Source organism: uncultured Negativibacillus sp., assembly GCF_944388365.1.
GTDB lineage: Bacteria > Bacillota > Clostridia > Oscillospirales > Ruminococcaceae > Negativibacillus.
Genome location: NZ_CALXIN010000011.1, coordinates 1 through 42,204, shown reverse-complemented (window position 1 = coordinate 42,204; position 42,204 = coordinate 1). Strand labels below are relative to the sequence as shown.

Genomic DNA, 42,204 nt, shown 5'->3' with positions numbered 1-42,204 from the left:
GGAAAGAGGTTGCTCCCCTGTTTGCTCGGTGTCCAGATACACCATCTTGGCCGGATCGGCATCGTGGATAAAGGTATCCACCGAGTAGGCAATCAGCATCCGCTGATAATTGCCGCAGTCGATCTGCTCGATCTCCTCTTTGCTCATATCGCTCAGATCCACAAACCGGATCTGGGAATAATGTGCTGCCAAAAACGGCAGCACCGGCAGGATGCTGTCATCTCCCACCACCAACAGGGTATTTTGTGTGCGCAGATTGCTGCGGATGGTGATGTCGCCGGTATTTCCTCCCAACAGCACATTCATCTCATCCTCCAGCATCAACAGCTGTTCAGGATAGAGCGAATCATAGGTGTAGGAATAGCCGTCGTTATGGGTGACGGTATAATTGCGGTTGTTCTTCTGATAGCGGTAGAGCGCAATGACATCAGGCGATACATTTTTATAGGTCGATCGCTGATAGGTCTGCCCGTAATAGTCGTGGCTGACATACTGAATGTCAAAATCCTCCTGCGGCTTTGGGGTGTTGTCCAGTCGCTGTGCCAGCACCTCATAGACACTGTACGCTCCCAGCGCCGTCAGGTGCGGGTCTGTTTTATAGTACAGATCCTCCTCCAGCTTGGAGAACAGGGTCGGATAGACATCCACCACCGTCACCTTGCCCAGCAGTCCATTGTAGGTTCTTTCGATGAACTGTTTCTGGTTAAACAGCGGCGCCACCTGTGGGATCTCATTCTGCTTGATCGCACATTTGGTCGGCAGCAGCATCACATAGGTCGGGATTCTGCTGTTTTCCGCCAGCGTATTGAGTGCCTGGGTATTTTGCTCGGTCTGCTCCTGGTCAGGATCTCCAATATCCTCCACCAGAATATCGTCCCCGATAAAAATATTGTCAAACTCCTTGGCGCCGCCTGCCATCTTTAGCGTCACCGCCAGAGAGGACAGCTCCTCCGAAAACGGGATGCTTTTCTGCATGGCTGCTTCCACATCCTCCAGATAGTCGTCCAGCTGGTAATAGCGGTTAAACTTTGGGAAAGCTCCGGCGTGGCTCAACAGCGCCCACACTCCCGCCGATCCCATCAGCAACGCAAGGAGAAGCCCCGGAAGGACCTTATACTTCATGCCGAATCCCCTTTCCTAGATTAAAAACGAAATAGACGCGACGAATATGCCAAAGTAGAGCAGTCCGCCTGCCATGTGAAAAAGGCGCGGCAGTTTTGCTCTGATAAAGTTTCCGATGATTGCGGACAGGCTGGTCGCAAAAAAGAAGCTGAGCAGGATGATCAGATAATTGGTAGAAAGAATGTAGATCATACGGTTATTAAACAGCGGCAGACTGCCCAGTCCAAACATGCACTGCAAATTTACCGCCGTTTCCCGCAGCGAGCTGCCCGAAAAGATGGTAAACGAGAACATGACGATGATAAACGTATAGATGCGGTCAAAAATCGGCGGTATCTTTTGCAGATACTTCATCAGGAAATATTTTTCCAGCAGGATAAAGCAGGTAAAATAGATTCCCCACACCAGATAATTTAACCGCAGACCAAACCACAGTCCCATCAGCATGGTGGTCAGCAGGGTATTTACGATGGTGGAGAGGACGCCGTTGGTATCCGCACCCAGAAAAACATAGACATAGCGGTTGATAAAGCGGGTGACGGTGATATTAAAGCGATTAAAAAAGTCCGAGACCGACCGCGCCTGAAACGGATAATTAAAGTTTTCGGGAAACTCCATGCCAAAAAACGATGCCAGTCCCCGTGCCATATCACAGTAACCGGTCAGCGTATAATACAGACCGAAGGTGGAGGTGATGATGAGCACCCACACCGACAGTACCGTTTTTTCTCCCTCAGGGATGGCTTCCACCGCCTGCTGCACCGAAAGGATGCCTCCCGCCAGAATGACCAGGCGCGCAAGTCCTGCCACATACAGCTGCAATCCTTTCTGCACATGCTCCAGCGACAGATCTCGGCTTTCCCACTGTGTCTTGAGGTCGGAGTACTGCACGATCGGTCCGGCATAGAGCTTGCCAAAAAAGGAGGTAAACAGCAGATAGTCCACGATATTTCCGTCAAACCGCTCGTCACCGTTGTAGACGTCGATGACATAGCCCATCGAGGTGACGGTATAGACCATCAGTCCCAGCGGAAGGGCTTGTGCCGACAGCTCCCGCATCGCCATCGCCGCGATCATCAGTCCGATATTCTTGATGATGCTCAGCCAGAACGCAATCTTTCTGCCCTTCATCTGACCGTTGGAACGCACCAGCTTTGCACAGACAAGATAGTCAAACATCACCGAAAAGAGCAGCATCGGCAGATTTTTCAGATCATTTGCCACATAAAACAGAAACGACGCCAGTACCAGCGCCGCATTTTTGTATTTGGGCGGACAGACGTAGAACAGCAGCATAGCCACCGGCAGGAACAGAAAATGAAATGTCAGTGTATTAAATCCCACAACCGTTTCTCCCCTTCTTACGCCTCATCCGTTGTTTCTTCGTTTTTAAACAGCTGCTCACACAGCTGCACAAGCTGCGGTGCATCCATCAGCGCTCCCAGCACCGTGACCAGCGCATTGGTGCTCAGGTGCTGCGGCAGATTCAGATGCTGCATCAGCACCTTGCGGCGTCCGGCAGCGTCCGGTCCTCCGGACAGTCCCAGCTCAAACAGAAGCAGCTTATCCACCGGCGTGCTGCCGTGCTCCACAGCAGATGCACCGATACCTGCCTTTTGCAGCGCTTCGAGCAGCATCTGCTCCGGCACACCCTCTACTCCCAGTTTTCCTTCCTTGGAGCGATGGGCTTTGCGCTTCTCCTTGCCGTACAGATCGGGAATATAGACATCGACGATATTTTCCTTTCCGCAGATGCTGCGCAGGAAGCTGCGAATCTGAAATCCTGCCGCATCCGAATCGGTCAGCACCGCCAGACCCTGTTTTTTTGCCAGGGTGCGCAGCAGCGCCTGCATCTCTTTGTCCTTATAGATGCGAAATCCATCGGTGCACAGAATGACCCCGTCGACCATTCCGCCCAGTTTTATTTTATCATATTTTCCTTCCACTACAATCGCGCGGTCGGTGTGTATCATCTTGCAAATCTTCCTTTGTGTCTTATTGTTTCTGACCCGAAGCGATTAAAAACAGCTCGGTCACTGCCTGCTCCAGAAGCAGATTGTTGTCGGCACGGGTGCTCTTCATGCGCAGGTCGGTCTGCGCAAGGTAGATGACCGAGCGCTGCAATACCTCCAGCGGATACTTTGCGCAGTCGCGCAGGCTGTTGCGCACCACAAAATCCCGCCCTTTATAGGAAAAGTTCTGTTTGATGGCGTCCTCGCCCTGACCCATGTTTTTGGCGGTTCGGGCGATGTATAAATCAAGATAGGCTCCCGACAGTGCCGCAAGAATTGCGGTCGGCTGGTAGCGCAGATAGATCAGGTCCTCCAAAATGCGCATCGCCTTTTCAAAGCGATCGGCAAGGATCGCCCTGGACAGATCGTACACCGAAGCGCTGACCGTCTTGCAGGTCACCTCTTCGATCATCGTCGCTGTCACTGCCACCGGATGCTGCGCATCGGCGCCATATTTTCCCTGCGCATAAGCTCCGATCTTTTCCAGCTCACCGGACAGCGTCAGCATGTCCTTTTCGCAGCGCTCGATCAGCAAATCGCAGTTATCCTTGGTGATGGTGCAGCCTCTGCTCTCCAGTTTGGAGCGGACAAATCGCGTTAAATCGCTTCCGCTTCGCTTTTTCAGCTCCAAAACTGCGCCGCCCTTGTCGCACAGCGCCACCAGTTTTTTAGCTGCGGCGCTTTTCTTTGGCAGAAACTCCTCCTTGTCCACCACCAGAATCAGCACGGTGGTCTCAGGTGGGTCCTCCAGCAGCGCAGAAATTTTCTCTCTGTCCTTGGCCGAAAGCCCCTCAAAATCAAATTTGTCCACCACGACGCAGCGCTGCTCTGCCAGAAACGGCATTGCCTCGCACGCATCCAGCAGTGCATCAACATCCAGATCTCCGCCGTCAAAGCGGTGAAGGTTAAACGATTCAAACTCCTCCGGCGCCGCCAGACGGATCAGACGCTTGAGGTACATCTCCTTGAGATATTTTTCTTCCCCGTACAGCAGGTACACCCGATACAGATGCCCCAGCTTGATATTCTGCAAAAGCTGGCTTTCTTCTTTAAAGATCATCCCTGTGTTCCCGCCTTTCCGTCCATGTTGATCTTCAGCGCCGATTGTTCGGGCAGCAGATACACTCTGCGCACCTCGCTGCCGCCTTGGTCTATTATATCACATCTCTGCCCTGTTTTTAACAGTTTTTTACCGCCTGCTTCGATCTGCACGCTTTCATCCAGCATCTGGATGGAGACTCCTCCCAGAAGCTGCGCATACAGCGACTGTGGCGACACTGTCTCTGTACCGTCCATCGCCTCCAGGATATGCGCATACATCGTTCCTTTTGGCTCCACCGCTACCATCTTCGGGCGCATTTGCTCGACGACCATATCCAGTCCCACACTCTCGTCGGTATCCTCGCTGGTACACAGCACCAGTTCCAGACGCTCCACTCCTTCACAGCGAAGGATGGACAGGACATCCTGTGCCTCATATTCGTCACAGACATCCCCAACCAAAGCTCCCTGTCCGTCGCGGGTCAGCACCAGCGCATTCTCGGTCGAAAAGATGGTGAGCATCCCTTTGTCGGACAGCGTTTCTGCCGTCATGGTGACGCACAGGCAGAACACCGAACAGCTGACAAAGCAGGCCATGCGGCTGCGCTTTGCGGCATTGGAAAGTCCTTTCCACTTGCAGACAGCAAGCAGCAACAGTGCAACGAGAACGCCGCCGCACAGCATCATCGAAATATCGTGCGAATAAAACAGCGCTCCTGGCAGCGAGGAGATCGCTTTGCTCACCAGCAGAATCCACCGTGCAAAGATTCCGGCAAATCCCGCAGCAACCCTTGCAACCAGCAAAAAGACAAGCCATCCGCTCAGGCTGTGCAGCAGTGCAAACAGCACCGAAAGCACGGCAAAGACCATCAGCGGAGCTGCTGCCCATAGGGCCAGCTCCGCTGCCAGTACACCCCAAATGGCGGTGTACTGAAAGTGGTACAACATCACCGGCATCGAAAACACCGTCGCCGCAAGCGAAGCTGCCGCGGTGGAGCAGAGGGTTCGCAGCAGTTTCTCCATCCGCTCTCCGCCTCTTCCCATCAGCCAGTCGACCGGACCGGTGGTCAAAAGCACCTGCGCAATCGGACTGGTGCAGAGGATAATGCCCAATGTGATGAGAAAGGAAAGCTGAAACGAAATGGAATACAGCGAATATGGCGACACGGCAAGCACGGCGATGGCTGCTGTACAAAGGGCAGCCAGAGTATCTCCTTCCCTTTGCAGCAGCATTCCCAAAGTGTACATCGTCGCCATGATGCCGGCGCGGACCGCCGACGGAGAAAACTGTGCCAGCGCGATATATCCCCACACCGGTCCCAGCGAAAGAAGCGCTGCAAACCGTTTGGGTATCCTGACAAAGGAGAACAGTTTTCCACAGAATGCTCCCATCAGGCTGATATGGATGCCCGAAACTGCCAGAAGATGCACCAGACCTGCGTCGGTCATCATCTGGCGGATTGGCTCTTCGATATTTCCCTTTTCGCCAAACAACACGCCTTCCACAATTCCCAGCACCGGATCGTCATACAGTGTTTGGGTTTCTTCGATGATGCGGTCGCGCAGAAGCTCCTGCGACCGGATACACTCGATGGCGGTCTCTCCGCCAAAGACATAGAAATAGATGCCGCGGCTTTTATCATAATTTTGGATGTCAGCGGTCACCGGCGCCGTAATCTGGATGATATCTCCGGCTTCCGCTGCCTGTTCCTGATAGGTATACAATCTGGCGCGGAGATGATTGGGAAAGCTTTCGTTGTCCAGCGTTTCGATCAGATACTTGCTTCCATAGTCGGTTCGGTCCCACTCCAGCACCCGCGCACAGATCGTCGGCGAAGTTCCGTCAAAGGGCTGTACCCGACCGACGGTGCGCTCGAGAGAAGCAAATTCCACAACCAGCGCCGCCGTCACCGAAACACCCACCAGCCAGATCAGCGACATCCGCCGTTTGGGCAGGTGCATCAGGGAAAGGGCGTTTAGTACCAGCAACAAAGTCAGCACCGCTGCACCTGCCAACAGCAGACGACGGTACCAGCCGTATTCCAGCATCCGTTCATACAGCGGCAAAAACAGAGCGGTCACCGTCAAAAAGGTGAGCGCGCTGACACAGACAGGCCGCTTAATACTCCGTCTGGATGCACAGATAGAGGGCCTGTGCCTGTCCGTCGATAATTTCCTCTCTGCTAAAGTCTCCACGCTCCAGCTCCTCGTCACTCATTCTGCTCAGCTGTTCATAAAACCAGGTGACCAGCTCCTCACATTCCCTGCGGCTGACCTTCTGAGCCACCGCTTCCTCCAGCACCTCAAACAGCAGGTCCTCCGCCTGACCGATCTCACCCTGTCCCAGCATCCGGTCCAGGTCGTCCTGCAGGGAGAGTTCCTCGCCTTCCGGCGTCGTTGGAATTTCTTCCTCCCACTCGTCCCCTTTATACTCCTTGTTAAACAGCAGCTTTGCGTATACGCGGATAATTCCTTCAATTTGACGCTTGAAAAAATCTTCTTTAGCCATTTTTTCATTCACCTCTGTCATAAAATTCCTGCGTGATACCATAATACAATAAATAACGGCGAAAGAAAAGGCAAAAATAATGTACGTCCGTCCTTTTCCGTCTAAATTGATTCAGGAGATGAGATTATGTCAAAAAAACAATCCCTGCTTGCGCTGGCCTTAAACCTTGTGCTGGTCGCAGCGGTCAGCGGACTGTCCGTTCTGCTGTCCGGCGACGGCATGGGCCGCTACCCCGATCTTGTGCGCCCGCCTTTTTCTCCGCCAGGCATCGTCTTTCCGGTGGTCTGGACCATCCTGTTTATCCTGATGGCGGTGTCCGCCTGGATGATTCTGCGCTCGCTGACCGAGGTGTTCTCGATCAAAGGCGCACTGTATTCCTCGTCGCTGCTTTTGTATTTTGTCCAGCTGATTGTAAACCTGCTCTGGCCGGTGCTGTTTTTCCGGCTTTCGCTCTATCTGCCCGCGCTCTTGTGGCTGGTGCTGCTGATCGTGCTGGTTGTACAGATGATCCGCTCGTTTTATCGGGTCAACAAAACTGCCGCTCTGCTGCAGATTCCATATCTTCTGTGGCTGGTGTTTGCAGGCTATTTAAATCTTGGCGTATGGCTGCTCAATTAAATTTTGGCGTATTTGCGCCCTTTTTTCAGGACGCAAGCAGCACTTGCGGCAAAAGAAAGAGGCGCTTGGTTGTATTTTTCCCTCCTGCCTGCTAAACTTTGCTTAACATCAAACGCAAAATGAGGGATCATCATGACCATCGGTGAAAAAATCGGGATGCTCCGCAGAAAAAACGGCTGGTCGCAGGAGACGCTCGCCGAAAAGCTCTCGGTCTCCCGACAGGCAGTCTCGCTCTGGGAGCGAAACGAATCCCAGCCGGAGCTGGAAAAGCTGCTCACGTTGGCAAGGCTATTTTCGGTGACGACCGACTATCTGCTCGACGACAGCGCAGAAGAACCTGCTGCTCCTGCAGCTGCATCCTCCGAGAAGGCTGATCCTCCTTCCTCGGGCAGACACCGGATGCAGGCATTTCCTTTCGCCACCTTTTTAAACTATGCCGGCTTCCTCGTCAGCGCGCTGCTGTGGAAGGAGTATCAACGTGTTTTCCTGCTGATTCCAGGCATCCTGCTCCAGCTGCTGGCGCTCACCATCGCGCTGGGCTGCTGCTGGAAACTGGAATCGCCGCAGAAGGAAACGGCGCGCCGCCGCTGGCTCTGCCACAATCTGTGGGGACTGCTGCCGCTTCCTCTGCTCTGGTGCTGCAACTTTATATTTTCGCTGTATCCGCGCCCTTATGTGGAGGATGCGCCGTTTCTTCTGGCTCTGATCCTCTATCTGGTGATCTGTCCGCTCTGGGTGCGCTCCCTGTGCAGACCGGCAAACAGCTCTGCCGATTCTTCCAAAAAAGATTTACATCCCCCAAAAAAGGGACTATAATGAGGATAGTTTTTGACTCATCAAGCCACTATGGAGGGATTGTTTATGAAAATCGTTCTGCTGGAATCGCTGGGAGTTTCCGAGGAGACCTTGGCTGCCTGTGCAAAACCGCTCACTGACGCCGGTCACACCTTTGTTGCTTATCCGAAGGACACCGATCCACAGGTTCAAATCGAGCGTGCAAAAGACGCTGATATTCTGATGATCGCCAATATGCCGCTGTCCGGTGAGGTCATCCTCGCCTGCAAAAATCTGAAGTTCATCGACGTTGCCTTTACCGGTGTCGATCACGTCGATCTGGATGCCGCCAAAGAGATGGGCGTCAAGGTCAGCAACGCTGCCGGATATTCCACCCAGGCAGTCGCCGAGATCGCTCTGTGCATGATGCTCTCGCTGCTGCGCAACATCCCGCAGGTGGAACAGCGCTGCCGTCAGGGACAGACCAAAGACGGTCTGGTCGGCTGTGAGCTTCGCGGCAAGACGGTCGGCATCGTCGGCGCCGGTGCCATCGGCTGCCGTACTGCCGAGCTGTGCCACGCCTTTGGCTGCAAGGTGCTGGGCTACAAACGCCACGTCACCGGAAAAGAACCATCCTTCATCGAGTTTGTTTCGCTCGACGAGCTGCTCCAGCAGTCGGACATCGTTTCGCTGCACTGCCCGATCAATGAGGAGTCCAAGCACCTCATCAACGCACAGAGCATCGACAAGATGAAACAGGGTGCTTACCTCATCAACACTGCCCGCGGACCGGTGGTCGATTCGCAGGCACTGGCAGACGCTTTAAACAGCGGCTACCTCGCCGGTGCAGGCATCGACGTCTTTGAGAAGGAGCCGCCGCTTTCCACCGATCATCCACTTCTGCACAGCAAAAACACCATCGTTACTCCACACGTTGCCTTTGCTTCGGCTGAGTCGATGATTGCCCGCGCAGAGATCGTATTCGACAACATCCAGAGCTATCTGGACGGCAACCAGAAAAATATCATTCTTTAATCTGTACATCAAAAAACTGCCGCTGTCTTTACAAAACAGCGGCAGTTTTTTCATTATTTTCTGCTCGACAGAAGAGATGGTTTGTGCTATGATGCTGTTACATTTCATCATCAGAAAAGGGGAGATTTTATGGCCATTCTGTGCATCGGAGACAGCCTGACCTACGGCAGAGTCGGCTATTCCTATATCGACCGCCTGAAAACTAATCAGCCGGTCATCAACGCCGGTAAAAACGGGGACACCCTGCATCGGATGACCCAGCGTCTGCGCCGTATCCTCGACGGCTGTGCCGCCGAAACGATCGACACCTGTGTCGTCGGCATCGGCACCAACGACCTGCTGCTGCCCTATCTGTGCACACTGTCGCCCCTGTGGGCGATGCAGTTTGCTCCTCGCTGCCGCAGGATGCAGTGCATCACCGACGACAAGGAGTTTGCCTTTGCCTATGAACAGATGTTGGAATATTTAAAGCGCCGTCAACTGCATGTCATTTTGATCGGCATTCCCTATCTCCAGCTGGAACATTTTCCGCACGACAAAATCTGCCGCTACAACCAGATCATCCGCTCGCTTGCCCACCGGTATGGCTGCGGCTTTGTCGATCTGTACGGGATGCAGCTTCATCTTGCACCTTCCCCTTGCAGCTTTTCCTGGCAGCACCGCAACCTTCCTCGGATGCTTGATTCCGCCGGCATGACCCTCTTTCCTCCGATAAAAGCCCATCTGGAGCGCACACGTCAGCTGGGGCTGTCGGTCGACGGCGTACATTACAACCGCCGCAGTGCAGCGGCTCTGGCTGCCGCCGTAGACCTGCTGCTGGACAAATCCTCCTGCTTTGGCAGCTCCTGCGGATATGGCTTTCGCACATAACACAGCATCCTTTCACAGCAGGCGCCAAACTCCCGATAGTTGCTGCGCGCTTCCCGCAGGGTCATCCCGTGGTTTTCGTCACTCGGCTCCTCATCGGTGGCAATAAACACATCGTTTTCCCAAAAACACACCGGACAGACATAAGCCAGCGCATCCTCGCTGGGTACCGGAAGGGTGAGGCATCCGCAGCACGGACAGGGATACTTTTCCTGCACCGACTGTTCGATTGCGTTTGTCTCCTCTGTTTCTCCCAAGCTTGCTGTTGGTGAATAGATAAACTTTTCTTTTTCCATCGCTTTCCCCCATTTCCTCCATCTTATGTTAAAAACAGGCAGAGCCGCTTTGATCGGCTCTGCCTGTGCTTTTATCGGTACTGTTTTTTGGGTTTCTGGAAAGAAGCAGGTTTCTTTTGTGCTTTGGGTGCGGGCTTTGCGCCGTCCTTTTCAAAGTACATATACAGCTGACACGGGATCATGCCGTTGTAGAGCTTGCGGCGCTTGTCCGCTACCCTTCCAAATGACTTTTCAAACTCCATGTCAGGGCTGATGATGTAATAGCGGTGCGGATAACCCTGATTAAACACCTCACCCATCGTCTGATAGATGTCCTGCGCCGTCTTTAAATCGAGCAGACGCTCGCCGTACGGTGGGTTGCAGATGACCACGCCTTTTTCCACCGGAATGTGGAAATCTTTGACATCGCGCTGTACCACCTGGATGCGTCCGCCTACACCTGCCTGTTTTGCATTGTACTGGGCAAGTTCCACCGCCTGCGGGTCGATGTCGCTGCCGTAAGCGCGGAAGGTGGCATCGCGGCGGATCAGATCAAAGGCGCGCTGGCGCTCCTGCTGCCAGACGGTCTGCGGCAGCCAGTCCCATTTTTCTGCGGCAAAGCGGCGGCGCAGACCTGGCGCGATGCGCAGAGCGTGCAGCGCCGACTCGATGAGCATGGTGCCTGAACCGCAGAACGGGTCGTACAAAATCGAGTCTGGATAGACGTGGGCAAGGTCGATGATGCCCGCCGCCAGCGTCTCTTTGATCGGAGCAAGCACCGCATTTTTGCGGTAGCCGCGCTTGTGCAGTCCGGTGCCGGTGGTGTCCAGCGTAATCATCACCTGGTCGTGGTTGATGCCAAATTCCACCGCATAGGTGGTGCCGGTTTCCTCAAACCAGCTGAGGTTGTACACCTCCTGCAATCGGGTGACGATTGCCTTTTTGATGATCGACTGGCAGTCGGAGATGCTGAACAGCTGCGACTTTAACGACCATCCGCCCTTGACCGGAAAGGCATCCTTTTTGCCGATATAATCCTCAAAAGGAATCTTTTTGACTCCCTGAAACAGCTCTTCAAAGCTGCGCGCCTCAAACCGGCCCAGCACCAGCTGGACGCGCTCGGCAGTGCGCAGTCCGATGTTTGCTCTGGCAATCATGCTCTCGTCCCCTTCGAAGGTGATCCTTCCGTCGGTGACCTCCAGATTTTCTCCGCCCATCCTGCGGATCTCGGAAGATAAAACGCTCTCCAGCCCAAAGTGGCAGGGCGCTGACAATACTACTCTCAACAGCGATTCTCCTTTTCTGTCTGACCGTATCCCATTATGAAATCAGATTTATCATATCAAGTTTGCCCTGCAAATGCAAGTGTTTATGCCCTATTTACCCTCTCGTCTCTCCTGTTTGTACAGTGGTGATGCAGGTTCTGGGGCTGTTTTCCTGCAAAACTTTTGCTTTTTTGGGCGTTTGCAATTCTTTCACAGAAAAGATATTGTTTTTTATCACATTCTCCTTGACCTTTTGAGAGGAACGTAGTATAATAAACTCAACAAAATCATATTAAGCTTCTTAATATATTTTGTACATTATCCGCAAAAGGGGTTGAAGCGATGAAGATCAATATCACAGCCAGAAATACAGGTATCAAAGATTCTTTCCGTGCAAGAGTTGAGAAGAAACTTTCCAAATTTGATAAATTCTTTGGCGACAGTGCACAGTCCCAGGTCACCGTCATTCATTCGGGCGATCATGAGACCGTCGAAGTCACCATCAAATCGGAAGGTCTGTTCTTCCGTGCAGAAAGAACCGCTGATGAACGTGAAGATGCTCTGGAAGCGGTTGTCGACTCCTTGTTCCGTCAGATCGTAAAGAACAAAAACAAACTGGAAAAACGGATGAAATCTGCATCCTTCACTCCAGAATTTATCGAAGAAATGTACGAGCCGGATGAATATAAGGTTGTAAAGACAAAACGGTTCCCAGTCAAACCGATGGAGGTCGAGGAAGCAATCCTCCAGATGAACATGCTCGATCATGAATTCTTCGTATTCCGCAACGCAGCATCTGGCGAAATCAACGTCGTATACAAACGCCACGATGGCAACTATGCTCTGATTGAACCGGAAGCAGAATAATTTGCAGAGTAACGGGCTGTGCAGTGCACAGCCCGTTTTTTGTTATGGCCAATCCACGTAGATACAGTCGCACAATGTTTCCCCATTATTCATTTTGAGGCAATACCTTACCTCATAACTTGGAATTCATGCGCACCCTTTTGGAGGATGTGCATTTGCTTTTAGCATCCCCTGATGTTCTATCGCGCGAATCAACCGCTCATACTCTTCTTTTATTTTTTCTGGTTGATTGACAATTCTTCTCGTTCCATGTGTGGGAACCTCATATTCAATCGATTGGATTGCCTCAACGTTAACCTTTGATAAATCGAGCGGGCGACTCTGTATACACCTCACTAAAAGGAGAAGAAAAATAAGCACCACAAGAAACATTGTCACAATAGACCTCAAATTTTTTCTAGCATACACGAGACTTCCCCCTTTCTATTTTTAGTATAACAAAGATTCTATTGCTTTTCAAATCTTGCTTTCCTATAATGGGAAAATGTCACTACTTATGTACGATATTGTTTTTTCACCCATTTTGTAGCAAGCAATTCAGACTTGACATTTTCACAAAATCCATTTATCATAAAGAAAAATTACAACAGCGTTGAACAGGAATAGTAGGCGGACAACCCTCCTCAGAGAACTGCCGGCCGGTGCAAGGCAGCGGTGGAACTCCGTTCGAACTGACCTGGGAGCTCTGTCCCCAAATCCATCCCGATGGAAAGTAGGCGGCAGCGGAATTGTCCGACCGTTATCCTGGCATTGTATCGGCAGCATGGCCCGTACAAACAGAGTGCACACCTAAACGGTGTGAATCAGGGTGGTACCGCGGAAGTTTCGGTCTTTCGTCTCTGAAATATTCAGGGACGAAAGACCTTTTTTGTCCCTGCGAAAGGAAGTTTTACTGTGAAAAACGTTCAGAAATATGCCCGCAACTATTTTAATCCGCCGGTCACCGACTGCCGCTGGAGCAAACGGGAGTACATTGACCAGGCTCCTCGCTGGTGCAGCGTCGATCTGCGCGACGGCAATCAGGCGTTGATTGTGCCGATGGACCTTGAGAAAAAGCTGGAATTTTTCCAGTTTCTGTGTAAGCTCGGCTTTCGGGAGATCGAGGTCGGATTTCCTGCCGCATCGGACACCGAGTTTCAGTTTGTCCGCCGCCTGATCGAGCATCACCTCATCCCTGACGATGTCACCATCCAGGTCATCACTCCTGCGCGCGACCACATCATCGAAAAAACCTTCGAGGCGCTGCGCGGCTGCCGTCGTGCCATCATCCATCTGTACAACTCCACCTCCGTTGCCCAGCGTCAGCAGGTGTTCTGCAAATCCGATGAGGAGATCATCCGGATTGCCGTCAACGGCACCCGCAAGATTGCCGAATGTGCTGCCCGCACCGCCGGAGAATTCCTGCTGGAATACACTCCCGAAAGCTTCACCGGCACCGAACCGGACTTTGCCGTTCGCATCTGCAACGCAGTACTGGACGCCTGGCAGCCAAACGAACATCGGCCGGTCATTATCAACCTGCCTTCGACGGTGTCGCTGTCGATGCCGCACATCTACGCCAATCAGGTGGAATATCTGGGCGACCACCTCAACTTCCGTGAGCATGTCATCCTCTCTCTGCATCCGCACAACGACCGCGGCAGCGCTGTTGCCGAAGCAGAACTGGGCATCCTCGCCGGCGGTCAGCGGGTGGAAGGTACCCTGTTTGGCAACGGTGAACGCACCGGCAACGTCGACCTCATCACGCTGGCACTCAACCTCTATTCCCATGGCGTCGATCCACAGTTGGATCTGTCCGACCTGCCTCATGTGGCTGAGGTTTATGAGGAGTCGACCGGTATGAATATTCCGCCTCGTCAACCCTACGGCGGTCAGCTGGTGTTTGCTGCCTTTTCCGGCTCTCATCAGGACGCCATCGCCAAAGGAATGCAGTGGCGGCAGACTCACGACTGCGACCACTGGAATGTTCCCTACCTTCCCATCGACCCCGAGGACATTGGACGCAGCTATGAGCACGACGTCATCCGCATCAACTCCCAGTCCGGCAAGGGCGGCATCGGTTATCTGCTGGAACACAAATACGGCATCCATATGCCAAAGGCGATGCGAGAGGAATTTGGCTACCTCATCAAAGGCATCTCCGACCACCAGCACAAGGAACTGTCGCCGGAGGAGGTACACAAAATCTTTACCGACACCTATCTCAATCTGAATGCTCCGATTCAGCTCGACGACTTCTACTTTGTACACAAGAAGGAATACCACACCACCGTATCGCTGACGGTGCGCGGAGAACAGCTGGAGCTGACTGGCCGAGGCAACGGTCGATTCGACGCGGTGAGCAACGCTCTGCGTAAAGGTTTGGACATCCGTTTCCACGACATTGTCTACCAGGAGCACGCGCTGGAACGCGGTTCGACCTCCCGCGCGATCGCCTACATCGGCATCACCTCGGAACAAGGAAAGGCGTTCTGGGGCTGCGGCGTCCACACTGATATTATCGCGGCTTCGGTTTATGCACTGTTCAGCGCAGTCGACCGAATGCTGACCGATCCATCGGCAAAATAGTTCTTTCAAATGGAACCTCTTTTTGTCATAACACGATTCAAAAACAGCCTGTGAAAAATTTTCACAGGCTGTTTTTTCTAGGTTTATTTTTCTTTTTTGCGGTCGCTGACCCGCTCCCTTGTTCCATCGGGACGGACGATCACCGAGTGATCCAACGTTGCACGAAGGCTTCCCTTCATGCTGTCGATATACTCCTGCCGCAGCGCCTGCTGTTCGCGCTTTTCTTCCTCGGTCAGCGGCTGCACTCTCGATTTTCTGGACAGCTCACTGATACGGTCGATCTTTGCTTTTTCCATGTTGTTCTTCCTCCAATGTTTATGACGCTTCTTCGCCCGACTGTCCGATCACCGGTTCGGGAAAGAATCGGTTTTCCAGCTCTTCCTTCAGGTTATATTCCTCATAAGGATGTGCGATCATACTGATTTCAGCGATACACTGTCCGCTGTTGTCAAAATAATAGCTGTAAACAATCTTTTCAAATCCATCAGGTCCTTCCACACGCTGTTCCAGCTTTTCCACCATCTCCAGTACCTGTCGAGCTGTCGGCTGGGCGGTGCGGATGCTCAGATTTCGCCCATGATAGGTAAAGGACAGCACCTCGGTTTCCTCCGGAAGCGCATTGATCACCTGGGTCAGAACGCTGAAATCGTTGCGCGGAATAAACTCAAAGTCGGCAACTGCCTCGACCAGCGCTTCCAGGTATTTATAAACCACTGTTTGCAGCCGTTTGCCCTGCACCGTAAGTTTGGAGCTTTCGCCCAATCCATCGACCAGATGGTTGATGATCTCGATCTTTTCAGCCTGGGCAAAATCAATCGTCCTGCCCGCAGTGCGGATTCCCAGCAGCAAAATCAAAAAAGCGGACAGCAAAAAAATCAGATGAATGCACACCTGGTCAAAGATTTTCTGTGACCTGCTTTTTCTTTTGCGCACGCTGTCCCCTCCGCTCTTAAGATTGTTTTTTAAGAAACCTGTGGGTCAGCAAACGGGTCACTGATGCCGGTGTAACCTTCCGGCACCTCCTGCTGTAAATATTCCTCCAGGCACAGTCCGCTCTCCTTCATCAGCTTTGCATGGGTCTTGCCGACAAAACGGTAATGCCACGACTCATAGATGATCTTGGTGACGTCCTGTTTGTCCTCGGGATAGCGCAGTACAAAGCCGTACTCCCACGCGTGCTCCTGCAGCCACTGTCCTGCCTCGGTATCAGCAAACTCCGGGTCGAGTGTCTGGTGGGTCGGTGTGACGATGTCCGCTGCCAGTCCGGTGTGATGTTCACTGGTGCCTGGAATAGCGATGGCACTGGCAGTCAGGTCGTATGCCTCCTGCCGGCTCTTTCCCTGGTTGAGATAAATCTGCACCTGTTCATCAAACAGTGTCTGCTGTTTTTCAATGGAACGGTAGGCCGAGCAGACCAACAGGTCCACTCCGTCTTTGGCTGCCGCGTCGATCATATTGCGCATCGTCTGAGCAACGCGGGCATCCATCTCAAAGCTGTTCTGCACCACTTCGGTCTCAACGGTGAAATCCTGCGGCAAAGGGTTATCCACATTGGCAAGCAGCAGATACCACTCCTGCTTTTCCTGTGCAAACTCCTCTGCCAGCTTCTGGGTGTCCTGTTCCTCCGAGGACTCCTCCTGCTGCGCTTCCTCTTCCTTCGGCTGGGTTGGCTGCTCTTCCTCAATCGTTTCCTCGTCAGAAGACTGGGACTGCTGATTGTTCTGCTCTTCGGAAGGCTTTTGATTGTTCTGCGCCAGTAAAACCGCACCTACTGTGATTGCTCCAAGCAGAAGAATCAAAACCAGTCCAAGTGCAGCCCCTGTTCCAGATCTTCTTTTCTTTTTATGGTGTTGTTGCGGCTGTTGTCTCTGTGGCCGTTGTCTCTGCGGTTGTTGTCTCTGCTGTGCCATGTTTACATCCATTCTTTCTGTGGTTAAAATTGCTGCATCGTGTTATTCCATATTTCCCGTTTCAAACATGATGATGGAGAGCGCTGCCAGCGGTGCTGTTTCACAGCGCAGGATTCGCTTGCCAAGCGACAGCACCTGACAGCCTGCCTGCTGCGCCTGCAAAACTTCCTCCTCATCAAAACCGCCTTCTGCTCCGATGAGCACGGCGATCTCCTTTCCCGCCTGCTGGATTACCTGGCGAGCCGGTGCAGTTGCATTTTCATAAAAGAGGATGGCACAATCCGCCTGCTGCATCTGCTGCAGAGCGGCAGGCAGTTCCAGCATCGGCAGCACCTGCGGCACCTTGCCGCGGCCGCTCTGCTTTGCCGCTTCCAGCGCAATTCGATTGTAGCGCTCCAGCTTCTTTGCCATCGACTTCTGATCCGGTTTGGAGACACAGCGCCGTGTCAGCACCGGCGTAATGGCATCCACACCAAGCTCCACCGCCTTTTGAACGATCAGTTCCAGCTTGTCCGCCTTGGGCATCGCCTGATACAGATGCACCTTTACCGTCGGCTCGCTCTGACTGGGCAGCACGTCCAGCACCTTCAGCTGTACCTGATGGTCGTCCAGCGCTTCTATCATACATTCATAGTCATAGCCTTTTGTGTCACATACTGTCAGCGGATCTCCTACCTTCATGCGAAGTACCCGCGCGATGTGTCTGGCATCGTCGCCGGTGATGGTGCCACCCTGCTGACTGATGGTCTGTGTAAAAAATCTGGGCATTGTTTTTCTCCTGTTTATTTTGCCTTGCAGGCCATAGCGACCCATCCGCCGGAGGTTCTGCGGTCGATGACCTCAAATCCACAGCGATCCAGCGCATCGCGGACATCCTGTTCACGGGTGTCGATGATACCGGAGGTGATAAAGATGCCGCCCTCTGCAAGGTATTTGCCGACATCCTGGCTCAGCCGGATGATGACATCCGCGACGATGTTGGCGCAGATCACCTGGAAGCTGCCCTCGACCTGGCTGGTGAGATCTCCCCGATGGAAGGCGATGCGGTCACCTACGCCGTTGAGGTCGGCGTTTTCGCCGGCAACCTTGACAGCGACCTCGTCGATGTCACAGCCCTTGATCTCTTTTGCACCCAGCAGCGCCGCTGTGATGGCCAGAATACCGCTTCCGCATCCGACGTCGAGCACACAGTCGTCCTTGGTCAAATACTCCTCCAGCAGCTCCATACACAGTCTGGTGGTATCATGGGTTCCGGTGCCAAAGGCCATGCCTGGATTGAGGGTCAGCACAACATCGTCCGGCTGACGGTCATATTCTTCCCAGGATGGGCAGACAACCAGATGTTTTCCGACCTTGACTGGATGGTAATATTTTTTCCAGGCGTTGGACCAGTCCTCCTCATTGAGGTTTTTTAATTCCATCTCCAGACGTCCATAGAGTCCCTCGGTGTCCTGCGATTTTAACCGCGCCAGAATCTCTCTGGCTGCTGCCATCTCCTCCATACCCTGTGGGTTGTTTGGCAGATAGAGGGTCACGCTGGTCTCACAGTCCTTCATGTGTGCCATAACCTCCTGGTCGATATAGTCCCAGTGAGGAGTGGTGTCGTGGAGGAATTCGTCAAAGTCCTTCGCATCCTCAATCATGAAGCCCTGGATGCCCAGATCCAGCAGGCTGCCGGTCAACGGTTCGATTCCTTCGCTTGTGGTATAAATCTTCACTTCAGTCCAGTTCATCTTGTGTTATCTCCTATTCTTTGTTCAGATTGCTTGTCCTTACGTTTGGTATCCTTACCGGTGTATCTGTCCGCAGGGAAATTCCCTGCGAACAGATACACCGGTTTAGTTTTCTTCGCTCTTATGTATTTTAAAGATCATCCTTAAAATACCGGAAAGGAAACGGGGACTTTTGATAACAACGACTTTCATAAACAATACCTCCTTAACATCAACACTGCTGCATTCTATGCCAAAAAGGTTTATTTTGTTCATCTATTCCCCTCGGTTGGCGATAATTACCAGTATTCCCTCCCGAACATGCACGGTGGCGTCCTCCCCTGGCAAAAAGGCATTGCTGACGCCAAGCGGAAAGCGGTTGTCGATGGAAGCATCCTCCGTTTCATACTTTGCGTGGTGAATGGTGACGCCATCCGCTCTGTCGCTGTGGCAGAACACCGAAAAGTGAAAGCCCCTCTCATAGGGGATGGTCACGCTCTGACCATCCCTGATTGCGGTGATGCGGCAGTCCTTGTCCACAATCTGTGCCGTTTCTCCGTGTTCGACCGCATACACCACTGTCTGAATATTAGCCAGCGTGTGGTCAAGCCGGCCGCCCAGCATTCCCAGCATCATTATTTCATGGTATCCGCGGCGGATCGCCTCCTTGACGGCGAGCATGGTGTCGGTATCGTCCTTTTCCACCGGATAGCGCAGCAGCTCACAGTTTTGCGGCAGGCTTCCGTTGTACGAGTCAAAATCTCCCAGCACCAGATCGGGCATAACACCCATCGACACACAGTAGGCATAGCCTCGGTCGGCACAGATGATATAATCATCCTCCCGCAGCAAGTTCTGCGCATAGCGCAGGTCTGCAATCTCGCCGCCGCCAAATATTACGCATCGGTTCATAGTTTCATCTGTCCTTTTGTTTCGCGTCCAATTTCCCACTCTTTGATATTTTTTGCCTGTTCATAGAGCGCCAGATAGCTCTGGTGACGGCTCGGTGCAATTTCTCCGTTTTTCACCGCCTCCAGCACTGCACATCCTGCTTCCTTGGTGTGGGAACATCCGCGGAAGCGGCACTGTCCTTCGTACTGGCGCATCTCGCGGAAACAGTCTGCCAGCTCGTCCTTGAGGATGATCTGGAACTTTTCCAAGTCTACCGCCGAAAATCCCGGGGTGTCCGCTACAAATCCGCCCTGAGGCAGTTCGTACAGCTCAACGTGGCGGGTGGTATGGCGTCCGCGTCCCAGCTTCTGGCTGATGTCGCCGGTATCCAGGCTCAGTCTGGGGTCGATGGCGTTGAGCAGCGTCGATTTGCCTGCACCGGAGTTTCCGCAGAAGGCGCTGGTCTTGTCGCGCAGCATCTCCATGACCTCCTCGATGCCCTCGTGTGCCAGCGTCTTTGTCTCCAGCACAGTAAACCCTGCCTGACGGTAGATCTGTGCAAATTCGGACGGGTCTGCCAGGTCACACTTGGTGATGACGATGACCGGCTCGATCTGCTGATACTCTGCAATGGCGATCAGCTTGTCCAGGACAAAAGCGTTGGGAGCAGGGTCGGCGATGGAAACCACCAGCACCAGCTGGTCAAGGTTTGCCAGCGGCGGACGCACCAGACTGTTTTTGCGCGGCTGCACCTGCAGCACATATCCCTTGCCCTGCGGCGTGAGTTCCACCTCCACCCAGTCGCCGACGCAGGGTTTGATGTTCTGCTGCCGGAAGGCGCCGCGGGCTCTGCACTCGATCATCTCCCCTTTATTTCGGGGATCGGATACATAGTAAAATCCGCCCAACGATTTCATGATTCTTCCCTGAACATTTTGTTGTGTCAAACTGCTGATCCCTCCTGATTTCTGTTCCATTCATCCCTGATAAAACTGTATAGATAGCTGTCGTGATAACTTCCGTGGTGAAAGCGGTATTTTCTCAATATTCCTTCCGCACGAAATCCACAGCGTTCCAGCACCTTCTGTGCTGCAATGTTGTCGACGTCGGTATCCGCCTCCAAACGGACCACGGGAAAATTTTCCATGAGGTAGTCCCGACACAGCAGCAGCACACGGGAAGCAAGGTGATGTCCCTGTGCCGATGGATGCAGCACAAATCCCAGCCGCACCAGACCCTCCCGTATAAAGTTGAGGTAGAATAGTCCGACTGCCCTTGCGTCCTCCTCGATCATCAGCATCTGGAACTGTTCACTGCAAAGCCCGTCGCTTTCCAGCTGCTTTTGCAGCATCAGCGCCGATTCGATCCTGCACTCCTGATACATCCCTCGAACCTCTGCTATCTGAAAGGCTGCCAACACCGGCAGATCCTCCCTTTGCAGAGGACGGATGCAGAGATTTTGCTGTGTTATCATCGTCCTTCCCTCCCTTGTCGGCAGAGTATCTTTTCCTCTGTCTTTTTCTCCCTGTATCTTTTTATTATACCAAATTTCAAAGCAAAAGGCGAGTACTCCGCCTGTAAAATTTGGCAGCCTTTCCCGATATACAAAATCCCCACATCCTGCATACAGGATGTGGGGAAACAGTTTAATCGTCACTTGGCTCTGGATACTCGTCGTCGGAAGTCTGTGTATCCTCCTCGTCATCGCGGGCTTCCAGACTCTGACCGACTGCCTGCAGGTCGCTGGTCGGTACCACGACACCGGTATCAAAGTTGACATCGTAGGTCAGATACAGTTCTCCGTCGATATAAATCTCTACCTTACCGTCGCCCTTTCCTGTTGGACGGGTGGTCCAGGTGGACTGTTTGGACAGGTCCGGATCGCCGTAACCGGTTTCGGTGCCGTCCACAAAGGTCTGTACATGAACGGTGCCGTCGCCCTGCGGCAGATCAAACTTGATCTCAACCTGACGCGGTTTGTTCGGATCCTCCCAGCCGTCGCCGCCCATGACGGTGACCTGAATGACAGTACCTGCCGGTACCAGCGCATCCTCGCTCGGAGTCTGTTCCAGAATGGTACCTGCCGCTTCGGTGTTGGTAGGATCGCTCTCTGGGTCTACCTCTTCGACACATTCAATACGCAGACGCTTTGTTGAAAGCAGCGTCTTTGCCTCATGGAAGTTCATGCCGACGACCAGCGGAACGGTCTGGTTCTGATCCTGCGAACCAAGGCTGACATAGACGCTGATCTCATCGCCCTCAGCTACTTCCTCTCCGGCTCCTGGCGAGGTCGTTACTACCGTGCCGGCGGCATATTCGTTGGAATAGGTTTCAGTTTCGCTCCACTTGAGGTTGTTCTTGCTCAGATCGCGGAATACCTCGGTGGAGTCCTTGCCGGCGTAATCTTCCAGAATGATGGTCTGTTTGCCGGTGCTGACCTTGATGTTGATGGTGGAATTCTCCTTGACCACCTTGCCTGGGTCGGGATTCTGCTCATAGATCTCACCCGCCTCGTACAGGCTGCTCGGTCCTTCTTCCTCCACCACGATCTTGAACTGTTCGGCATACTTTGTCTTGATGCTCTCGTAGTTCATGCCGATCAGGTCCGGAACGGTCGCGTTTGCTACCTGCTCAAACGGCTTATTCACAATAAACAGCATTGCGATAAATGCACAGGCTGCCAGCAAAAAAGCAAAAGCAATTCCTGCCATAACCGGAACGACGGGCAGCGGTTTTCTTTCATACGTGTCCTGTGTGTTCTTCCTTTTGGAAGGTGTTTTTTCTTTTTTCATCTGTCTTGCATCCCTGTGTACTACTTTTTTTGCATCCTGCTGATGGCGAAATTCATTCTGAATGTGCACCTGAGCAGGCTGTTCGTATTTATACGAAAATACGATGGACGGATTTTTTTTGAACTCGTCGATGTCGTGCAGCATCTCGGCGGCAGACTGATAACGTTTGGACGCGTCCTTCTGCATAGCGCGCATGACGATCTCCTCCAACCCTTCCGGAATATCAGGGTTAATGGAGCGCGGACGGATCGGCTCGCTCTGAATCTGCTTGATTGCCACCGAAACCAGCGAATCTGCCTCAAACGGCAGCTTGCCGGTGAGCATCTCAAACATCATGACACCCAGCGAATACAGGTCGCTTCGTGCATCGGTGCAGGCGCCGCTGGCCTGTTCAGGGCTGATATAATGCACCGAACCGATCGCCTTGTCGGTGATGGTCTTGGTGTTGCTGCGCGAAAAACGCGCAATGCCAAAGTCGGTGATCTTGATGCTGCCGTCGGACAACAGCATGATATTGTGGGGCTTTACATCCCGATGAACGATGCCTTTATCATGGGCATGCTGCAGTGCCTTGAGGATCTGCACCGTAAAATGGACCGCCTCTTTCCAACGCAGCACATGCTCCTGATCTATATAATCTTTCAGCGTAATCCCGTCGATATATTCCATGACAATCGACTGGATGCGGTTTGAAAAGATGACGTCATATACCTTGACGATGTTGGGGTGATCCAACAGGGAAATGGCTCTGGATTCATTGCGGAAGCGGCGCATAAATTCGTCGTTGTCCATGTATTCCTCGCGAAGGATCTTGACTGCAACAATCCGATCCTCCAACACGTCATACGCCTTGTAGACATTGGCCATGCCGCCGACGCCGATCAGTTCCCTGATCTCATAACGTCCATCCAGTTTCTTTCCAATGTATTTATCCATGTAAACTTGCCTCCTGCAAAGCGGGCCTTATTTGCGATACAGCATGACTGCTGTAATGTTGTCCAAGCCGCCCTGATTGTTTGCATAATCAATCAGGCTCTGAATGCTGTTCTTATGGACGCAGTTTTTGAGCATCTCCGGCAGCTTTTCTTCCTTCAGATAATTGGAAAGCCCGTCGCTGCACAGCAGAACAATGCTTTCCTTTTTCAGCTCGTACATCTGATAATCAATATCCAGTGTATCTCCCACGCCGATGGCACGGGTGATATAGTGCTTTTTAGGGTGATTGACCGCTTCTTCCTGGCTGATCTCTCCGCGGTCGACCATATTCTGCACCAGTGTGTGGTCATGTGTCAACTGTTTGACCGCCTTTTTTTCCACCATATAGATGCGGCTGTCGCCAATGTTGACGATGTGCATATTTTCTCCGACCACCACAGCCAGCACCAGCGTGGTGCCCATTCCGTGATAATCCGGATTTCCCTTTGCCATCGAGTAGACCTTGGCGTTGGCTGCGCTGATGGCAGAAAAGATGACCGCTTTTGCCGCTGCCTCGCTCATCTGATCGTTGACATCGCGCTGAAGATATTTTTCAATCATCTGACAGGCGGTGGCGCTTGCCACATCGCCTGCTTTTTCGCCGCCCATGCCGTCACAGACGATGGCATAACCGGAACATTCTCCCACGGTGCGGCAGACAAAGACGTCCTGATTCTGCTCCCGCTTTCGTCCGGTATCGGTCGCTCCTAAACATTTGATCACAACTCTTCCCTCCCCTGACTGCGCTGCTGGTCATATTCTCTGCGCAGCTGGCCGCAAGCCGCATTGATGTCCGCTCCCAGCTCCCGTCGGATGGTCGCGTTGACACCTCTTGCTTCCAGCGCCTTCTGAAATGCCTCTATGCGCTGTCTGGAACCTCTCTTAAATCCTCTTTCCTTGACCGGATTGACCGGAATCAGGTTGACGTGGGCACTCATTCCTCTTAACCGGTCTGCCAGTTCATTGGCATGGCGCACCTCGTCGTTGACTCCTTCGATCAGAGCATATTCAAACGAAATTCTTCGGCCTGTCTTGTTAAAATAATACCGGCAGGCTTCCAGCAGCTCGTCGATCGGATACCGCTTATTGATCGGCATGGTCTGGCTGCGGATCTCGTCGTTTGGTGCATGCAGCGAGATGGACAGTGTCAATCCCACCTTTTCCTCTGCCAGCTGGTAGATTCGGTCCACCAATCCGCAGGTGGACAACGACAGATGCCGCAGGCTGAGGTTATAGCCCTCCGGCGAGGACAGGATGTGCAAAAACTTCATCACGTTGTCGTAGTTGTCAAACGGTTCTCCGATGCCCATCAGAACAACGTTGCTCACCCGCTGGCCGCTGTCGCGGGTGACGGTGTAGATTTCGTCGAGCATCTCGGACGGTTCCAGCGACCGCACCAGTCCCGCCAGCGTGGACGCACAAAATTTGCAGCCCATCCGGCAGCCCACCTGGGTGGAGATGCACACCGAGTTTCCATACTTATATTTCATCAGAACTGCTTCCACGCAGTTGTTGTCCTTGAGCCGCAGAAGATACTTTTGGGTGCCGTCAATCTTTGATGTCAGTTTGCGGATGATCGACAGGCTGTTTATGTAGTAGTTCTGCGCAAGCTGCTGGCGAAATGCCGCCGGCAGATTGGACATCTCCTCAAAGGATTCCACCCGCTTTTCGTGCAGCCAGGAATACACCTGCTTGCCGCGGAATTTGGGCTGTCCCATCTGCACCATCGCCTCGGTCAGCTCTGCAAGCTCCAGCGACTTAATGTCCTGTTTGTCTTGCCATTGGTTGTTTTGCTCCACGTTATATCACCGCACCTTTTTCATACACGCAATAAAAAATCCATCCGTATCCGCCATCTGCGCAAGCAGCGTCACCTTCCAGGCATCGGGATCGGCAAGCTGTGCCGCTTCCCTCACCTGTTTTGGCAGCGGACAGGGGACAAACTCCGGATGCTGCTGTAAAAATGCCTCGACCACACCGTCGTTTTCCTCCCTGAGCAGCGTACAGGTCGAATAGACCAACACGCCTTCTACCTTCAGATAACGGGATACATTCTCCAGAATCTTCGTCTGAAGGGCTGGCAGCTGCCGCAGTTCCTCCGCCTTTTTATATTTGATCTCCGGTTTGCGGGCGATAATTCCCAGTCCCGAACACGGTGCATCACACAGCACACGGTCGAAGCTGCCGAGCGCCGGCGTAAACTGGGTGGCATCGCACAGCTGCGGATGCACACAGCTCAGTCCCAGACGCTGTGCACCGGAGGATATCTTTCGAATTTTTTCCTCAAAGATGTCACAGCTGATGATCTCCCCCTCTTTGTTCATCTGCTGTGCCACCGAAAAGGACTTGGACCCGGGCGCCGCGCAGCTGTCGAGCACCCGCTGTCCCTGCTGCGCCTGTAGGCTGCAGGCGCACAGCTGGGAGGATTTGTCCTGAATATAAAACAGGCCCTTTTCAAAGCTCTGCAATTTTTCGAGCGACGCCGTGTCAAACAGCTGGATGCAGCCCTCGAGCTGCTCATCCACCTGGACCTGCACGCCTTCCTGCTCCAGCTCTCTGACGCAGTCTGCCACGCTTATCCTGGTGGTATTGACCCGCGCATACAAGGGCGGTCTGTCCAGCGAACGCTCCAGTGTGGCGATGGTCGCTTCCTCCCCATAGTTTTCCAAAAGTTCCCGTATGATCCACTGTGGGCAGGAGTAGCGGACCTCCAGCTTTCTCAGGCGGTTGCCCTTGACCGGCGGAATCTTCTTTTCATCCCGCAAAAAGCTGCGAAGCACCGCATTGACAAAACCGGAAGCGCTCGATACCTTCATTCGGCGGGTCAGCTTAACCGCCTCGTCCACCGCAGCAGCATCGGGCACGTTATCCAGATAGAGCATCTGGTACAGACTGATCCGCAAAATCTCCGCCACAGCGGGAGTGAGCTTGGACACCGGCTTTTTGGAGTAGGCCCCGATGATGTGATCGAGGGTCAGCTTTCGCTCCAGCGCGCCGTAAAACAGTCTGCTTGCAAAGGAGGTGTCCACCGGCGACAGCCCGCTTTTTTTGAGGGTTTCATTTAAAACGAGGTTGGAATATCCTCCCTCACCATTTACTTTCATCAAAGCCTGCACAGCTGCCTGCCTTGCGGTATATTCTGGCATGATGGACAAATCCTTTCTTTTCTGTCATGGTCTGCTGTGCGCAGAACCTCTAGTCGTTATTTCGTCTGCCGAACAGCAGAATCAGACGCAGCAGCTGCGCCAAGCTCGAAAGCAGCGCCGCTACATAGGTCAGTGCCGCTGCGTGCAGCACCTTTCCTGCCATCTTGGTTTCATCGCCTTCCAGCAGGTGGTCATTTTCCAGCGTTTCCAGTGCGCGATAGCTTGCGTCATATTCCACCGGCAGCGTGACCAGCTGGAACACTGCGACGGTCGAAAACAGCACAATACCCAGCTGAATCAGAAAGCCATAGTTAAACAACAGTCCAATCAACAGCACCGGCATCGACAGCGACGAGCCAAACTGGCTGATGGGGATGATGGCGCTGCGGATGCGGATGGGCACATATCCCACTGCATACTGTACTGCATGACCTGCTTCATGGGCGGCAACACCGATGGCTGCCACCGACGAGCTGTTGAACACGCTGTCCGACAGGCGGATGACCTGCGCCTTGGGATCGTAGTGGTCGGTCAGATTTCCCGAGATATGCTCCAGACGGATGTGATAGAGATTGTTCTGATCCAGAATCTGACGGCACACCTGTGCGGCAGTCATGCCTCGCGAGCTGTAAACACGGCTGTACTTCTGATAGGTGGATTTTACACGGGTCTGTGCCCACAGCGCAAAGAACATCGCCGGCACAATCAAAATCCAGTAGTATCGGTCAAAATAGTAAAAAAACATCGACTCTTCCTCTTTTCATCATTGAAAATTTCCTTTTGGCAAGGAGTCCCCATTCTCTTATTATATTGTACAATTTTGAATGGGTTATGAAGAGTATATTCCACATTGGTAAACGTAGAGAAGAAATCAGGCTTATTCTCCCAGTTTTTTCGGTTTTCTTCCGCGCAAAAAGTCCTCGCCCTTCATCCGCTTGCCGCCTTCCAGCTGCACTTCGAGCAGTTCGAGGGCTCCTTCCTTGCAGGCAACGATAAACTTCTTGCTGTCGACGACCTCTCCTGGCTGGCCTTTGCCACTCGCCAGCACAGCGCGATGAACCTTTAACAGCTTTCCATCCACTGTGGTGTGTGCCACCGGCCATGGAGACAGACCGCGGATGAGGTTGTGCAGCGTCTGTGCATCCTTTGTAAAATCCAGCCGAGCAATCTGTTTGTCCAGCATCGGTGCATAGCTCGACAGACTGTTGTCCTGTACTTCGCGCGGCGCTTTGCCCTGTTCAATCAGTTCGATGGTCTCCACCAGTGCCTGTGCGCCGATCTCCTTGAGGCGGTCATGCAGCTCGCCGTAGGTCTCATTTTCTCCGATCGGTGTCTCCTTTTTGAGGATCATGTCGCCGGTATCCAGTCCCTCACCCATGTACATGGTGGTGACACCGGTCACGCTCTCTCCGTTGATGACGCTCCACTGGATCGGACCTGCGCCGCGGTATTTTGGCAGCAGCGAACCATGGACGTTGATGCAGCCATAGCGCGGCAGTTCCAGAATCTCCTTTGGCAGAATCTTGCCGTAGGCAACCACCGCAATCAGGTCCGGCTGCAATTCCTGAAGGATATCCAGCGCAGTGCCGTCGCGCATCTTCTGCGGCTGGAAAACCGGAATATTGTGCGCAAGTGCCAGTTCCTTGACCGGAGGCGCCACCAGCTTATAGCCTCTGCCCTTTGGTTTGTCCGGCTGGGTAAACACGCCGACAATCTGATGGTCGGTCTCCAGCAGCTTCTGCAGCGAAGCCTCTGCAAATTCGGGAGTTCCCATAAAAACAATCTTCATCTGTGATGCCTCTCCTTTGCTGTCTAAAACTAGTCGGCCAGTTCCTCTTCGCTGAGCAGACGGGACATTCTGTCCTTAAACACAACGCCGTCCAGATGGTCGTTTTCGTGGCAGACTGCCCTTGCAAACAGTTCTTCGCCCTCCCTCTCAAACCACTCGCCGTTGCGGTTCTGCGCTTTGACGCGGACAAAGTTTGGACGCTCGACCATTCCGTATTCTCCCGGGAAGGAGAGACAGCCCTCTGCACCGTTCTGGGTGCCGGAGGTCTCCAGAATCTCAGGGTTGATAAACTCGATGATGCCGTCGCCTACGTCGATGACAAACAGGCGGCGCAGCATTCCCACCTGAGGACCTGCCAGACCGACGCCCTGTGCCTGATACATTGTTTCTGCCATATCATCCAGCAGCGACCAGAGTTTCTGATTAAATTCTGTCACCGGACGGCATTTTTTATGCAGTGTTTCGTAACCATCGTTATCTTTTACAATATTTCTAATTGCCATCGTCATAACTTCCTTTCTATACCTTTGAGCATTGACCTTATATATCGTTTCCATTCAGATCCACCCAGATGTGGACCTCACGATTCTGTTTTGCTTCATCAAACAGACGCAGCAGCTCCCACATCAGAGCATAAAACCGCTCCTGAGCGCGGCATTTGATCATAATTCCATAGCGATATTTTCCCGAGATGCGCGGGATCACCGGTTCACACGGATTCATCATCCGCAGCGGCAGGTCGCTGTACTGTTCTGCCGCCTTCTGGCGAAACAGCTCTGCAAACCACAACGCCGCCTTTCGGACAGCTTCCTCCTCTTCTCCCGAAAATCCCACCTGACACAGAGTACAAAACGGAGGATAAAGCGCCAGTTTGCGCGTCTTGATTTCGTCCTGATAAAAGCTCTCGTAATCCTGCCTTGCCGCCTGGCGAATCACCGGATGATCGGGTGACGCCGTCTGAATCAGCGCCCGTCCCGGCAGTGTTCCTCTTCCACAGCGTCCCACCACCTGGGTGAGCAGCGAGAAGGCACGTTCACAGCCGCGGAAATCCTGCGAATAGATCGACTGGTCGGCATTGAGCACTCCCACCAGCGTCACGTCAGGGAAGTTGAGTCCCTTGGCGACCATCTGGGTGCCGACCATGATCTGATATTTTCCGGCGGCAAAGTCGTTAAACTTGGTTTCATGCGACATCCTCGACATGGTGGTGTCCATGTCCACCCGCAAAATCTGCGCCTGCGGGAAGATATAATGCAGTTCGTCCTCGATGCGCTGGGTTCCGCTGCCGGTATAGCTGATCAGTGGGCTGCCGCAGTTGGGACAGTTTTCCTCCAACCGGCGCGAATAGCCGCAGTAGTGGCACATTAGCTGTCCGTTGACATGGTGATAGGTCAGCGCCACCGAACAGTTGGGGCATTTTGCCACCTCACCGCATTCATTGCAGCGCACCACCGTGTGATAGCCTCTGCGGTTTAACAGCAGGATGCTCTGCTGTCCCGCCGCCAGATTGTCGCGAAGCTCATGCGTCAGCTCCTGGCTGATGTCCGTCCCGTAGCTCTGGCTCATATCCACAATCTGCACCTGTGGCAGCTGATTGCCCAGATACCGTTTTGTCAGCGTGACCAGATGGATGCGCCCGCGCTTTGCCTGATAATATGTTTCCACGCTGGGAGTTGCCGACGCCAGCAGCAGCATCGCCTTGTGCCAGCGGCAGCGTGCTCTGGCAATGTCACGCGCATGATAGCGCGGCGACGACTGGGAGGCATAGGCGCTCTCCTGCTCCTCGTCGATGACGATCAGACCGATCTCACGAAGCGGCGCAAATACCGCCGACCGCGTGCCGACCACCACATCAGCCAGTCCCTTTCGGATGCGCTTGTATTCGTCGGCGCGCTCCGCCATCGTCAGTCCGCTGTGCAGCACCGCTACCTTCTGTCCAAACCGCCGCGAAAACAGTTCCACCGTCTGCGGCGTCAGCGAGATCTCCGGCACCAGAATGATGACGCCCTTGCCTTGGGCGCGCACCTGCTCGACCAGCTGCAAGTAGACCTGGCTCTTTCCCGAGCCGGTCACGCCGTACAGCAGCGCCGAAAGCGTTCCGCTTTCGCGCTGCTCCTGCCACAGCTGCCACAGTTGTTCGAGGGCTTTGTTCTGCGCGGCATCCAGCACAATCTTTTCTGGCGGCGCCAGCGTTCGATCCGCATAGGGACTGCGGAAGATCTGCCGTCCGTAATAGCTGACCAGCCCTGCCTGCTCCATCTTGTCGATGGTCTGTCGGGTGGTACCGGTGTAATAGCAAAGTTCCTTGAGCGAAACGGACGGCGACTGGCGCAGCAGTTCAATGATTTCCTTGCGCTTTGCAGTCAGACGGATGCCGTCCTCCTGCATCTTCTGTACCTTTTCCTCGTCCAGGCGGACGATGATCTCCTTGCTGTCGGCGCTTTTTTCCCGAACATCCTCCATCAGCAGGATTGCTTTGCACTCGATCAGCTGCCGAAGTTCAGGGTCCTTTCTGCTCAGTGACAATTCCTCCAGCATCTGTTCCCATTCCACCGGCTTTTTATATGCTGACAGATAGGTTTTAATCCGCTGCTGTACGCCGCTCATCGGTTGAGGCCAGGCAGTTTCCTCTCCTTTTGCACACATCATCCGCACGCGAAAGCTCAGTCCAGCGGGAACGACTGCGCGCAGTGCCTCATAGTAGGTACAGAACACCCTTTTGTGCAGCCATCTGACCAGCCACAGCTGTTCTTCATCCAGCAGCGGCTGTGTATCCAATACACGCCGCACCGGCTTGAGCTTTTTTAGATCGGAACTATTTTCCTCCAGTGCCATCACCAAACCCTGACGGGAATGATTGGCTCGTCCAAACGGCACCAGCACCCGACAGCCTGGAAAAATCTCCTGCTGCAAGCGGGAGGGAACCTGGTAAGAAAACTCTATATCAAAGGCATAAGCGGTATTTTCCACCACAACCTTTGCGATCATCCTGCCATTCTCCTCCCTGTCTTAAGATGGTTTCCTCACAAAGAACGGGCGGCAGATGCCACCCGTTTTTTTCCACAGTTTCAAGCGCAAACGGTGAAAAAATGGGCTTCCCTAGTTTGCGTCCTTGATTTTTACCAGATCTCTGACTCTGACCTTGCCCGAAGCAAAATCTTCCAGAGATGCAGTAACCGGTTTTTTCTCCATCGGCATGTTGTTGTCTGCCCAGTAATCGGCAATCTCTCGTGCATGTCTTGCAACAGCAACAACAAATGCGTAATAGCTTTCTCCTTCACGAATAATCTGCGACATCGCTGGTCTAAGCATGTTGATTCACCTCATCAAGAAATTCTTTCATATTATTTTTATTATAACGATTCGCACAGATGATCTGCGTCAGTCTTTCCACAGCCTGCTCAACCGTATCGTTGACAATGATATAATCGTACTCCTGCGCACACTGAAGTTCTTTGCGCGCAATGTTCAGACGGTTTTCCACCGTCTTGGCGTCCTCGGTCTGCCGTCCGGTCAGACGGTTTGCCAGCTCTTCAAAGCTTGGTGGCGCAATAAAGATTAAAAGTGCGTCCGGACAGCTTTTCTTTACCTGCAAAGCGCCCTGCACTTCGATTTCCAGAATAACGTCGTTTCCCTGCTGGCGCTGTTCTTCCACCGGCTGACGCGGTGTTCCATAGTAGTTGCCGTTATAGCTTGCATATTCGAGCATTCCGCCGTTCTGGGCGGTCTGTTCAAACTCCTCACGGCTGAGAAAATAATACTGCACACCGTGCTGCTCGCCTGGACGCGGAGCGCGGGTGGTAGCAGATACCGAATAGGCAATCTTATCGCGGCTTGCCAGATACTGTGCCAGCACCGTTCCCTTGCCGACGCCGCTGGGACCGGATACAACAATCAGCTGTCCTTTTTTATTCATCTTCCTCCAGCTCCTCCTCATCGTCATCGTCGTTGAGACGGTTGGCGACCGTCTCCGGCTGCACCGCGGAAAGAATCACATGGTCGCTGTCGGTGATGATCACCGCCCTGGTTCTTCGTCCATAGGTCGCGTCAATCAGACTGCCTCGTTCCCTGGCATCAGTAATGATTCGCTTGATCGGAGCAGACTCCGGACTGACAATCGCTACCAGCCGGTTTGCGGAGACCATGTTACCAAAACCAATGTTGATCAGTTTCATACTTTTTCTTCCTTTCCAAAACCGGATATCCTATTCTTTGTCTGGTCCAAAACCCAAACGCTGCAACAGGTATGCTCCGGCAAGACCTTTGAGTGTACGCAGACACAAATAAGCCGCAGCGGCACAGCAGACTGCCGCTGCTTCCTGCCAGAGTGGTCCCTCCACATAGCGCAGATGGACCCGCTTTCCATTTTGATTTGTGCTGATGCTGCCGATCCCTCTGCAAAAAACCAGCCTGTTTGCTGACCTTTGTTTTTCAGGCGGCAATGAGATATATTTTTTCATCCTGCTTCCTTCTGGAATTATTCGATGTTCTGGATTTGTTCTCTGATCTTTTCGATCTCCGATTTCAGATCGACAACTACCCTTGCAATCTCCAGATCCTGTGCCTTGGAGCCGATGGTGTTGGCTTCGCGGTTAAACTCCTGCACCAGAAAATCCAGCTTTCTGCCCACCGGTTCTCCGCTGCGCAGAATCTCGCGGAACTGATGAACGTGGCTTCCCAGACGGACGGTCTCCTCCGCTACTGCAATCTTTTCTGCAAAGATTGCCACCTCGGTGATGACTCTCTGCTCATCCACCGTGTTGTTCTGCAATACTTCCTGCAATTTTGCGTACAGACGTTTGGAGTAATTTTCCACCGTCTTTGGCGAAAGTTCCTCCACCTTTTTGACCATCTGTTCGATCAGCTCCAGACGGTACAGCAGATCCTGCTTCATCTTTTCGCCTTCGACACGGCGCATCTGCATGAAGTTGTCCACTGCCTCCTGTGCCACCTGCGAAACGGCGCTCCAGATTTCCTCCTCATCGTCCTCCACACGAATGACACTGAAGATGTCCGAAAAACGGGTCATCTGGGAGACGGTCAGGTCATTTTTCAGCTGCAGATCCTCCGACAGGTCGCGCAGCGCCTCCAGATAGGAACGAGCCAGATCGTGGTTGATGACCACCTTGGTATCGGTGCCGCTGACTGTCTGGATGGTCAGCGAAACATCCACCTTGCCGCGGGAAACCGACGCTTTGACCAGATTTTTTAACCGGTCCTCCAGGTAGGAATATGCCCTTGGCACTCTGGAAGAATACTCTAAAAAGCGGTGATTGACCGAGCGGATCTCGACGGTGATCTCCTTGTTGCCGATGAGCTTCTGTGCACGACCATAGCCTGTCATGCTGTACAATGCTGCCGAGGTGTTATTCTGTGCGTTCTGCTGTTCCTCTGTTACGTTCGACTGCATATCTCTCACGCTCCTCTTTCCCGATGGGAAATTTCAAATGCTGAATAACTTATTTTTGATGGCATCTGTTGTTTTTATCAAGGCAACAGAGCCTGATTATCCTATCTTAATATTTTACTATACTTGGCAATCCCCTGTCAATAAACATGGGAGGATTTGCTCTTTCTTTTGTCGTTTTTCTCTTTCCTGCTCTTAAATTCTGGTTCATACGCTGCAATTTCCATCTGCTATATACAATAAAGATTGGTGTCCCAGGCAGGAATATACTGATAATGGCGCAGATAGAACCGGTAATCGCTGCGCATCGAGGCAATCTGCAGCGGCAGCGCAAACAGGTCCTCGCTGCGATGATAGGCTGCAATGAGCATCTTCGGGCGGTCCCGCTGGATGATTTTGCGGCAGCCTTCCAGCGCCTGCCGCTCTGCGCCTTCCACATCCATGTTGATGAGCGTCACCGCTTCCTCTCCGGCGATGTTGTCCAGCGACTGTGCCTGCACCTGCTTGAGCTTGCTTTTGGCAGCTCCCTGTACACCGGTGAGCAGCGATTCCTCCTTGAGTGCCGACTGGCGTCCGGCACGGCTGTCAAACTCCAGCACCTCCTCGTGGGAATAGGCTGCCATCTGCACACAGGTGGCGCGGTCGCTCAGTCCCATCTGTTCCACCGCTGCACACAGCTTCTGGTGGGTCTTTTGGTCCGGCTCAAAGGCAAACACCCGCTCACAGCCGCCGGCATACTGCAAAAGTTCGGCGATGGTGTCGCCGCGGTAGGCGCCCAGATCGGCAAAATGCTCCTTCGGCGTCGGCTGCAGAAGGTTTCGATACGCTTCCTCCGGCTCGGTGGTACAGTCAAACAGATAGTCCAGCTTGCCGCTGAGCTTGAAATTGACGATATTGTGCAGCACCTTTCTAGATTGTTCGTCAGCCAACATCCGCTCCACCTGCAAAAATTCCTGCTCGTGCTGCTGCACAAAGTCGAGGGTAAACAGATTGACTCCTGCGACCGGCACATCGGGTGCGACCAGCTCGTGCCGGCTTGCAATGGCTTTGATATTCTCGATGGTGGGCAGGTCGCGCACTGCAAACGCCATCACGATGATAAAATCGTCAAACCGCTCCTCAATCTCGGACAGGTGCTCGACCTGATACCCCATAAAATTATTTTTGCGCACAAAGCCTTCGCTTGCAAACATCGCCTGTGGACGGCAGCCATAGCGCTCCATCACCTGCATAATCTTGAGGGCGCCGTCGCCCATGCCATACATGACAATCGGCTTTTTGCACTGCTGCAGCCGCTGCCACACATCCTGTGTTTCACAAATCCAGTCCAGCATTCTGTTTCTCCTTCCATTTCCGACAACTTATCTTGCCTTCAGTATACCACAATTTCTGTCTAGGCTCAATTTTACGGGGACAGTTTTCTTTTCGCAGGGCAATTTGGCCAGAAAACATCTTGACAATCCTTCCTCAACGGGATATAATGGAAAGGCAAAATTCCTACGGGGGCGTAGCGCAGTTGGGAGCGCGTTTGAATGGCATTCAAAAGGTCGTCGGTTCGATCCCGATCGTCTCCACCAGGATATTAAAGGACCCTTCACCAGTCGGTGAAGGGTCCTTTTTTGTTACCATTCGATCCTTTCTCCACAGTGCGGACAGTATTTATTGTCAACCTTTCCCAGAAAACGTCCGCAGCTTGGACACCTTCCAAAGAGAATCCAGATAAACGCTCCTGCAAAGACAAACGCGATCCCCAGATACCCTAGCCATAGGATCTTTGTGACCGAACAAATGACCAACAGAATTGCCATGATCAGGCAGGAGAGCAGCAGCAGATTTTTTGCAGTCTTTAGCTTCATAAGGATTTCACCCTTCCTTTCCGCGGTCTTTTTTTCTTGTTACCATCAGTATAGCAAAAGAAAAAGTTTTTTCAACAAAACATGCCGATCTCTGCTGACCTGCTTTTATTTTCAAACAAACAGGGGCTGTGTACGCAAAGCACACAGCCCCTGTTTGCTATAAGAGGTGTTCTATCTGCTGATTGGAGTAAGCCGGCTCCAACAGCATCTTATCCTTGGTTGATAGGAAGGTTCTTTTCTTGTTGAGAAGGCTACTGCTTTCTGTATCCGCATTTTGGACATACGCCGTTTTCGTCCAGCGCAATGCCGCACAGCGGGCAGCGTTCCAGCTTCAGATGTGGCTCATACTCCTCCGACGCCGCATTGACGCCGCTGGTGAAGGTCAGCTTGACGATGTTGAGCTTATCCTTCAGCAGGTCATATACAATTTTAATCATGCCTTCTACGGTCATCGTTTCCTTGGTGACTACCAGACGGCACTCCGGATATGCGGTTGCAAGTTCGGTCTTGAATGCTGGACCTTTCATGACATTGTTTGGTGCACCATCTTTGATGCCCTGTTTTTCATATACTTCCAAAACTGCTGGCAGCAGTGGATCATCTTCCCGTAAAATCAGCGCATGGTCGAAGTTCTTCAGCACTTCCCATGCCGTCTTTTGAATCTCGTTACATGGAAACGCCATGTTGACACCTGGGTTGATTGTATCTTCAACCTCGATGGTCAAAACGCCCGTATGTCCGTGCAGATACTGTGCTTCTCCCTTGAAGCCATAAAAACGGTGTGCGTACTGCAGATCCAATGTGGTAATACTTCTCATTCTCATATCTCCTTTACAATTATATTTACGGGTTTTCCCGTATTTTGCCTTATTCTCGTGCCTTTTTTGCACATTCCGGACAGACTCCGCGGAACATCAGGTCAAATCCCTGCAATTCAAATCCGCTGCTGTCCTGCACCAGCTGCTCCAGATTGGGCAGCTGTTCCATCTGTACATCATACACTGCGCCGCATTTGACACAACGAACGTGGTAATGACGGTGACAGCAATGGTCAAAATGGTCTGCTCCATCCGGTGTTTCCAGCTTTTTGATCTCTCCATCCTCCGCCAACTGGTTCAAATTTCGGTACACCGTCCCGCGGCTGATGGTGGGATGCTGCTGTGCCACAGCCTCATACACCTGATCCGCTGTCGGGTGAGACTGTAATTTCTGAACAGTCTGTAACACTAAGGTGCGTTGAATGGTATTTCGTTTCATCTTTGGTCTGTTCCCTTCTGATATCTTATCTTTAATGAGATTATATCCTAATAAAGATTTTATTTCAATTCGTATTTTCATCAAAGAATCCTTTTAAAACTTGTCCAATTTGGACAAAACTCGATCGTAATTCAGCTGCATAAAAAAATCCCCTCTCCGATGGAAAGGGGATTTTTTTAATCTTTGTTGTCCATGGCGTGCAGCCAGTCTGCTTTTCGATAATAGATGAAGAAGGTAACCGAGCTGAGTACCCAGGTAATCGGATAGACCCAGTAAACCGCCTGAATCGAGTGGGTGATCGGTACCAGAATCGAAAGGATGCTGACGCGGACGATACACCAGCAGACCATCATGACCATCATCGGGATGACCGCCTTGCCGGCTCCGCGCAGGATCGCTGCAACCGAATGGGAGTATGCCAGCAGGAAGAAGAACAGTGCCGAGGTGCGAGCACGGGCAGCACCAAATGCAACTACCTCCGGCGTGGAGTCGAAGGCGGAGATCAGCACCGGCGCCAGAATGAAGATGATGACACCGATCAATTCTGCCAGAATTGCCGCGCTGATAATGCCAAAGCGTGCGCCCTGTCGGGTTCGTTCATACTGCTTGGCACCGAGGTTCTGACCGACAAAGGTGGTCATCGCCATGGTGAAGCTGGTGATCGGCAGAAAACCGAAACCTTCGATCTTGGAAAAGGCGCCGCAGCCTGCCATTGCCATCGCGCCAAACGAGTTGATATTTGCCTGCACAACAACGTTGGCCAATGCGATGATCGAGTTCTGAACGCCGGAAGGCAAACCAAAGCGGATAATCTGTCCCAGCATATCCATATTGAAGCGGATATCCCGCAGCGACAGACGATACTCAGCCTTGGTACGAATCAGCTGGAACATGCACAGAAAGGCGCTGACCAACTGGGAAATGGTGGTCGCCAATGCCGCTCCTTCGACACCGGTGTGAAAAACAGCGATGAACACCAGGTCGAGCACCACATTGACCACCGACGAAACGATCAGATAGTACAACGGATGGCGGCTGTCACCTACTGCCTGCAGAATACCTACAAAGATATTGTACATGACAAAGCCCAGAGAACCCATGAAGTAGACCCGAAAATAAGCCACCGAGTCAGGCATAACATTTTCCGGTGTGCCCATCCAGATCAGAATCTGCGGCGCAAAGATGACACCGACAAAGGTCATGATTACGCTTGCTACCAGACCAAAGGCAACCGTCGTATGAATAGCGGTGTGCAGGCTCTCCTGATCCCGCGCACCAAAATAGCGGGCGATAACAACACCTGCACCGATCGAAACGCCATTGAGGAAACCGATCAGCAAAAAGATCAGGTTACCTGAGGAGCTGACCGCTGCCAGCGCATTGCTGCCCAGAAAGTTTCCCACGATCAGTGAGTCGACCGTGTTGTACATCTGCTGAAACAGATTGCCGAAAAAAATAGGCAAAGCAAAAAAGGTGATCCTTTTCCAGATTGCCCCCTCGGTCATCAGCTTTTGTGTGTCTGCCATTTATTTTCCTCCTTACCTCTTGGTCCGGCACTTCCCAACCGAACCTCTCCAATCATCCTTCCCTGTCCATCACACGCAAACAACATGAGGGAATTTCCATCATCTATTCACTCTGCACGGACATGATGATTCTCTCTTCTTTTTACTTTACCCAGTATATACCTTCCTGTTATAAATAGCAAGCCGCCCACCTCACTGCCAGATTCTTACCGCTTTTCCCTGTCACCAATCTTCACCCTCCCACATAGGATGGAGAGAAGCAAATGAAAAGGAGGAGATTCACAATGCTTCCAACAAATACAACTTCCACTATGGCCGAAGATATGACCTGTCCTGCTGTCGGTTATCAGTCCGCATCCGTTTGTGTACCGATCACCGTCACCCCATACGCAAAAACCGGCGCCACCGTCACCAAATGCTGCGGCAATCCGGTTGTCACTCCAGGCAGAGACATCTGCGGCGGCCTGAAAAATGGCTCCTGCTTCTTTACCATCAGCCAGGATATTTGTGTTGCTGTTCCTGTTGACTTCGGTGCTATTGCAACTGTAGGCGACACCTATGTTGCTTGCAACGATGCTTCGGACAAGGACATCTGCTCGGCCTGTGGCACCGTTGTTCCACCTGTTGTCAACCCAATCATTCCAGAAGCTCCACTGCCGGAAACTACCATTCCTGAAACTTCTGTTTCCCTGTAACCTTCCTCCGAACATTTTGTGTTCTGCAAAACGCTCAAAAAATGCAGCCTGCCGGTGCAGGCTGCATTTTTCTTTTTGCGTGCTTCAATCAAAAAGGAACCTGTTTTTGACAGGTTCCTTTTTCTTCTAACTGATTATTTAGAGGCAGTACAGATTGCAACAAAGTGCTCAAACAGTTCCTTCATCTGCTCATTTCCGCAGGCTGCCATCATTTCAGGGTGCCACTGAATACCGATGACCGGTGTACCCTCTTTCTTTTCGATCGCTTCTACAACGCCATCATGTGCAGTTGCAGCAACGATAAATCCATCCGCAACCTTTTTTACCGCCTGATGGTGGAAGCTGTTGACATCCACCTGCTGCGGCAGAAAGTTCAGGAATTTGCTCTGCTCATTGACGGTTACACTGTGGCAGGGATAACGGCCAGGTGCATTGCCGACATGTTTATAGATGGTCGCTTTCTGTGCCTGCAAATCCTGATAGAGGGTTCCTCCATAGGCAACGTTGATTGCCTGACAGCCCTTGCAGATGCCCAGAACCGGCTTGTTCATCTTCTCACAGGTGTGCAGCAGGTCCATATAGAACTGGTCGATTTCCAGCAAAGTGAACGCCTGTTCTGCAATCGGCTGCTCTCCATACAGACGAGGATCAATATCATATCCTCCCGAAAAGATAACGCCATCCAGATGCTCAATCTGGCGCTCCAACAGGCTGGCATCCATCAGATTTGGCAGGATCACCGGCACGCCGCCGCCCAGCTCTACGCTTTTTACATAGCTGTCATTGATATAGACGCGTGTGGTCGAACCCTTGTTGCCTCCATCCACGCATGTCAGATTTGCAGCAATTCCAATCAGTGGCTTTTTCATCGTATTTCTCCTCCGCTTCGTTCCTGATTTTCCTGCGGTCCTCTGTTGCAATCGCAGGTATTTCTGTACCGATTATAGCAGGAGGTAAAAAAGAAAGCAATCACTTTCATGAAAATTTGTTTATTCCGCTGCAAATTTTCTCCATTCAGAAAATTGGAGCCCATCTCAGGCAAAAAGTAAAGCAGATCATATTCTTTCGGTCAACGGTTGTAAATTTAGGCAGATACTCTTTTAGCGTGAGCCGTTCTTTGCAAAATCGCTGCGGTAGATCATGCCATAGCAATCGGGATCGACCTCGCCGGTTGTGTAGACAAAAGCATCCTGCTTTTCGATGATAAACCCACAGCTTTGATGGGTTCGCAGCGAAGCGGTATTGTTCTTGTTGACCGCATCGCGGATAATAAACTCTCCCTGCTGACCTAAATCATCAAAGACCTGACAGAGCAGCTGCTTGGCGTATCCTTTTCTGCGGCAGGACGGCAGAGTCTCCAGCGCTTCCAGATAATGATAACCTTCCGCCTGATACAGACGAAGGACGCTGACCCACACACCATCCTGTTCCAGTACATAGTAGCAATTTCCCTGTTTTGAAAAAAACTCCTCCTTCAGATACTGCAAAAAATCCTGCTCGATTTTTCGCAGTCCTACCACCGGATCAAGCTCCGGCAGGAAATAAGCAACATTTTTCTCGTTGCCCTCGCGGTAAAGCTCCATCAGTTTTCGTTCGTCCAACTGTTCGTATCGCTCGATGGTCAATAACATTGTCTTTCCCTCCTCTAAAGCGTTGACACGAGCTTAGTATAGCACAGTTTCCACTGTTGTGGAAGTGATACCGGCAATGCACTGTTCTGCCGGCTGTTATCCGTTGGGAAAGGCTGGCAATTCGAAAAGGAGGGAGGGACATTTTGTTATATGACAGCATCTCTTAATCTTTGGAGGGGTATTTCTCAAACAGGACAAACCTGAGATTTCGGTCACAGACAGCCAGCACCACATCCTGCGGAGAATGGATGTGCCTTTGTTTGAGCTGTTTATTCAGCCAGGTCAAATCCATGCCCATTCGCTTGAGGTTGTCCTCCAGAATGCGGCCATCCATGATAAGTTCTGTGAACAGCAGTTCCTGCTGTGGAGACAGGTTCAGATCATTCGGTGTAGCGGGACGCTGGCTGCTGACCGGAAGGATGGTCAGTTTTCCATTGTATTCAAAAACAGCCGTTTGGATATTCGTCAAGTCAAAATATCCCTGCTGTCTGCACATCACCATAAACTCGCTTAAATCCAGTTTTGCTTTTTTGAGGTTTTCATAGTATAACTTCCCATGATCCATCAAAATGGTGGGCGTACCGTTGAGATACTTGCGTGTTCTGGGAAACTTGTTGGAAATGACGCTCAGCAGCAGTGTGATGCCGCCATAAATGAGCATAGCAGTCAGTGGCTTCCATGGCTCCTCCAATTCCGTCGCCATTTCTGCCGCAATCGAACCGATCGTAATTCCCGTGATGTAATCAAAAAAATCCAACTGTGCAATCTGTTTGTGTCCAATAAACTTAGCAGTCAAAAATAAAAAGCCGAACGATCCCAACGTCACCAGACAAAGATTTAAAAAGCTCATGCTGTGATCCCCTTTCCCTGCTATTCTGACCTTTATTTTTTACAAACATGCACAATCAATCTGTATAAATACAGATTACCCGCAGTTTTTATTTTGAAGGCAGGAAAAAGGCAGAAAAACAAATCGCTTTTTATCTTGGTTTAAAGTTGAATAAACCGATTCCATAAAAAAACAGCCCCGAAAAATCGGGACTGTTTTGTCAAAATAGCAGTCGAGCGGGATATACAAAGTCTGCCGGTGGGCGGGTTGAACCCGCAGACTGTTTCGCGCTTGTGTTTCCCGCAAACCCATCCTTTCAGCACGCGGCACTCGTTTGAGAAAAAGCCTTCATTCAAAATCAGGTTTCTCCAAAAAAATACGATTTGTCTGCTCCGGAACTTTTCTGACGGAGAAGGAGTCGAGCGGGATATACAAAGTCTGCCGGTGGGCGGGTTGAACCCGCAGACTGTTTCGCGCTTTGGTTTCCTGCAAACCCATCCTTTCAGCACGCGGCACTCGTTTAAGAAAGAGCCTTCATTCAAAATCAGGTTTCTCCAAAAAATACGACTTGTCTGCACCGGAACTTTTCTGGCGGAGAAGGAGTCGAGCGGGAAAAGACATTATTGCCGGTGGCAATGATGTCCCCGCGAGTGTTGGCTACACAATCACTTTTCTAAAATTCGCAACTTTCTACTGTGCAGCCCTGAGAATGGACTTTGTCCATTCTCCCAACTTTTACTTTGGCGATGAACAAATCAGCTTCTACGCAAAAAAAAGCACGATGCGTTTGCATCGTGCTTTTTTGGCGGAGAAGGAGGGACTCACTCCGTTACCC

General features: G+C 52.2%; 45 protein-coding genes, 1 tRNA gene and 1 other annotated feature. Of the genes, 9 read left to right on the top strand and 37 right to left on the bottom strand.

Annotation, left to right across the window (positions count from 1 at the left end; translation table 11 throughout):
- The 6 genes from Q0L39_RS03255 to Q0L39_RS03230 form a co-directional block, all read right to left on the bottom strand.
- Window positions 1–1,122: DHHW family protein (locus Q0L39_RS03255; protein ID WP_296626903.1), on the bottom strand; the 1,122-nt coding region annotated here is incomplete at its 3' end.
- A 15-nt stretch (window positions 1,123–1,137) separates the two neighbouring features.
- The gene (locus Q0L39_RS03250) at window positions 1,138–2,466 is read right to left on the bottom strand and encodes an MBOAT family O-acyltransferase (RefSeq protein WP_296626902.1); all 1,329 of its coding nucleotides are present in this window, start codon (window positions 2,464–2,466) and stop codon (window positions 1,138–1,140) included.
- A 17-nt stretch (window positions 2,467–2,483) separates the two neighbouring features.
- On the bottom strand, window positions 2,484–3,095 hold the full coding sequence (locus Q0L39_RS03245) for a DUF4093 domain-containing protein (RefSeq protein WP_296626901.1): 612 nt from the start codon (window positions 3,093–3,095) through the stop codon (window positions 2,484–2,486).
- Between the two features lie 22 nt (window positions 3,096–3,117).
- Complete coding sequence (gene holA / locus Q0L39_RS03240) at window positions 3,118–4,194, bottom strand: DNA polymerase III subunit delta (RefSeq protein WP_296626900.1); 1,077 nt, start codon at window positions 4,192–4,194, stop codon at window positions 3,118–3,120.
- Window positions 4,191–6,257: a ComEC/Rec2 family competence protein gene (locus Q0L39_RS03235; protein WP_296626904.1), complete on the bottom strand. Its 2,067-nt coding sequence runs from the start codon at window positions 6,255–6,257 to the stop codon at window positions 4,191–4,193. Before Q0L39_RS03235 ends, holA begins: the two co-directional genes overlap by 4 nt.
- A gap of 37 nt (window positions 6,258–6,294) precedes the next feature.
- Entirely contained in the window at window positions 6,295–6,684 is a 390-nt protein-coding gene (locus Q0L39_RS03230; RefSeq protein ID WP_296626899.1) for a DUF6483 family protein, read from the bottom strand.
- Between the two features lie 126 nt (window positions 6,685–6,810).
- Between Q0L39_RS03230 and Q0L39_RS03225 the strand changes: the two genes are divergently transcribed.
- From Q0L39_RS03225 to Q0L39_RS03210, 4 genes are all read left to right on the top strand, one after another.
- Window positions 6,811–7,302 (top strand): TspO/MBR family protein, encoded by a 492-nt coding sequence (locus Q0L39_RS03225; protein WP_296626898.1) that lies wholly within the window; start codon window positions 6,811–6,813, stop codon window positions 7,300–7,302.
- 132 nt (window positions 7,303–7,434) lie between these two features.
- A complete protein-coding gene (locus tag Q0L39_RS03220; RefSeq protein WP_296626897.1) occupies window positions 7,435–8,118 on the top strand; it encodes a helix-turn-helix transcriptional regulator in 684 nt (227 codons plus the stop codon).
- A gap of 45 nt (window positions 8,119–8,163) precedes the next feature.
- Window positions 8,164–9,111, top strand: coding sequence for a 2-hydroxyacid dehydrogenase (locus Q0L39_RS03215; RefSeq protein ID WP_296626896.1), 948 nt, complete (start codon window positions 8,164–8,166; stop codon window positions 9,109–9,111).
- 129 nt (window positions 9,112–9,240) lie between these two features.
- Window positions 9,241–9,981, top strand: coding sequence for an SGNH/GDSL hydrolase family protein (locus Q0L39_RS03210; RefSeq protein ID WP_296626895.1), 741 nt, complete (start codon window positions 9,241–9,243; stop codon window positions 9,979–9,981).
- On the opposite strand, the gene Q0L39_RS03205 is transcribed toward Q0L39_RS03210, so the two are convergent.
- Together Q0L39_RS03205 and Q0L39_RS03200 are read right to left on the bottom strand one after the other, a co-directional pair.
- Entirely contained in the window at window positions 9,879–10,274 is a 396-nt protein-coding gene (locus Q0L39_RS03205) for a CPCC family cysteine-rich protein (protein WP_296626894.1), read from the bottom strand. The two genes, Q0L39_RS03210 and Q0L39_RS03205, sit on opposite strands and share 103 nt — an antisense overlap.
- Window positions 10,275–10,345: 71 nt before the next feature.
- Window positions 10,346–11,539 (bottom strand): class I SAM-dependent RNA methyltransferase, encoded by a 1,194-nt coding sequence (locus Q0L39_RS03200; protein WP_296626893.1) that lies wholly within the window; start codon window positions 11,537–11,539, stop codon window positions 10,346–10,348.
- 321 nt (window positions 11,540–11,860) lie between these two features.
- Here Q0L39_RS03200 and raiA point away from each other — a divergent pair, with 321 nt between their 5' ends.
- On the top strand, window positions 11,861–12,385 hold the full coding sequence (raiA, locus tag Q0L39_RS03195) for a ribosome-associated translation inhibitor RaiA (RefSeq protein ID WP_296626892.1): 525 nt from the start codon (window positions 11,861–11,863) through the stop codon (window positions 12,383–12,385).
- Between the two features lie 583 nt (window positions 12,386–12,968).
- Window positions 12,969–13,229: a binding site (T-box leader), on the top strand.
- A gap of 50 nt (window positions 13,230–13,279) precedes the next feature.
- A complete protein-coding gene (locus tag Q0L39_RS03190; RefSeq protein WP_296626891.1) occupies window positions 13,280–14,953 on the top strand; it encodes a 2-isopropylmalate synthase in 1,674 nt (557 codons plus the stop codon).
- An 83-nt stretch (window positions 14,954–15,036) separates the two neighbouring features.
- Here Q0L39_RS03190 and Q0L39_RS03185 read toward each other — a convergent pair whose 3' ends face one another.
- The 22 genes from Q0L39_RS03185 to Q0L39_RS03085 all read right to left on the bottom strand — a co-directional run bounded on the left by Q0L39_RS03185 (window position 15,037) and on the right by Q0L39_RS03085 (window position 34,909).
- Entirely contained in the window at window positions 15,037–15,249 is a 213-nt protein-coding gene (locus Q0L39_RS03185; protein WP_296626890.1) for a DUF896 domain-containing protein, read from the bottom strand.
- A gap of 19 nt (window positions 15,250–15,268) precedes the next feature.
- On the bottom strand, window positions 15,269–15,886 hold the full coding sequence (locus Q0L39_RS03180; RefSeq protein ID WP_296626889.1) for a hypothetical protein: 618 nt from the start codon (window positions 15,884–15,886) through the stop codon (window positions 15,269–15,271).
- Between the two features lie 29 nt (window positions 15,887–15,915).
- Window positions 15,916–16,752 carry a D-alanyl-D-alanine carboxypeptidase family protein gene (locus tag Q0L39_RS03175; RefSeq protein WP_296626888.1) on the bottom strand — a complete coding sequence of 279 codons (837 nt, stop codon included), beginning with the start codon at window positions 16,750–16,752 and terminating at the stop codon, window positions 15,916–15,918.
- A 153-nt stretch (window positions 16,753–16,905) separates the two neighbouring features.
- Window positions 16,906–17,631, bottom strand: coding sequence for a 16S rRNA (uracil(1498)-N(3))-methyltransferase (locus Q0L39_RS03170; protein ID WP_296626887.1), 726 nt, complete (start codon window positions 17,629–17,631; stop codon window positions 16,906–16,908).
- A 14-nt stretch (window positions 17,632–17,645) separates the two neighbouring features.
- A complete protein-coding gene (gene prmA, locus Q0L39_RS03165; protein WP_296626886.1) occupies window positions 17,646–18,596 on the bottom strand; it encodes a 50S ribosomal protein L11 methyltransferase in 951 nt (316 codons plus the stop codon).
- 105 nt (window positions 18,597–18,701) lie between these two features.
- Window positions 18,702–18,788, bottom strand: a complete 87-nt coding sequence (gene spoVM / locus Q0L39_RS11645) for a stage V sporulation protein SpoVM (protein WP_366916340.1) — start codon at window positions 18,786–18,788, stop codon at window positions 18,702–18,704.
- Window positions 18,789–18,851: 63 nt separating this feature from the next.
- Window positions 18,852–19,487, bottom strand: a complete 636-nt coding sequence (locus tag Q0L39_RS03160; protein ID WP_296626885.1) for a thiamine diphosphokinase — start codon at window positions 19,485–19,487, stop codon at window positions 18,852–18,854.
- Window positions 19,484–20,413: a ribosome small subunit-dependent GTPase A gene (gene rsgA, locus Q0L39_RS03155; RefSeq protein ID WP_296626884.1), complete on the bottom strand. Its 930-nt coding sequence runs from the start codon at window positions 20,411–20,413 to the stop codon at window positions 19,484–19,486. Before rsgA ends, Q0L39_RS03160 begins: the two co-directional genes overlap by 4 nt.
- Complete coding sequence (locus Q0L39_RS03150) at window positions 20,410–20,940, bottom strand: GNAT family protein (protein ID WP_296626883.1); 531 nt, start codon at window positions 20,938–20,940, stop codon at window positions 20,410–20,412. Before Q0L39_RS03150 ends, rsgA begins: the two co-directional genes overlap by 4 nt.
- Window positions 20,941–21,112: 172 nt before the next feature.
- Window positions 21,113–23,194: a Stk1 family PASTA domain-containing Ser/Thr kinase gene (pknB, locus tag Q0L39_RS03145; RefSeq protein ID WP_296626882.1), complete on the bottom strand. Its 2,082-nt coding sequence runs from the start codon at window positions 23,192–23,194 to the stop codon at window positions 21,113–21,115.
- Between the two features lie 27 nt (window positions 23,195–23,221).
- Complete coding sequence (locus Q0L39_RS03140) at window positions 23,222–23,956, bottom strand: Stp1/IreP family PP2C-type Ser/Thr phosphatase (RefSeq protein WP_296626881.1); 735 nt, start codon at window positions 23,954–23,956, stop codon at window positions 23,222–23,224.
- A complete protein-coding gene (rlmN, locus tag Q0L39_RS03135; RefSeq protein ID WP_296626880.1) occupies window positions 23,953–25,032 on the bottom strand; it encodes a 23S rRNA (adenine(2503)-C(2))-methyltransferase RlmN in 1,080 nt (359 codons plus the stop codon). Before rlmN ends, Q0L39_RS03140 begins: the two co-directional genes overlap by 4 nt.
- Before the next feature lie 6 nt (window positions 25,033–25,038).
- On the bottom strand, window positions 25,039–26,379 hold the full coding sequence (gene rsmB / locus Q0L39_RS03130) for a 16S rRNA (cytosine(967)-C(5))-methyltransferase RsmB (protein ID WP_296626879.1): 1,341 nt from the start codon (window positions 26,377–26,379) through the stop codon (window positions 25,039–25,041).
- A 49-nt stretch (window positions 26,380–26,428) separates the two neighbouring features.
- Complete coding sequence (locus Q0L39_RS03125) at window positions 26,429–27,124, bottom strand: zinc metallopeptidase (protein WP_296626878.1); 696 nt, start codon at window positions 27,122–27,124, stop codon at window positions 26,429–26,431.
- 132 nt (window positions 27,125–27,256) lie between these two features.
- The gene (gene fmt / locus Q0L39_RS03120) at window positions 27,257–28,168 is read right to left on the bottom strand and encodes a methionyl-tRNA formyltransferase (RefSeq protein ID WP_296626877.1); all 912 of its coding nucleotides are present in this window, start codon (window positions 28,166–28,168) and stop codon (window positions 27,257–27,259) included.
- Window positions 28,169–28,197: 29 nt separating this feature from the next.
- Window positions 28,198–28,671: a peptide deformylase gene (def, locus tag Q0L39_RS03115; RefSeq protein ID WP_296626876.1), complete on the bottom strand. Its 474-nt coding sequence runs from the start codon at window positions 28,669–28,671 to the stop codon at window positions 28,198–28,200.
- A 37-nt stretch (window positions 28,672–28,708) separates the two neighbouring features.
- The gene (gene priA, locus Q0L39_RS03110) at window positions 28,709–31,156 is read right to left on the bottom strand and encodes a primosomal protein N' (RefSeq protein WP_296626875.1); all 2,448 of its coding nucleotides are present in this window, start codon (window positions 31,154–31,156) and stop codon (window positions 28,709–28,711) included.
- Window positions 31,157–31,267: 111 nt separating this feature from the next.
- Complete coding sequence (locus Q0L39_RS03105; RefSeq protein WP_296626874.1) at window positions 31,268–31,480, bottom strand: DNA-directed RNA polymerase subunit omega; 213 nt, start codon at window positions 31,478–31,480, stop codon at window positions 31,268–31,270.
- The gene (gene gmk / locus Q0L39_RS03100) at window positions 31,473–32,084 is read right to left on the bottom strand and encodes a guanylate kinase (RefSeq protein WP_296626873.1); all 612 of its coding nucleotides are present in this window, start codon (window positions 32,082–32,084) and stop codon (window positions 31,473–31,475) included. The genes Q0L39_RS03105 and gmk overlap by 8 nt, the downstream gene beginning before the upstream one ends.
- Window positions 32,077–32,343: an extracellular matrix/biofilm regulator RemA gene (gene remA, locus Q0L39_RS03095; RefSeq protein WP_296626872.1), complete on the bottom strand. Its 267-nt coding sequence runs from the start codon at window positions 32,341–32,343 to the stop codon at window positions 32,077–32,079. Before remA ends, gmk begins: the two co-directional genes overlap by 8 nt.
- Window positions 32,344–32,645: 302 nt before the next feature.
- Entirely contained in the window at window positions 32,646–33,578 is a 933-nt protein-coding gene (locus tag Q0L39_RS03090) for a YicC/YloC family endoribonuclease (RefSeq protein WP_296626871.1), read from the bottom strand.
- 227 nt (window positions 33,579–33,805) lie between these two features.
- The gene (locus Q0L39_RS03085; protein WP_296626870.1) at window positions 33,806–34,909 is read right to left on the bottom strand and encodes an FkbM family methyltransferase; all 1,104 of its coding nucleotides are present in this window, start codon (window positions 34,907–34,909) and stop codon (window positions 33,806–33,808) included.
- Window positions 34,910–35,076: 167 nt separating this feature from the next.
- Between Q0L39_RS03085 and Q0L39_RS03080 the strand changes: the two genes are divergently transcribed.
- Window positions 35,077–35,152, top strand: a tRNA-Ala gene (locus Q0L39_RS03080).
- A 45-nt stretch (window positions 35,153–35,197) separates the two neighbouring features.
- On the opposite strand, the gene Q0L39_RS03075 is transcribed toward Q0L39_RS03080, so the two are convergent.
- The 4 genes from Q0L39_RS03075 to Q0L39_RS03060 all read right to left on the bottom strand — a co-directional run bounded on the left by Q0L39_RS03075 (window position 35,198) and on the right by Q0L39_RS03060 (window position 38,214).
- Window positions 35,198–35,431 carry a hypothetical protein gene (locus Q0L39_RS03075; protein WP_296626869.1) on the bottom strand — a complete coding sequence of 78 codons (234 nt, stop codon included), beginning with the start codon at window positions 35,429–35,431 and terminating at the stop codon, window positions 35,198–35,200.
- A 251-nt stretch (window positions 35,432–35,682) separates the two neighbouring features.
- Window positions 35,683–36,249, bottom strand: coding sequence for a 6-carboxytetrahydropterin synthase (locus Q0L39_RS03070; RefSeq protein ID WP_296626868.1), 567 nt, complete (start codon window positions 36,247–36,249; stop codon window positions 35,683–35,685).
- A gap of 49 nt (window positions 36,250–36,298) precedes the next feature.
- Window positions 36,299–36,688, bottom strand: a complete 390-nt coding sequence (locus tag Q0L39_RS03065) for a transcriptional repressor (protein WP_296626867.1) — start codon at window positions 36,686–36,688, stop codon at window positions 36,299–36,301.
- 176 nt (window positions 36,689–36,864) lie between these two features.
- Window positions 36,865–38,214: an MATE family efflux transporter gene (locus tag Q0L39_RS03060; protein WP_296626866.1), complete on the bottom strand. Its 1,350-nt coding sequence runs from the start codon at window positions 38,212–38,214 to the stop codon at window positions 36,865–36,867.
- A 284-nt stretch (window positions 38,215–38,498) separates the two neighbouring features.
- Between Q0L39_RS03060 and Q0L39_RS03055 the strand changes: the two genes are divergently transcribed.
- A complete protein-coding gene (locus Q0L39_RS03055; RefSeq protein ID WP_296626865.1) occupies window positions 38,499–38,909 on the top strand; it encodes a hypothetical protein in 411 nt (136 codons plus the stop codon).
- A 134-nt stretch (window positions 38,910–39,043) separates the two neighbouring features.
- On the opposite strand, the gene Q0L39_RS03050 is transcribed toward Q0L39_RS03055, so the two are convergent.
- The 3 genes from Q0L39_RS03050 to Q0L39_RS03040 all read right to left on the bottom strand — a co-directional run bounded on the left by Q0L39_RS03050 (window position 39,044) and on the right by Q0L39_RS03040 (window position 41,390).
- The gene (locus Q0L39_RS03050) at window positions 39,044–39,778 is read right to left on the bottom strand and encodes a gamma-glutamyl-gamma-aminobutyrate hydrolase family protein (protein ID WP_296626864.1); all 735 of its coding nucleotides are present in this window, start codon (window positions 39,776–39,778) and stop codon (window positions 39,044–39,046) included.
- A gap of 231 nt (window positions 39,779–40,009) precedes the next feature.
- A complete protein-coding gene (locus tag Q0L39_RS03045) occupies window positions 40,010–40,540 on the bottom strand; it encodes a GNAT family N-acetyltransferase (protein WP_296626863.1) in 531 nt (176 codons plus the stop codon).
- Window positions 40,541–40,703: 163 nt separating this feature from the next.
- The gene (locus Q0L39_RS03040; RefSeq protein WP_296626862.1) at window positions 40,704–41,390 is read right to left on the bottom strand and encodes a DUF421 domain-containing protein; all 687 of its coding nucleotides are present in this window, start codon (window positions 41,388–41,390) and stop codon (window positions 40,704–40,706) included.
- Window positions 41,391–41,847: 457 nt separating this feature from the next.
- On the opposite strand from Q0L39_RS03040, the gene Q0L39_RS03035 reads away from it, so the two are divergent.
- Window positions 41,848–42,204, top strand: a 357-nt coding sequence (locus Q0L39_RS03035; RefSeq protein ID WP_296626861.1) for a hypothetical protein, incomplete at its 3' end; no start/stop codon positions are given.

Bases quoted from the DNA above. Each gene is read 5' to 3' on its own strand.
- Q0L39_RS03245 (WP_296626901.1), bottom strand. From the start codon at position 3,095: ATGATACACACCGACCGCGCGATTGTAGTGGAAGGAAAATATGATAAA.
- holA (WP_296626900.1), bottom strand. From the start codon at position 4,194: ATGATCTTTAAAGAAGAAAGCCAGCTTTTGCAGAATATCAAGCTGGGG.
- Q0L39_RS03230 (WP_296626899.1), bottom strand. From the start codon at position 6,684: ATGGCTAAAGAAGATTTTTTCAAGCGTCAAATTGAAGGAATTATCCGC.
- Q0L39_RS03225 (WP_296626898.1), top strand. From the start codon at position 6,811: ATGTCAAAAAAACAATCCCTGCTTGCGCTGGCCTTAAACCTTGTGCTG.
- Q0L39_RS03220 (WP_296626897.1), top strand. From the start codon at position 7,435: ATGACCATCGGTGAAAAAATCGGGATGCTCCGCAGAAAAAACGGCTGG.
- Q0L39_RS03215 (WP_296626896.1), top strand. From the start codon at position 8,164: ATGAAAATCGTTCTGCTGGAATCGCTGGGAGTTTCCGAGGAGACCTTG.
- Q0L39_RS03210 (WP_296626895.1), top strand. From the start codon at position 9,241: ATGGCCATTCTGTGCATCGGAGACAGCCTGACCTACGGCAGAGTCGGC.
- Q0L39_RS03205 (WP_296626894.1), bottom strand. From the start codon at position 10,274: ATGGAAAAAGAAAAGTTTATCTATTCACCAACAGCAAGCTTGGGAGAA.
- raiA (WP_296626892.1), top strand. From the start codon at position 11,861: ATGAAGATCAATATCACAGCCAGAAATACAGGTATCAAAGATTCTTTC.
- Q0L39_RS03185 (WP_296626890.1), bottom strand. From the start codon at position 15,249: ATGGAAAAAGCAAAGATCGACCGTATCAGTGAGCTGTCCAGAAAATCG.
- Q0L39_RS03170 (WP_296626887.1), bottom strand. From the start codon at position 17,631: ATGCCCAGATTTTTTACACAGACCATCAGTCAGCAGGGTGGCACCATC.
- prmA (WP_296626886.1), bottom strand. From the start codon at position 18,596: ATGAACTGGACTGAAGTGAAGATTTATACCACAAGCGAAGGAATCGAA.
- spoVM (WP_366916340.1), bottom strand. From the start codon at position 18,788: ATGAAAGTCGTTGTTATCAAAAGTCCCCGTTTCCTTTCCGGTATTTTA.
- Q0L39_RS03160 (WP_296626885.1), bottom strand. From the start codon at position 19,487: ATGAACCGATGCGTAATATTTGGCGGCGGCGAGATTGCAGACCTGCGC.
- Q0L39_RS03150 (WP_296626883.1), bottom strand. From the start codon at position 20,940: ATGATAACACAGCAAAATCTCTGCATCCGTCCTCTGCAAAGGGAGGAT.
- pknB (WP_296626882.1), bottom strand. From the start codon at position 23,194: ATGGATAAATACATTGGAAAGAAACTGGATGGACGTTATGAGATCAGG.
- rsmB (WP_296626879.1), bottom strand. From the start codon at position 26,379: ATGCCAGAATATACCGCAAGGCAGGCAGCTGTGCAGGCTTTGATGAAA.
- Q0L39_RS03125 (WP_296626878.1), bottom strand. From the start codon at position 27,124: ATGTTTTTTTACTATTTTGACCGATACTACTGGATTTTGATTGTGCCG.
- fmt (WP_296626877.1), bottom strand. From the start codon at position 28,168: ATGAAGATTGTTTTTATGGGAACTCCCGAATTTGCAGAGGCTTCGCTG.
- def (WP_296626876.1), bottom strand. From the start codon at position 28,671: ATGGCAATTAGAAATATTGTAAAAGATAACGATGGTTACGAAACACTG.
- priA (WP_296626875.1), bottom strand. From the start codon at position 31,156: ATGATCGCAAAGGTTGTGGTGGAAAATACCGCTTATGCCTTTGATATA.
- Q0L39_RS03105 (WP_296626874.1), bottom strand. From the start codon at position 31,480: ATGCTTAGACCAGCGATGTCGCAGATTATTCGTGAAGGAGAAAGCTAT.
- gmk (WP_296626873.1), bottom strand. From the start codon at position 32,084: ATGAATAAAAAAGGACAGCTGATTGTTGTATCCGGTCCCAGCGGCGTC.
- remA (WP_296626872.1), bottom strand. From the start codon at position 32,343: ATGAAACTGATCAACATTGGTTTTGGTAACATGGTCTCCGCAAACCGG.
- Q0L39_RS03090 (WP_296626871.1), bottom strand. From the start codon at position 33,578: ATGCAGTCGAACGTAACAGAGGAACAGCAGAACGCACAGAATAACACC.
- Q0L39_RS03085 (WP_296626870.1), bottom strand. From the start codon at position 34,909: ATGCTGGACTGGATTTGTGAAACACAGGATGTGTGGCAGCGGCTGCAG.
- Q0L39_RS03075 (WP_296626869.1), bottom strand. From the start codon at position 35,431: ATGAAGCTAAAGACTGCAAAAAATCTGCTGCTGCTCTCCTGCCTGATC.
- Q0L39_RS03070 (WP_296626868.1), bottom strand. From the start codon at position 36,249: ATGAGAAGTATTACCACATTGGATCTGCAGTACGCACACCGTTTTTAT.
- Q0L39_RS03065 (WP_296626867.1), bottom strand. From the start codon at position 36,688: ATGAAACGAAATACCATTCAACGCACCTTAGTGTTACAGACTGTTCAG.
- Q0L39_RS03060 (WP_296626866.1), bottom strand. From the start codon at position 38,214: ATGGCAGACACACAAAAGCTGATGACCGAGGGGGCAATCTGGAAAAGG.
- Q0L39_RS03055 (WP_296626865.1), top strand. From the start codon at position 38,499: ATGCTTCCAACAAATACAACTTCCACTATGGCCGAAGATATGACCTGT.
- Q0L39_RS03050 (WP_296626864.1), bottom strand. From the start codon at position 39,778: ATGAAAAAGCCACTGATTGGAATTGCTGCAAATCTGACATGCGTGGAT.
- Q0L39_RS03045 (WP_296626863.1), bottom strand. From the start codon at position 40,540: ATGTTATTGACCATCGAGCGATACGAACAGTTGGACGAACGAAAACTG.
- Q0L39_RS03040 (WP_296626862.1), bottom strand. From the start codon at position 41,390: ATGAGCTTTTTAAATCTTTGTCTGGTGACGTTGGGATCGTTCGGCTTT.